This window comes from Ewingella sp. C233, from assembly GCF_055407225.1.
In genome coordinates this window covers 230,687-287,795 of sequence record NZ_JBUZRI010000004.1, presented here as the reverse complement: position 1 = coordinate 287,795, position 57,109 = coordinate 230,687, and the positions used below count along the sequence as shown (strand labels likewise).

53 protein-coding genes, 1 tRNA gene and 1 other RNA gene (1 of these 55 only partly in view) are annotated in these 57,109 nt (G+C 56.0%); 21 read left to right on the top strand and 34 right to left on the bottom strand.

What is annotated here, in order from left to right; genetic code table 11:
* Both ACZRKO_RS18845 and ACZRKO_RS18840 read left to right on the top strand, forming a co-directional pair.
* Positions 1-914, top strand: partial view of a mannitol-1-phosphate 5-dehydrogenase gene (locus tag ACZRKO_RS18845; protein ID WP_463738769.1) — the 3' portion only. Its footprint begins 238 nt before the window's first position; 914 of the gene's 1,152 nt are visible here — the last part of the coding sequence; its start codon lies off the left edge, out of view; its stop codon occupies positions 912-914.
* A gap of 140 nt (positions 915-1,054) precedes the next feature.
* Entirely contained in the window at positions 1,055-1,603 is a 549-nt protein-coding gene (locus ACZRKO_RS18840) for an MltR family transcriptional regulator (protein ID WP_463738851.1), read from the top strand.
* Between the two features lie 5 nt (positions 1,604-1,608).
* Here the strand turns inward: ACZRKO_RS18840 and ACZRKO_RS18835 are convergent, their stop codons facing one another.
* Positions 1,609-2,217 (bottom strand): LysE family translocator, encoded by a 609-nt coding sequence (locus tag ACZRKO_RS18835; RefSeq protein ID WP_463738768.1) that lies wholly within the window; start codon positions 2,215-2,217, stop codon positions 1,609-1,611.
* 142 nt (positions 2,218-2,359) lie between these two features.
* Between ACZRKO_RS18835 and ACZRKO_RS18830 the strand changes: the two genes are divergently transcribed.
* Both ACZRKO_RS18830 and ACZRKO_RS18825 read left to right on the top strand, forming a co-directional pair.
* Positions 2,360-3,874, top strand: coding sequence for an aminotransferase-like domain-containing protein (locus tag ACZRKO_RS18830; protein ID WP_463738767.1), 1,515 nt, complete (start codon positions 2,360-2,362; stop codon positions 3,872-3,874).
* Between the two features lie 65 nt (positions 3,875-3,939).
* A complete protein-coding gene (locus ACZRKO_RS18825; RefSeq protein WP_463738766.1) occupies positions 3,940-4,302 on the top strand; it encodes a YibL family ribosome-associated protein in 363 nt (120 codons plus the stop codon).
* Between the two features lie 36 nt (positions 4,303-4,338).
* Here ACZRKO_RS18825 and yiiM read toward each other — a convergent pair whose 3' ends face one another.
* The 4 genes from yiiM to fdhD form a co-directional block, all read right to left on the bottom strand.
* Positions 4,339-5,019 (bottom strand): 6-hydroxyaminopurine reductase, encoded by a 681-nt coding sequence (yiiM, locus tag ACZRKO_RS18820; protein ID WP_463738765.1) that lies wholly within the window; start codon positions 5,017-5,019, stop codon positions 4,339-4,341.
* A gap of 118 nt (positions 5,020-5,137) precedes the next feature.
* Positions 5,138-7,084 (bottom strand): methyl-accepting chemotaxis protein, encoded by a 1,947-nt coding sequence (locus ACZRKO_RS18815; RefSeq protein WP_463738764.1) that lies wholly within the window; start codon positions 7,082-7,084, stop codon positions 5,138-5,140.
* Positions 7,085-7,312: 228 nt separating this feature from the next.
* Complete coding sequence (gene sodA / locus ACZRKO_RS18810) at positions 7,313-7,933, bottom strand: superoxide dismutase [Mn] (RefSeq protein WP_463738763.1); 621 nt, start codon at positions 7,931-7,933, stop codon at positions 7,313-7,315.
* Between the two features lie 218 nt (positions 7,934-8,151).
* Positions 8,152-8,997: a formate dehydrogenase accessory sulfurtransferase FdhD gene (fdhD, locus tag ACZRKO_RS18805; protein ID WP_463738762.1), complete on the bottom strand. Its 846-nt coding sequence runs from the start codon at positions 8,995-8,997 to the stop codon at positions 8,152-8,154.
* Between the two features lie 144 nt (positions 8,998-9,141).
* Here fdhD and fdnG point away from each other — a divergent pair, with 144 nt between their 5' ends.
* The 6 genes from fdnG to exaC all read left to right on the top strand — a co-directional run bounded on the left by fdnG (position 9,142) and on the right by exaC (position 17,068).
* Positions 9,142-12,189, top strand: coding sequence for a formate dehydrogenase-N subunit alpha (gene fdnG / locus ACZRKO_RS18800; RefSeq protein ID WP_463738761.1), 3,048 nt, complete (start codon positions 9,142-9,144; stop codon positions 12,187-12,189).
* A 12-nt stretch (positions 12,190-12,201) separates the two neighbouring features.
* A complete protein-coding gene (gene fdxH, locus ACZRKO_RS18795; protein ID WP_463738760.1) occupies positions 12,202-13,104 on the top strand; it encodes a formate dehydrogenase subunit beta in 903 nt (300 codons plus the stop codon).
* Positions 13,101-13,754, top strand: coding sequence for a formate dehydrogenase cytochrome b556 subunit (gene fdoI, locus ACZRKO_RS18790; RefSeq protein WP_463738759.1), 654 nt, complete (start codon positions 13,101-13,103; stop codon positions 13,752-13,754). The genes fdxH and fdoI overlap by 4 nt, the downstream gene beginning before the upstream one ends.
* Positions 13,751-14,680 carry a formate dehydrogenase accessory protein FdhE gene (gene fdhE / locus ACZRKO_RS18785; RefSeq protein WP_463738758.1) on the top strand — a complete coding sequence of 310 codons (930 nt, stop codon included), beginning with the start codon at positions 13,751-13,753 and terminating at the stop codon, positions 14,678-14,680. Before fdoI ends, fdhE begins: the two co-directional genes overlap by 4 nt.
* A gap of 85 nt (positions 14,681-14,765) precedes the next feature.
* A complete protein-coding gene (locus ACZRKO_RS18780) occupies positions 14,766-15,371 on the top strand; it encodes a glutathione S-transferase (RefSeq protein WP_463738757.1) in 606 nt (201 codons plus the stop codon).
* 158 nt (positions 15,372-15,529) lie between these two features.
* Positions 15,530-17,068, top strand: a complete 1,539-nt coding sequence (exaC, locus tag ACZRKO_RS18775; protein ID WP_463738756.1) for an acetaldehyde dehydrogenase ExaC — start codon at positions 15,530-15,532, stop codon at positions 17,066-17,068.
* 50 nt (positions 17,069-17,118) lie between these two features.
* On the opposite strand, the gene ACZRKO_RS18770 is transcribed toward exaC, so the two are convergent.
* Entirely contained in the window at positions 17,119-18,357 is a 1,239-nt protein-coding gene (locus ACZRKO_RS18770) for an MdfA family multidrug efflux MFS transporter (protein WP_463738755.1), read from the bottom strand.
* Between the two features lie 265 nt (positions 18,358-18,622).
* Here ACZRKO_RS18770 and ACZRKO_RS18765 point away from each other — a divergent pair, with 265 nt between their 5' ends.
* Positions 18,623-19,618, top strand: coding sequence for an acyltransferase (locus ACZRKO_RS18765; protein WP_463738754.1), 996 nt, complete (start codon positions 18,623-18,625; stop codon positions 19,616-19,618).
* Here ACZRKO_RS18765 and ACZRKO_RS18760 read toward each other — a convergent pair.
* The 5 genes from ACZRKO_RS18760 to ACZRKO_RS18740 form a co-directional block, all read right to left on the bottom strand.
* The gene (locus ACZRKO_RS18760) at positions 19,615-20,535 is read right to left on the bottom strand and encodes a GlxA family transcriptional regulator (RefSeq protein ID WP_463738753.1); all 921 of its coding nucleotides are present in this window, start codon (positions 20,533-20,535) and stop codon (positions 19,615-19,617) included. The two genes, ACZRKO_RS18765 and ACZRKO_RS18760, sit on opposite strands and share 4 nt — an antisense overlap.
* A gap of 38 nt (positions 20,536-20,573) precedes the next feature.
* Entirely contained in the window at positions 20,574-21,128 is a 555-nt protein-coding gene (locus tag ACZRKO_RS18755; protein ID WP_463738752.1) for a cysteine hydrolase family protein, read from the bottom strand.
* Between the two features lie 117 nt (positions 21,129-21,245).
* Entirely contained in the window at positions 21,246-21,842 is a 597-nt protein-coding gene (locus ACZRKO_RS18750; protein WP_463738751.1) for a DJ-1/PfpI family protein, read from the bottom strand.
* Positions 21,843-21,922: 80 nt separating this feature from the next.
* A complete protein-coding gene (gene idnD, locus ACZRKO_RS18745; protein ID WP_463738750.1) occupies positions 21,923-22,954 on the bottom strand; it encodes an L-idonate 5-dehydrogenase in 1,032 nt (343 codons plus the stop codon).
* Between the two features lie 151 nt (positions 22,955-23,105).
* Positions 23,106-24,284, bottom strand: coding sequence for a benzoate/H(+) symporter BenE family transporter (locus ACZRKO_RS18740; RefSeq protein WP_463738749.1), 1,179 nt, complete (start codon positions 24,282-24,284; stop codon positions 23,106-23,108).
* Between the two features lie 135 nt (positions 24,285-24,419).
* On the opposite strand from ACZRKO_RS18740, the gene ACZRKO_RS18735 reads away from it, so the two are divergent.
* Together ACZRKO_RS18735 and ACZRKO_RS18730 are read left to right on the top strand one after the other, a co-directional pair.
* Complete coding sequence (locus tag ACZRKO_RS18735; protein ID WP_463738748.1) at positions 24,420-24,986, top strand: helix-turn-helix domain-containing protein; 567 nt, start codon at positions 24,420-24,422, stop codon at positions 24,984-24,986.
* 43 nt (positions 24,987-25,029) lie between these two features.
* Complete coding sequence (locus ACZRKO_RS18730) at positions 25,030-25,482, top strand: N-acetyltransferase family protein (RefSeq protein ID WP_463738747.1); 453 nt, start codon at positions 25,030-25,032, stop codon at positions 25,480-25,482.
* A 9-nt stretch (positions 25,483-25,491) separates the two neighbouring features.
* Here the strand turns inward: ACZRKO_RS18730 and ACZRKO_RS18725 are convergent, their stop codons facing one another.
* Both ACZRKO_RS18725 and ACZRKO_RS18720 read right to left on the bottom strand, forming a co-directional pair.
* Positions 25,492-25,971, bottom strand: a complete 480-nt coding sequence (locus ACZRKO_RS18725; protein ID WP_463738746.1) for a GNAT family N-acetyltransferase — start codon at positions 25,969-25,971, stop codon at positions 25,492-25,494.
* A gap of 5 nt (positions 25,972-25,976) precedes the next feature.
* The gene (locus ACZRKO_RS18720) at positions 25,977-26,519 is read right to left on the bottom strand and encodes a hypothetical protein (RefSeq protein WP_463738745.1); all 543 of its coding nucleotides are present in this window, start codon (positions 26,517-26,519) and stop codon (positions 25,977-25,979) included.
* A gap of 304 nt (positions 26,520-26,823) precedes the next feature.
* On the opposite strand from ACZRKO_RS18720, the gene ACZRKO_RS18715 reads away from it, so the two are divergent.
* Positions 26,824-28,752 (top strand): methyl-accepting chemotaxis protein, encoded by a 1,929-nt coding sequence (locus ACZRKO_RS18715; protein WP_463738744.1) that lies wholly within the window; start codon positions 26,824-26,826, stop codon positions 28,750-28,752.
* A 118-nt stretch (positions 28,753-28,870) separates the two neighbouring features.
* Positions 28,871-29,503: a glutathione transferase gene (gene yfcF / locus ACZRKO_RS18710; RefSeq protein WP_463738743.1), complete on the top strand. Its 633-nt coding sequence runs from the start codon at positions 28,871-28,873 to the stop codon at positions 29,501-29,503.
* Between the two features lie 63 nt (positions 29,504-29,566).
* Here the strand turns inward: yfcF and ACZRKO_RS18705 are convergent, their stop codons facing one another.
* The 3 genes from ACZRKO_RS18705 to bhsA all read right to left on the bottom strand — a co-directional run bounded on the left by ACZRKO_RS18705 (position 29,567) and on the right by bhsA (position 31,001).
* The gene (locus tag ACZRKO_RS18705; protein ID WP_463738742.1) at positions 29,567-30,013 is read right to left on the bottom strand and encodes a GNAT family N-acetyltransferase; all 447 of its coding nucleotides are present in this window, start codon (positions 30,011-30,013) and stop codon (positions 29,567-29,569) included.
* Positions 30,014-30,089: 76 nt separating this feature from the next.
* Complete coding sequence (locus ACZRKO_RS18700) at positions 30,090-30,548, bottom strand: GNAT family N-acetyltransferase (protein WP_463738741.1); 459 nt, start codon at positions 30,546-30,548, stop codon at positions 30,090-30,092.
* A gap of 195 nt (positions 30,549-30,743) precedes the next feature.
* Entirely contained in the window at positions 30,744-31,001 is a 258-nt protein-coding gene (gene bhsA, locus ACZRKO_RS18695) for a multiple stress resistance protein BhsA (protein WP_463738740.1), read from the bottom strand.
* A gap of 407 nt (positions 31,002-31,408) precedes the next feature.
* Here bhsA and ACZRKO_RS18690 point away from each other — a divergent pair, with 407 nt between their 5' ends.
* On the top strand, positions 31,409-31,657 hold the full coding sequence (locus ACZRKO_RS18690; protein ID WP_140474971.1) for a GlsB/YeaQ/YmgE family stress response membrane protein: 249 nt from the start codon (positions 31,409-31,411) through the stop codon (positions 31,655-31,657).
* A gap of 88 nt (positions 31,658-31,745) precedes the next feature.
* Here ACZRKO_RS18690 and ACZRKO_RS18685 read toward each other — a convergent pair whose 3' ends face one another.
* The 18 genes from ACZRKO_RS18685 to atzF form a co-directional block, all read right to left on the bottom strand.
* On the bottom strand, positions 31,746-32,162 hold the full coding sequence (locus tag ACZRKO_RS18685; protein WP_463738739.1) for a DUF2442 domain-containing protein: 417 nt from the start codon (positions 32,160-32,162) through the stop codon (positions 31,746-31,748).
* Positions 32,140-32,400, bottom strand: a complete 261-nt coding sequence (locus tag ACZRKO_RS18680) for a hypothetical protein (RefSeq protein ID WP_463738738.1) — start codon at positions 32,398-32,400, stop codon at positions 32,140-32,142. The genes ACZRKO_RS18685 and ACZRKO_RS18680 overlap by 23 nt, the downstream gene beginning before the upstream one ends.
* 92 nt (positions 32,401-32,492) lie before the next feature.
* A complete protein-coding gene (locus tag ACZRKO_RS18675; protein WP_463738737.1) occupies positions 32,493-33,398 on the bottom strand; it encodes a LysR substrate-binding domain-containing protein in 906 nt (301 codons plus the stop codon).
* 110 nt (positions 33,399-33,508) lie between these two features.
* Positions 33,509-34,729 (bottom strand): cytosine permease, encoded by a 1,221-nt coding sequence (locus ACZRKO_RS18670; protein WP_463738736.1) that lies wholly within the window; start codon positions 34,727-34,729, stop codon positions 33,509-33,511.
* A gap of 31 nt (positions 34,730-34,760) precedes the next feature.
* Entirely contained in the window at positions 34,761-35,153 is a 393-nt protein-coding gene (locus ACZRKO_RS18665) for an allophanate hydrolase-related protein (RefSeq protein WP_463738735.1), read from the bottom strand.
* 10 nt (positions 35,154-35,163) lie between these two features.
* On the bottom strand, positions 35,164-36,126 hold the full coding sequence (locus tag ACZRKO_RS18660) for a carbamate kinase (protein WP_463738734.1): 963 nt from the start codon (positions 36,124-36,126) through the stop codon (positions 35,164-35,166).
* A complete protein-coding gene (locus ACZRKO_RS18655) occupies positions 36,123-37,532 on the bottom strand; it encodes a YlbE family protein (protein ID WP_463738733.1) in 1,410 nt (469 codons plus the stop codon). Before ACZRKO_RS18655 ends, ACZRKO_RS18660 begins: the two co-directional genes overlap by 4 nt.
* A complete protein-coding gene (gene fdrA / locus ACZRKO_RS18650) occupies positions 37,532-39,070 on the bottom strand; it encodes an acyl-CoA synthetase FdrA (protein WP_463738732.1) in 1,539 nt (512 codons plus the stop codon). The genes ACZRKO_RS18655 and fdrA overlap by 1 nt, the downstream gene beginning before the upstream one ends.
* 93 nt (positions 39,071-39,163) lie before the next feature.
* Positions 39,164-39,961 (bottom strand): oxamate carbamoyltransferase subunit AllH family protein, encoded by a 798-nt coding sequence (locus ACZRKO_RS18645; protein ID WP_463738731.1) that lies wholly within the window; start codon positions 39,959-39,961, stop codon positions 39,164-39,166.
* Position 39,962: 1 nt separating this feature from the next.
* Positions 39,963-40,637 (bottom strand): cysteine hydrolase family protein, encoded by a 675-nt coding sequence (locus ACZRKO_RS18640; RefSeq protein WP_463738730.1) that lies wholly within the window; start codon positions 40,635-40,637, stop codon positions 39,963-39,965.
* A 231-nt stretch (positions 40,638-40,868) separates the two neighbouring features.
* Positions 40,869-41,567 carry an urea ABC transporter ATP-binding subunit UrtE gene (gene urtE / locus ACZRKO_RS18635; RefSeq protein WP_463738729.1) on the bottom strand — a complete coding sequence of 233 codons (699 nt, stop codon included), beginning with the start codon at positions 41,565-41,567 and terminating at the stop codon, positions 40,869-40,871.
* A 24-nt stretch (positions 41,568-41,591) separates the two neighbouring features.
* A complete protein-coding gene (gene urtD, locus ACZRKO_RS18630) occupies positions 41,592-42,398 on the bottom strand; it encodes an urea ABC transporter ATP-binding protein UrtD (protein ID WP_463738728.1) in 807 nt (268 codons plus the stop codon).
* Positions 42,398-43,471: an urea ABC transporter permease subunit UrtC gene (gene urtC, locus ACZRKO_RS18625; protein WP_463738727.1), complete on the bottom strand. Its 1,074-nt coding sequence runs from the start codon at positions 43,469-43,471 to the stop codon at positions 42,398-42,400. Before urtC ends, urtD begins: the two co-directional genes overlap by 1 nt.
* Entirely contained in the window at positions 43,471-45,039 is a 1,569-nt protein-coding gene (gene urtB / locus ACZRKO_RS18620; protein WP_463738726.1) for an urea ABC transporter permease subunit UrtB, read from the bottom strand. The genes urtC and urtB overlap by 1 nt, the downstream gene beginning before the upstream one ends.
* A gap of 660 nt (positions 45,040-45,699) precedes the next feature.
* Positions 45,700-46,968, bottom strand: coding sequence for an urea ABC transporter substrate-binding protein (gene urtA, locus ACZRKO_RS18615; protein ID WP_463738725.1), 1,269 nt, complete (start codon positions 46,966-46,968; stop codon positions 45,700-45,702).
* Between the two features lie 50 nt (positions 46,969-47,018).
* Entirely contained in the window at positions 47,019-47,747 is a 729-nt protein-coding gene (locus tag ACZRKO_RS18610; protein WP_463738724.1) for a GntR family transcriptional regulator, read from the bottom strand.
* A gap of 20 nt (positions 47,748-47,767) precedes the next feature.
* Positions 47,768-51,406: an urea carboxylase gene (uca, locus tag ACZRKO_RS18605; RefSeq protein WP_463738723.1), complete on the bottom strand. Its 3,639-nt coding sequence runs from the start codon at positions 51,404-51,406 to the stop codon at positions 47,768-47,770.
* 11 nt (positions 51,407-51,417) lie between these two features.
* Complete coding sequence (gene atzF / locus ACZRKO_RS18600) at positions 51,418-53,265, bottom strand: allophanate hydrolase (protein WP_463738722.1); 1,848 nt, start codon at positions 53,263-53,265, stop codon at positions 51,418-51,420.
* Positions 53,266-53,507: 242 nt separating this feature from the next.
* Between atzF and ACZRKO_RS18595 the strand changes: the two genes are divergently transcribed.
* From ACZRKO_RS18595 to ACZRKO_RS18575, 5 genes are all read left to right on the top strand, one after another.
* Complete coding sequence (locus ACZRKO_RS18595) at positions 53,508-53,972, top strand: MarR family winged helix-turn-helix transcriptional regulator (RefSeq protein WP_463738721.1); 465 nt, start codon at positions 53,508-53,510, stop codon at positions 53,970-53,972.
* Between the two features lie 163 nt (positions 53,973-54,135).
* Entirely contained in the window at positions 54,136-54,558 is a 423-nt protein-coding gene (locus ACZRKO_RS18590; protein ID WP_463738720.1) for an organic hydroperoxide resistance protein, read from the top strand.
* Positions 54,559-54,804: 246 nt separating this feature from the next.
* Positions 54,805-56,490, top strand: coding sequence for a kdo(2)-lipid A phosphoethanolamine 7''-transferase (eptB, locus tag ACZRKO_RS18585; RefSeq protein WP_463738719.1), 1,686 nt, complete (start codon positions 54,805-54,807; stop codon positions 56,488-56,490).
* 101 nt (positions 56,491-56,591) lie between these two features.
* A tRNA-Pro gene (locus ACZRKO_RS18580) sits at positions 56,592-56,668 on the top strand.
* 35 nt (positions 56,669-56,703) lie between these two features.
* A non-coding RNA gene (locus tag ACZRKO_RS18575) (RtT sRNA) lies at positions 56,704-56,832 on the top strand.
* Positions 56,833-57,109 lie beyond the last annotated feature (277 nt).

Genomic DNA, 57,109 nt, shown 5'->3' with positions numbered 1-57,109 from the left:
TGGATTTAGTGACCACCGCCGTCGGCCCGACCGTGCTGGAAAAAATCGCACCAAACGTCGCCAAAGGTCTGGTTCTGCGTCATCAGCAGGGTAATGAATCGCCGCTGAATATCATCGCCTGTGAAAACATGGTGCGTGGTACCAGCCAGTTTAAACAGCACGTCTTCAATGCGCTGCCGGAAGATGAAAAAGTCTGGGTTGAAGCCCACGTTGGTTTCGTGGATTCTGCGGTTGACCGCATCGTGCCACCGGCCGCTGCTGGCACCACCGATCCGCTGGAAGTCACCGTTGAAACCTTCAGCGAGTGGATTGTTGACCAGACTCAGTTCAAAGGCCCGCTGCCGAAAATTGCCGGTATGGAACCGACTGACAACCTGATGGCCTTCGTCGAGCGCAAACTCTTCACGCTGAACACCGGTCACGCCATTACCGCGTATCTCGGTCAGCAGGCCGGTCACGCCACGATCCGCGATGCGATTCTGGACGAAAAAATTCGCCTGATTGTACGCGGTGCGATGGAAGAGAGCGGTCAGGTGCTGATCAACCGTTACGGTTTTGACCCGGAAAAACACTTCGCTTACATCGAAAAAATTATCTCCCGTTTTGAAAACCCGTACCTGCACGATGATGTTGAGCGCGTTGGCCGTCAGCCGCTGCGCAAACTTAGCGCCGGTGACCGTCTGATCAAGCCATTGCTGGGGACGCTGGAATATCGCCTGCCGCACAACAATCTGGTGATCGGTATCGCCGCAGCCATGCATTATCGCAGCGACGAAGATCAGCAGGCGAAAGAGTGGGTTGAATTACTGGAAAAAGTCGGGCCGAAAGCGGCGCTGGCGCAGGTGTCAGGCCTGCCGGAAGACGGAGACGTTGTCGCACAGGCGGTCAGCATCTACGAGAAAAAGAGTTTCTGATTTTTGCCAACACCAGGTAAATCAGGCGCTGTCGGGCAGGATAACGTGCCCGACACCCGCCTTTCACGGATGACAGCAGAGGCGTTATGGACACACCTGAAGCCGTAATTCATGACGCGATCCTTAAAGTAAGTAACTCGATGGAAAAAGCACAGGCGTTTGAGAACCGGGTACTGGAAAAACTGAACGCAGGGAAAACTGTGCGCAGCTTTTTGATGACTGCCGTGGAATTGTTGGCGGAAGCGCTGGATATTCTGGTGGTGCAGGTTTTCCGTAAAGATGATTACGCCGTCAAATATGCCGTTGAACCTTTGCTGACCGGTAACGGCCCGCTGGGGGATTTAACTGTGCGTCTGAAACTGATTTATGCGCTTGGCGTGATCAGCCGCCACGAGTATGAAGATGCCGAACTGCTGATGGCCCTGCGTGAAGAGCTGAACTACGACGGTGAAGATTACCGCTTCACCGACGACGAAATTCTCGGCCCCTTCGGCGAACTGCACTGTGTCACCGAACTGCCTCCAGCCCCCACCTTCCTTAAACCCGGCGAGGCTGACGAATCGCTGATCGCCATGCAGCGCCAGCGTTATCAGCAAATCGTCCGCTCCACGATGGTGTTGTCAATCACCGGTCTGATTGCACATATCAGCAATCAGCAGCCTTCGCGGCTTTCCCCGGTGAAAAAATAACGTACTTACATCAGTGCATGACGCACTTCGCCAATCAGCAGCCACAGCGCGGTAAGTGCCATCATGCCGCCCATAATGGTATTGAACAGTTTCAGTTTCCATTCAACGCGTAATGCCTGACGTAACCTGTCACCCATCACCACCCAAACCAGAATGCACGGAAGGTTGACCAGCGCGAAGCCGACGCAAATCAGCAGCGTGTGATGCAGCATATTGCCTTCCGGCGGCGTGAAGAGAATTGCCACGTTGGTCGCCATCAGCCAGGCTTTAGGGTTGATGGCCTGAAACAAAGCGCCGCCGACCAGATTCATCGGTTGCTGTTTTTCGCCCTCTTTTGGCGTGCCGGAACGGTAAATTTTCCATGACAGCCAAAACAGATACGTACAACCGATCACCGCCATTGGCAGGCGCACGACGTTCATCCAGCTGAGCAAAATCGCCAGCATCGAGGTCATCAGCGCGCATTGCACCACACAGCCGAGCGTGATCCCGAGCATCATCGGCACGCTGCGGCGCAGCCCGAAATTCACCCCCGAGGCGGCCAGCAGCAAATTATTAGGCCCCGGCGTGATCGACATCACCGTGACATAACTGACGAAAGCGGTATCCAGCATGTGTATTCCCCTGCATCTAAAATCTGTCCCTACAGAGTAAGGAGTCAGAGGGTTAGGTAACAGAGCCAAAAATACGCTATTGTCATGGTTACAGTTGTATGAGAAACCAACTGTACCTATTCACTTTTGCGGAACTGACACCATGGCCGAAATACTGACTTCGTTCACTGACGTTTCTACCGATACGCGCTACAACCAGCTGGCCGATAATCTTGCCGAAGCGATCCGCCGTGGCACCTTACCTGCGGGCAGCCGCCTGCCGTCGGTGCGCAGCAGTGCGCAGACTCACGGGGTCAGTATCAATACCGTGGTGGCGGCCTACCGGCGGCTGGAAGATCGCGGGCTGATAGAGGCCCGACCGCAATCGGGTTTCTACGTGCGCACAGCGCTCCCGGCGCTGGAGGTGCAGCATCAACTCCATGCGCCAGCCGCTAAGCCCGCCGAAGATGTTCTGGACCTCATCGACACCGTGTTTGCCGCGCAGATCAATCCGGCTTATACCAACCTTTCTCTGGCCTGCCCGCAGGCGAATGATTTCTATCCCGGCGCCAAACTGGGCCGCATCATGGCGTCGCTGCTGCGCCGTCAGCCGCACCTGATTGGTCAGTACGCGCTGCCGCCTGGCAATCTGGCGCTGCGTCAGCAAATCGCCCGGCGGTCGCTGGCGCTCGGTATGATGCTGGAAACCGCGGATATCACCCTGACGCACGGCTGCATGGAAGCCTTACAGCTTGCACTGCGGGTGACGACCAAGCCGGGTGACAGTGTGGGCCTTGAGACGCCAACCTATTTCTATCTGCTGCCGCTGCTGGCCAGTCTCGGGCTGAAAGCGGTGGAAATTCCGACCGATCCGCAGACCGGTTTATCGCTGGACGCGCTAGAATTGATGCTCAATGAGAAGCGCCTGAATGCGGTGATCGCTATGCCGACGGCGCAGAATCCGATGGGGTTTACCATGCCCCTGGTGGCGAAGAAACGGCTGGCACGGTTGATGAACGATCATCAAGTGCCACTGATCGAGGACGGGCTTTATGCAGAAATTCAGTTCAGCGATGCGCTCTCTCCGGCGGTGAAATCTTTCGACCGCAACGGCTGGGTGCTGTTTTGCACCAGCTTTACCAAAACGCTGGCGCCGGATTTCCGTATCGGCTGGATCGCCGGTGGCCGCTACGCGGAGCAGTTGCGTAAGCTGAAGGCCGTCTCTTCGATGTCCGAGTCCTCTTTGCTGTCGCAGACGCTGGCGGTGTTCCTCGAATCCGGCGGCTACGACCACCATCTGCGCGCACTGCGTCGCCGCTACGCTTCGCAGGTTGATGAAGCACGCGCGCTGATCGCCCGTTACTTCCCGCAGGGTACCCGTGCCACTCAGCCGATGGGCGGTTTCGTATTTTGGGTCGATTTCCCGGCGGGTGTCGACACGGTGGTACTGTTCCAGCAACTGCTGGATGAGAAAATCTGCATGACGCCGGGCACGCTTTATTCACCGAGCGGGCGCTACCGCAATGGCCTGCGACTGTCGTGCTGTTATCCCTTTAATGCGCGCTATACCGCCGCGCTGGCGCGCCTCGGGCAGCGTGCCTGTGAAATGAGCGGTCTGCCGCCGGGACTGGCTGAAACAACCTCTGACGCGCGGGCTGATGAAACCCGCACTTCCTGATACACTAGACATTATTATCTTGAGCAACATCGTGCCCGACGTGGCACGCACGGGTCGAAAACATTATGAAAGAAGTCGAAAAAGCCGAAATCAAACGCCTCAGCGACATGCTGGACGCACTGAATCACAAAGATGCGACGGTTATTCAGCAGGGTAACTCTGAACTGATTTCCAAGCATGAAGAAGAAAAAGAGAAGCTGGCGGCGGAAATCGCCCGTCTGAAAGACGTTCGCGTTACCAAGCTGAGCAAAGAAGCGCAAAAGCTGGCTACGCTGCCATTCAGCCGCGAAATCACCAAGAAAGAGCAGGCCGATATGGGCACGCTGAAGAAAGTCGTACGCGGCATTGTGGTGGTTCACCCGATGACGGCGCTGGGCCGCGAAATGGGCCTGAAAGTCGTGACCGGTTACGCGAAAAAAGCCTTCTGATTTAAATACCCTCCCTGTAAAAGGGAGGGTATTGTCCTATTTCCCCACCGAACCAAGCAATCTCCGTCCAAAATCCTCGATCTTGCGGTTCACCAGACGCATCTGCATGGTTTTATTCCAGCTGGCGGAAAGCCCCGCAGCGGCCATCAAACGGCGGTACTGTTCTTCATCGAAAGGCATATTGAAGGCGATTGATATCGCCTCCGCGACTGAAACCTCACTGTTGCGGGTCATCAGCTCAAACGTCCGGTCACCGCTGACACTGCCGGTGGCGATCACCCGGTACAGCCAGCCGCAGCGGCCGCTGTCCTGCAAGACCTGCGACATCTGCGGACAGTGCAGAAAACTATTCAGCTTATAGCAGGGCGAGCGCGGCTGGGTCACCTGAATCAGTGCGTCACCCCAGCGAAAAATATCACCAATAAACACGTTGTCTTCAGTCAGCCCCAGCGTGGACAGATTCTCGCCAAACGCCGGCGGATGAAAGCGATCCTCCTGTTCAGGAAAATGCTGGCGCAGCCAGGCGTAGTGTTCGCGTGGAAAGTGACACAGGGCGCGGTCCGGGCCGCCGTGGTATGACTTTTCAGCCTGCTCATCGCCTTCCAGCCCCAGTGAAGTCAGGTGCAGAACACCATTGACCTGACGCTTGCCGATAGCGCTGGGTGCATTGTTGTCATAGGATTTTATCGCGCCAATATATACGTCCGGGTAGTGCATAAAGCCTCCGTCATGCCGATGTCCAGACTTTCAGCATACCCTGCATTGCCGGTGCTAAAAAGTCGCAAAAAAAAATGCGCCGCAGCGGGCGCATTCTTATCTCAGCCTACCGGCAGTCTTAAAAGGTTTCCCAGTTGCCCTGCTGTGTGCTGGCCGGGTGGACCGGGGGCAGGGCTTTGGACGCCGGGCCGCGTTTGTTTTCCGGTACCACAAAATTGTCATTCTCTGACAACCTGAACACCGATACCGCATTGGTCAGCACGCGGGACTGGTCTTCCAGCGAATCTGCCGCTGCCGCAGATTGTTCCACCAGTGCGGCGTTCTGCTGCGTGGTGCTGTCCATCTCGACAATCGCCTGCGAAATCTGGGCAATGCCCCTGCTCTGTTCATCCGATGCGGACGCAATCTCGCCCATAATATCACGCACGTTGGTCACCGATTGCACAATGTCCTGCATGGTGCGGCCGGTGTTTTCGACCAGCTTCGCGCCGGTGTTGACCCGCTCGACCGACTCGGCAATTAGCCCTTCGATCTCTTTGGCCGCCTGCGCACTGCGCTGCGCCAGTGAACGGACTTCAGACGCCACAACTGAGAATCCGCGCCCCTGCTCACCGGCCCGCGCGGCCTCAACCGCGGCGTTCAACGCCAGAATGTTGGTCTGGAAGGCGATGCCGTTGATCACAGAAGTAATTTCGGCAATACGCTTCGAACTGCCGGAGATTTGCTGCATGGTGACGACAACATCGCCAACCTGTTTGCCGCCACGCGTAGCAGTTTGCGACGCCTCAGAAGCCAGTTTGCTGGCATGGTGGGCATTCTCGGCGTTCTGTTTCACCGTTGAACTCAGTTGTTCCATGCTGGCAGCGGTCTCTTCAACGGCGGCGGCCTGCTGCTCGGTGCGCGAGGATAAATCCGTGTTACCCGCCGCAATCTCGGCGGCGGCGTGGGAAACCTGACTGACGCCCATACGGATTTCATAAATCATATTACGCAGGTTCTGGCTCATCCCGGCCACGGCGTTCATCAACATACCCAGCTCATCACGACGCGGTGTGGACTGCGCCGCCGTCAGGTCGCCTTTGGCAATCAGCTCTGCTGTTGCGAGCGTAGCGCGCAGCGGACGGGTGATTTGACGGGTGATGCGCCAGGCGATCAGCGCACCGATAAACAGTGCTGCCAGAGTGATAACCGCCATCAGAATCAGCGCCCGGCTGATATCCCGGTGCGTGTTATCCAGCTCATTTTTAAAGATTTTGCTGACCAGCGTGTTCATCTCTGAGGCTTTGACCGACAGCAGCTGCGAGTTCTGCTGTTCACGCTCGTAAGCGGGCATATAGGCCACCACGTGAGATTTATAAGTCGCCAGCGCGCTCATCAGCGGTGCGAGCGTTTCTTGCTGGTTAGGAAGCAGCAGGGCGTTGAGTTTTTTGGCGTTAGCCTGCGTGTCATCGATGGCGTTAAGCAGCGTGGTTTCGGACTCTTTATCCATGTTCAGCAGCAGTCCGCGCACGTAATAACGCACGCTGATCAGTTTCTGAATCACCTCAGCCAGAGAGAGACGAATCGAGGGATCGGCATCTTCCACCCGCAGCTGATCCTGCAGGCGTTTAACCACATCTTCTGTTTCCGACAGATTCCAGCTTTTGCGCACGGCATCTTTTTCATCGATGGCCTGTTTAAATGCAGTCTGAGCCTGAATGTACTCTTTGATTTTTACCGGCACCTGATCCAGATTGGCCTGGCTCTGCGCGTCCCACTCCAGCCTGCCTTTCGAGGTATCGACCAGCTTTTGCAGATCCGCGATGCTGCGCTGGTTTTTAACCAGATAATCGGGATTGTAATTGAGCTGATAGAGCGTGCGGCTGAGCCGGGCATCGTTGAGCAACGTATTCATCTGGTTGCTGAAATCTACTTTTTCAGCGCGGTCGTTGATGTCTTTGAACTTCACCATACCGACTGCGGCGATCACCACCGCGATGAGTAAAACCAAACCAAAACCCAGTCCGAGTTTGGTGCCGACTTTCAGGTTTTCAATGCGTTGTGACAGACCTGTACCCTTTCCCATTACTGTTCTCCGCCGACGCGTTTGCCCATGAGGTAAGTTTTTGTGAAGCCTTTGTTAAAGGCATATCGGTGGACTTAAGACAAACTTTAGGGGTAGAGAGCGGCTTATTTGAGAACTGCGGGCGGGGTCTGATATTTGAACGTACAAACTGCAAAAGAAAGACATAAAAATGGCGGGGAAGACCCCGCCATTTGAGCAAACTGTACCCCGGTTAAGGGGGGCGCGAAATTACTTCGCTTCAGCCAGACGTTTTGCTGCTTCGTCCCAGTTCACAACAGCCCAGAACGCTTTGATGTAATCAGGGCGTTTGTTCTGATATTTCAGGTAGTAAGCGTGTTCCCACACGTCCAGACCCAGCAACGGGTAACCGGAAGCGCCAGAAACGGCTTCACCCATCAACGGGCTGTCCTGGTTAGCAGTAGAAACCACCGCCAGTTTGCCGTCTTTCAGAACCAGCCACGCCCAGCCTGAGCCGAAACGAGTGGTTGCTGCTTTTTCAAAGGTTTCTTTGAAAGCGTCAACGCTGCCGAAATCGCGTTCGATAGCCGCTTTCAGGTCGCCCTGCAAGGTGGTACCGGTTTTCAGGCCTTTCCAGAACAGGCTGTGGTTAGCATGGCCACCCGCGTTGTTACGCAGAGCCACTTTCTTGTCAGCAGGAACTTTATCGAGGTTAGCGATCAGTTCTTCAACCGACAGTTTTGCCAGTTCTGGCAGGCTTTCCAGCGCAGCGTTAGCGTTGTTAACGTACGCCTGATGATGTTTAGAGTGATGGATTTCCATCGTCTCTTTGTCGAAATGCGGTTCGAGTGCGTCGTATGCGTAAGGCAGTGATGGCAGTGAATAACTCATGTTCATCGTCTCCATAGTGTAGGGCGGCACCGTCATTGTGAGCACCGCGTAATCAGTCGGATCATTATAGTTAATTAAATGATATTGAAAATGATTATCTATGCTCCGCACTTTGTGCGGGTATTCGTAAGATGCTGTTATACGGGGCTTAGAGCGAGATTAACTAAGCCGTGCTGCAAACGGTCTAAGGCCTGATTCGGACCATTCTGCCGTAATGTTTACCCTTTCAGCCGCTGCGCATGCGTATACACCGTTGCCCGGCCGGGTTTGCTGAAACCAACCAGCGTCAGGTTACAGCGTTCGGCGACATCGACGGCGAGTTGGGTGGCGGCCGAGACGGCAAACAGGATTTCCACACCGCACATGGCCGCCTTCTGTACCATTTCGTAGCTGGCGCGGCTGGAAACCAGCGCGGCGCCGGCCTGCCAGTCTGGTTTTTTCGCCCGCACGCCGAGGATTTTATCCAATGCGACGTGGCGGCCGACGTCTTCGCAGCCGCCGAGCAGTTTGCCCTGCGGGCTGAGCCAGGCACCCGCGTGGGTGCAACCGGTCAGTTGGCCGATAGTTTGTACCGATTTCAACTGATGCAACGCACTGTCCAGATTCGACAAATCAAACGTCTGTGTGAACGGTAATGGCGCAACGGGGCGAAAGAGATCGCCAAGCTGCTCAATGCCGCACACTCCGCAGCCGGTGCGGCCAGCCATTGCGCGCCGTCGCTCTTTCAGCCCGGCGAAACGGCGGGTGGATAACTCAATGTTAACTTCTATGCCATTGCAGTTCGATGACACATCGATGCCGTAGATATCAGCCACCGATTCGATAATCCCTTCAGACAGCGAAAACCCCAGCGCAAAGGCCTCGAGCTCTTTGGGCGACGCCATCATCACAACGTGCGAGATGCCGTTGTACACCAGCGCGACCGGCACTTCTTCGGCAATCCAGTCATCCTGCGGCGCATCGAGATGTCCGCGTTGCATCACCTTTTTACGGGTGGCACCGATGATCTGCGTCACTTTTTGGTCATCTTTTTCGTCAAATTCGTTTACGCGATGGACATCCATTGGCAATAACCTTATAAACATTCCGGTTACAATAGACCACAATTACAGTCCGGATTTAATACACTATTTTAGCGCCCCTCGCTGCGGCGGGGAAAGCGCCAATGTGAATGCAATGTGTTAACAAATGATAGGAAGGAGTCTTTCATGCAGGTCAGCAGAAGACAGTTATTTAAGATCTGCGCGGGCGGAATGGCAGGAACCACAGCGACGTTACTCGGTTTTGCGCCGTCGCTGGCGCTGGCGGAAACCCGTCAGTATAAGTTGCTCCGCTCGCGGGAAACCCGCAACAACTGTACCTATTGCTCGGTCGGCTGTGGCATTTTGATCTACAGCCTGGGTGACGCTGCCAAGAACGTCAGCGAAAACATCTTCCATATAGAAGGTGACCCGGACCATCCCGTCAGTCGAGGCTCGCTGTGCCCTAAAGGGGCGGGCGTGCTGGATTATATTCACAGCAAAGGCCGCCTGACGCATCCGGAATACCGCGCGCCGGGCTCTGATAAGTGGCAGCGCATCAGTTGGGACGAGGCGATTTCCCGTATCGCCCGCCTGATGAAAGATGACCGCGACGCTAACTTCGTCGAAAAGAACGACAATAACGTGACCGTCAACCGCTGGCTGACCACGGGTATGCTCTGTTCGTCGGCGGCGAGTAACGAAACCGGCCTGCTGGACCAGAAATTCACCCGCGCGATGGGGATGCTGGCGATCGACTGCCAGGCCCGCCTGTGCCACGGCCCGACCGTTTCGGCGCTGGCGCCAAGTTTTGGCCGCGGTGCGATGACTAACAACTGGGTGGACATCAAAAACGCCAACGTGATTTTAATCATGGGCGGCAATGCCGCCGAAGCCCATCCGGTCGGTTTCAAATGGGTGATTGAGGCGAAAACTCGCAATAACGCTAAAGTCATCGTGGTCGATCCCCGCTTTAACCGCAGTGCCGCCGTCGCCGATATCTACTCCCCGATCCGCGCCGGTTCCGATGCCGTTTTCCTGCTCGGCATGATCAACTACCTGATCACCCACGACAAAATCCAGCATGACTACGTGCGCGAATACACCAATGCCAGCCTGCTGGTGCGGGAAGATTTTGCCTTTAATGATGGTCTGTTCAGCGGTTTTGACGCCGCGAAGAAAACCTATAATAAAGAGAGCTGGCACTATCAGCTGGACGAAAACGGCTTCGCGAAGCAGGACAAAACCTTGCAGGACCCGCGCTGCGTGTGGAATTTGCTGAAACAGCACGTCTCCCGCTACACGCCGGAACTGGTCGAGCGCCTGTGCGGCACCTCGAAAGAGGATTTCCTGCTGATAAGTTCGGTTCTGGCCGAAACCTGCGCGCGCGACAAAACCTCCACCATTCTCTACGCGCTGGGCTGGACTCACCATACCGGCGGCGCGCAAATGATCCGCTGTGCGGCGATGATTCAGCTGCTGCTCGGCAACATCGGTATGCCGGGCGGCGGAGTGAATGCGCTGCGCGGGCACTCGAATATTCAGGGCTATACCGATCTCGGTTTACTGTCGCTGAACCTGCCGGGCTACATCGGTTTACCTTCTGAAAAGCAGACATCCCTGACGCAATACCTGAAAGAGATCACGCCGTCTGCGCTGCTGGACGGGCAGGTCAATTTCTGGAAAAACACGCCGAATTTCTTCGTCAGTATGATGAAAAGCTTCTGGGGCGATCACGCGCAGGCGAATAACGACTGGGGCTACGACTGGTTGCCGAAGTGGGATAAAAGCTACGACGTGATGCAACAGGCTGAGCTGATGGCCCAAGGGAAAATGAACGGTTACATCGTGCAGGGCTTCAATCCGCTGGCGGCATTCCCGGACAAGAACAAGTCTTCGCGTGCGCTCGCAAAACTCAAGTACATGGTGGTGATTGACCCGCTGGTCACCGAGTCTTCCAACTTCTGGCAAAACCACGGCGCAATGAACGACATTCAGACCGCCGAGGTGCAGACCGAAGTGTTCCGTCTGCCGTCGTCCTGTTTTGCCGAAGAGAACGGTTCGATTGTGAACTCAGGCCGCTGGTTGCAATGGCATTTCCAGGCCGCTGAGCCACCGGGTGAAGCATTGCACGACGCCAAAATCATTGCCCGCCTGTTTATGAAAGTGCGCGAGCTGTATCAGAAAGAGGGCGGTGCCAACCCGTTGCCGGTGCTGAACATGGCGTGGGACTATCAGGACCCGCTTGACCCGTTGCCGGAGGAGATCGCCCGCGAAGCCAACGGCAAAGCGCTGGCCGATCTCACCGATCCGCAGGGCAATATGGTGGCGAAAAAAGGCCAGCAACTCTCCACCTTCGCTCAGCTAAAAAACGATGGCAGCACCGCCAGCTTCTGCTGGGTTTACACCGGCAGCTGGACCGAGGCCGGTAACCAGATGGCGCGCCGTGACAATGCCGATCCGTCTGGTCTCGGCTGTACCTCCGGCTGGGCGTGGTCGTGGCCACTCAACCGCCGCATTCTCTATAACCGCGCGTCCGTAGACCCGCAGGGCCAGCCGTGGGATCCGAAACGCGAAATCATCCGCTGGGATGGCGCGAAATGGGCTGGTTTTGACGTCGCGGACTACAGCAATGCCGCGCCCGGCAGCGGCGTCGGGCCGTTTATCATGCAGCCCGAGGGCATGGGGCGTCTGTTTGCCGTTGATAAAATGGCCGACGGTCCGTTCCCGGAACACTACGAGCCGATTGAAACGCCGATCGGCACCAACCCGCTGCACCCGAACGTAATTTCCAACCCGGTGGCACGCATCTTCGCCAGCGATCTGCCGAATATGGGCACGGCGGCGGACTTCCCGTATGTCGCTACCACCTATTCCATCACCGAGCTGTTCCGTCACTGGACCAAGCACGCGCTGCTTAACGCCATTGCTCAGCCTGAGCAGTTTGTGGAGATCGGCGAAGCGCTGGCGAAATCCAAAAATATTGCGGCCGGCGACAGCGTCAAAGTGTCGTCCAAGCGTGGCTATATTCTGGCGAAAGCGGTGGTGACCAAGCGAATCAAGACCTTAACCATTGACGGTAAACCGGTCGATACCATCGGTATTCCCTGTCACTGGGGTTTTGAGGGGGAAACCCGCAAAGGCTTCCTGGCGAATACGCTGACGCCATCGGTAGGTGACGCCAACTCGCAAACGCCGGAGTTCAAGGCGTTTCTGGTCAACCTGGAAAAGGCGTAAGGGAGACGAATTATGGCAATGCAATCTCAGGACATACTTCGTAAGTCCGCAACCAATGATTTTACCCCTGCGCCGCGTGCGCGGGACCATCAGCAGGAAGTGGCGAAGCTGATTGACGTGACCACCTGCATCGGCTGCAAAGGCTGCCAGGTGGCCTGTTCCGAATGGAACGACCTGCGCGATGACGTCGGCCACAATACTGGCGTGTATGACAATCCGATGGATTTGAGCGCTAAATCCTGGACGGTGATGCGTTTTTCCGAAGTCGAGGAGAACGGCAAACTGGAATGGCTTATCCGCAAAGATGGCTGTATGCACTGCGCCGATCCGGGCTGCCTTAAAGCCTGCCCGGCGGAAGGGGCAATTATTCAATACGCCAACGGTATCGTCGATTTTCAGTCGGAACACTGCATCGGCTGCGGATACTGCATCGCCGGATGTCCGTTCAACGTGCCGCGCATCAACCCGCAGGACAACCGTGCCTATAAATGTACGCTGTGCGTGGATCGCGTGACCGTGGGTCAGGAACCGGCCTGCGTCAAAACCTGCCCGACCGGTGCCATTCATTTCGGCACCAAAGAAGCCATGAAAGATCTGGCGGCTGAACGCGTCAGCGAACTTCAGGGCCGCGGCTTTGAGCACGCCGGTTTGTACGATCCGCAAGGCGTTGGCGGCACGCACGTGATGTACGTGCTGCACCATGCCGACAAACCCGAGCTGTACCACGGTTTGCCGAAGGATCCGGTTATCAGCCCGGCTATCACGTTATGGAAAGGCATCTGGAAGCCGCTGGCCGCCATCGGCTTCGCCGCGACCTTTGCGGCCACCGCATTCCACTTCCTCGGCGTGGGGCCGAACTATGTAAAAGAGGAAGAGCCTGCTGAAGAAGAACATGACGAGGAGAGAAAGCCATGAAAAAACAGAAGTTAATCCAGCGTTATAGCCTGCCGGAACGCCTCAATCACTGGATCGTGGCTTTTTGCTTTGTAACTCTTGCGCTCAGCGGACTGGGCTTCTTTTTCCCGTCCTTTAACTGGCTGATGAATATTTACGGCACACCGCAGCTGGCGCGTATCCTCCATCCGTTCTTCGGCGTGGTGATGTTCCTCTCTTTCCTCGGGATGTTCTTTCGTTACTGGAAGCACAATCTGCCGGAAAAAGATGACATTGTGTGGGCGAAGAATATCGGAAAAGTACTCACGAATCATGAGGTTGGCGATACCGGCCGTTATAACTTCGGCCAAAAATGCGTGTTTTGGGCGGCGATCAGCTGCCTGGTCTTGCTGATGGCGAGTGGCGTCATTATCTGGCGTCCGTGGTTTGCGCACTTTTTCCCGATCCCGCTGATCCGTCTGGCTTTGCTGGTGCACTCTCTGGCCGGCATCGGTCTGATTCTGGTCATTATCATGCACGTCTACGCGGCAACCTGGGCGAAAGGGTCGATTACCGCCATGACGCATGGCAAGGTCCCGTCGTCATGGGCGAAGTATCACCATCCGCGCTGGTACCGTGAAGTGCTGGCAAAGCAGCAGGAAAAAGCGGACAACAAGAGGAAAGCCGGATGAGTATCCAGATTGTTCCCCAGGATGAACTGGCTGATGGCAAAAAAACGGCGGGGAATATCCCGCCAGTGCTGTTCGCCAACCTGAAAACCCTTTATCAGCGCCGTGCTGAGCGGCTGCGTCATCTGGCAGAAGAGAGCCCGCTGGACGAGTACCTGAACTTTGCGGCGTCGATGTGCGATGCACAACAACGTGTGCTGAAAGAATTCCCGCAGGAGATTGATCTCAGCGACGAGTTGCACAAAGTCGCCGGTAAACCGCCTCTCGACGGTACTTTGTTTGCGCGTACGCCGCACTGGCTGGTGTTGCTGGATGCACTCATCGCAGCGCTGAAACCGGGGGCGTCGGAACCGGTGCGTCTGGTTCTGGAGCGTCTTGAACATTCGCCGAACCTGCAGCGCGAAATGATGGCGACGCATTTGCTGAACCAGGATTTTAAATACGTACCCGCCGACAAAGCGCCGTTTATCTGGGCCGCGTTGTCGCTCTACTGGGCGCAGATGGCAGCACAGCTTCGTGGCGTTGGCCGCGCAGACTACGGTGAAAACCGCCAGTTCTGCCCGGTTTGTGGCAGCCTGCCGGTCTCTGCCGTGGTGACGCTGGGTGCCATCACCGGTCTGCGCTATCTGCATTGCAGCCTGTGTGAAACCGAGTGGCACGTGGTGCGCGCCAAGTGCAGCAACTGCGAAGAGATGGAAAAACTGCACTACTGGTCTTTAGAGGACGGCTCGACCAACAGCGACCATGCTGTAGTGAAAGCCGAAACCTGTGACGACTGCGGATCCTACCTGAAAGTCATCTATCAGGAGCAGGATCCGCAGGCCGACGCCGTGGCCGACGATCTCGCGACACTCTGGCTCGACCAGCGCATGGAAGAAAAAGGCTTCGCCAGCAGCAGTATCAACCCGTTCCTGTTCCCTGCCTCGTAAAGTCTTAAAGTGAGCAGCCCGTACTGGTAAAACAGTCCGTGGCTGCTAGTTTTAAACAAGGCTTTGAGAAGAGACGGAGGCTTTGATGCAGTTAATCGGCAGCTACACCAGTCCTTATGTACGCAAAATATCCGTGATGCTGCTGGAAAAGGGTATCGCGTTTGATTTCGTCAATGACCCGCCCGCCAATCCGGGCAGCAAGGTCACGCAATTTAACCCGCTGGGCAAAGTCCCGGCGCTGGTTACCGATGAAGGCGAGGTGTTTTTTGACTCGCCGATCATTGTCCAGTTTATCGAACTGCTGAATGTCTCCCCAACGCTGCTGCCGTGGCAACCTCTGGAAGCCCTGCGCGTGCGGCAAGTCGAAGCACTGGCTGATGGCGTCACCGACGCCGCCGTGGCGCTGGTGCTGGAGAGCAAACGCGACGCCGACAAGCGTAACGAAGAGTGGGTTATCCGTCAGCGCGCAAAATTGCTGCGCGGCCTCGACGTCCTCGAACGGCATGCCAAACACCGCACGTTGCTGAATGGTGAAAGCCTCAACGTGGCCGATATCGCCGTCGCCTGCTGCATCGGCTATCTCAATTTTCGCCGCGTGGCGCCCGGCTGGTGTGTCGAACATCCGACACTAATATCGCTGGTGGAACGCCTGTACCAGCGCGAGAGTTTCGCCCGCACCACGCCTGCCTGATCACCTGCCTGGACATCCCGTGCGCCTGCGGTTGAAAAGTTGTGAGGCGCCTCGAAGAGTTCTCTTTACATCCCGCGGGTTGTTTTCTCACCACCTACGCTTTATGCAGCGAGCAAAGTTTCGCACCCATCGCATTACGCTGCATAAGGATCATCATCATGGCTTATGACAAAAACCCTCAGGCCGTTAAACCGGAAGAGTATGGTTTCCCGCTTAAACTGCAAAAACGCTACGACAACTTTATCGGCGGCGAATGGGTCGCGCCGGTGAAAGGGGAATATTATTCCAACCTGACGCCCATTACCGGCGAACCCCTGTGTGAAGTCGCGAGTTCAAGCAAGGAGGATGTTGAACTGGCGCTGGACGCCGCGCACGACGCCAAAGCTGCCTGGGGCAAGCGTTCCGTGCAGGAGCGCGCCAATCTTCTGAACCGCGTGGCCGACCGCATGGAGCAGAATCTCGAACTGCTGGCCAATGCCGAAACCTGGGATAACGGTAAACCGATCCGTGAAACCACCGGCGCCGATGTGCCGCTGGCTATCGACCATTTCCGCTACTTCGCCGCCTGCGTTCGTGCACAGGAAGGCGGGATCAGTGAAATCGACAGCGAAACCGTGGCCTACCATTTCCATGAGCCGCTGGGCGTGGTGGCGCAGATTATTCCGTGGAACTTCCCGCTGCTGATGGCCTGCTGGAAAATGGCGCCGGCGCTGGCCGCCGGTAACTGTATCGTGCTCAAACCGGCCAAACTGACGCCGCTCTCAGTGCTGTTGCTGATGGATCTGGTGAAAGACATCCTGCCGCCGGGCGTGATCAACGTGGTTAACGGTGCGGGCGGTGAGATTGGCGAATATCTGGCGACGTCTAAACGTATTGCCAAAGTGGCCTTTACCGGTTCCACCGAAGTGGGCCAGCAGATTGCCGGTTACGCGGCGCAGAACCTGATCCCGGCCACGCTGGAGCTGGGCGGTAAATCCCCGAATATCTTCTTCGCCGACGTCATGGACAAAGAGGACTCCTTCTTCGATAAAGCGCTGGAAGGCTTCACGCTGTTTGCCTTCAATCAGGGTGAAGTCTGTACTTGCCCGAGCCGTGCGCTGGTACAGGAGTCGATTTACGACCGCTTTATGGAAAGGGCCATCAAACGCGTGGAAGCTATCAAAACCGGTAACCCGCTGGATGCCGAAACGCAGATGGGGGCGCAGGTCTCGGCCGGGCAGATGAAAACCATTCTGGATTACATCGAAATCGGTAAAAAAGAGGGCGCGCAGGTGCTGACCGGCGGCGCGAAGAAAAAACTGGAAGGGGCGCTTAACGAAGGCTACTACCTGCAACCGACCATCCTGCTGGGTAAAAACAGTATGCGGGTATTCCAGGAGGAGATTTTCGGACCGGTGCTGGCGGTGACAACGTTCAAAGACATGAAAGAAGCACTGGAAATCGCCAATGACACCGCTTACGGACTGGGCGCAGGCGTCTGGAGCCGCGACGGCAACGTGGCCTATCACATGGGACGCAATCTTCAGGCTGGCCGCGTATGGACCAACTGTTATCACGCTTACCCTGCGCACGCGGCGTTCGGGGGTTACAAACAGTCGGGTATCGGGCGAGAAACGCACAAGATGATGTTGGACCATTACCAGCAAACCAAATGTCTGCTGGTCTCGTACTCTGATAAACCGATGGGCCTTTTTTAACGTTTTTTGCTGCTCTTCCTTAGCAGGGAGAGCAGCAAGGTTTACGGATATTACGCCGCGTTATTAGGTGCCACAAACACCTGACGGCGGCGGATAAACACGGCAACCAGCGCCAGCCAGCAGAGGCCGCTGATCAGGTTGAACAGATTGAATAATCCGCTGCCGCCCCCGACGTAAGCCACTTTTGCCAGTTCGATACCCAACGTGAACACCATCATGCTGATCATCCCCATGGCGGCGGAAACGGTGCCTTTGCTCATGGTGCTGGAAAACAGCGTCAGGCGGTACAAACCGGCGTTCGCCACACCAATGCCGAAAGCGTAGAAGCTCAGCCCGGCGGTCATCCACAGGTAGGCGTGGCCGGAGAGCAGCGTCGCGGCGGCGGCGATCACTAAACCGAGCACCATCGGGCCTGCACCCAGTTTGATCAACTGCTCAACGCTGCGTTTACCGGTCAGCTTCGCCAACGTGATGTTACCCATAATCAGCGCGCCAAAAATCGGAACCTGCAATAGACCGTACTCGAACGGGGGCAGGCCTTCGCCGCTGATCAAAATCACCGGCGACTGCGCAATCCACGCCAGCAGCGGCAGGCTGGCAAAACCAATCGCCAGAGCGCCGCACAGGAACTGACGGTTTCTCAGCACCTCTTTATAATCTTTCCACAGGCTTTTCATCGAGAAGGCTTCACCGAGGCGCGACGCGGTTTCCGGCATGGATTTCCACAAACCCCAGAAGGCAATCGCGGCCAGAAGGGCGAACAGCACAAACATGGTTTCCCACGGCGCAAACTGCACCAGCGCTGCACCGGCCAGCGGCCCAAGCAGCGGGGCGATCAGGGCGACGTTCGCCATCATCGCGGTAATTTTAATACACACCGACTCTTCGAAAGATTCCTGAATCGCTGCGTAACCCACTGCGCCGATAAAGCACAGGCTGATGCCCTGTAAAAAGCGCATCACCATAAACTGTTCAATACTCTGCACGAACAAAATCGCCAGACAGGTGATGATGAAAAAGCCCACCCCGGCCAGCATGACCGGGCGACGCCCACGGCGGTCCGACAGCGGCCCCAGCAGCCATTGCAGGAACATACCGCCAGCTAAATAGGCCGTCATTGACGTCGGTACCCACTCTTCACCGGCGTTAAAACCTGCCACCACGGCCAGCATACCGGGCTGGATCATATCGTTACCGATATAGGTGGCGAATTCGAAAAGCACCAGGCAAAGAGGGAACAGAAGCGCCCGCCGGCCCAGAAGGGACGCAGTATTTGGAGAGTTATGCATTGTTGTTATTTCACAGACGTAAGGCTAATTAATTGGCTCTTTAAGAGAAAATAACCAGCAAGAAAATAGGGACTGTCCGGGCGGGTAACGCAGGCGGAGGCAGTAATGGCGGCTATTTTGCCGATTATTTGACCGTGGTGCAATCACCCTTTGTGAGGTTAAGCACTTTCTGAGAGTGTGACTTTCAGGTTGTTAGCCATGCTCAGGCCCGTTAACCTGCCAACAGAGCGGTATCAACTCAGTCAGGGGAAGGAATGCGCAGTCGATGAGTCACAAAATCAGCTGGATAGATAATCTGCGGGCAGTGGCCTGCATGATGGTAGTAATGATCCACGCCAGCACGGCACAGGTGGTGAATTTCCCGGCGATCCATTCTGCCGAATGGACGGTGGCAAACCTTCTGAACTCTGCCTCGCGGGTTGGCGTGCCGCTGTTCTTTATGATTTCCGGCTACCTGTTTTTTGGTGAGAAGAGCGCCGCGAAACGGCATTTCTTACGTATCGGACTTTGCCTGCTGTTCTACAGCGTGGTGTCGCTGATTTATATCTACAGCCTGACAAATATCGGTTTTTGGCCCTCCCTGAAGCATATTCTGCAAAAACCGGTGTTTTATCACCTTTGGTTCTTCTACGCGATCGTGGTGATTTACCTGCTTTCGCCATTTATCCGCGTAAAAGAGGTGACGGGACGCTATGTGCTGGTGGCGGGAATTTTTCTCGGTGTGCTGGCTAATCCGCAGCTACCGATACTGAACTGGCAGGGCGTGCATCTTTTACCGCTCAATCTCTATATCGGCGGTGATACATTCTATTATCTGCTTTATGCGCTGATGGGCCGCGCCATCGGCATGATGAATACACAGAAAACCGGCATTAGCGTGGCGGCGGGCGCTCTGTTTATTCTCAGTACGCTGGGCATCGCCTGGGGAACACGGCATCAGTCACTGATTAATCAGAACTTCGCCGATACCTTCTACGTCTACTGCGGCCCGCTGGTGTTTATCTCCACCCTCTCTCTGTATGTGATATGCAAAAACATGTTATCAGCGCGCATTTTGCCGGGATTAGCGCTGATCTCCCGCCATTCGCTGGCAATCTACGGTTTTCACGCCCTTATCGTTATCGGCCTGCGCGCCGCACGTATCGGTTTCCCCCAATGGCCGCTGCTCAACGTCGCTTTTCTTTTTACCTGCGGCCTGTTGGGGAGCCTGATACTGGCGATATTACTGAGGAAAGTGGACCGGCGAAAATGGGTGAGTTAACTCTCCATCCACCTCTCCTGAGCCCGTCTGAACTGCCTTGCTGAGGTGAAACCCGCCGCCAGTGCGGCTTTCTCAATCCCGAAACCTTGTTGCAGCCGCTGGCTGGCGACCGCGATGCGCAGTTGTTCATGGTAGTCGCGCACGCTGATCCCCAGATGTTGTTTAAAGAGGCGTGTCAGATGGCGGCTGCTGATGTGGGATTTCACGGCGACCTCTTCGACCTGCCATGAGGATTCCGGCGCCGCGGCCATCAGGTTTTGCGCACGGTGAACAGCCGGATGCAGATGATTGCGATAACGCAGCCACGGCGACAGCTGCGGGTCATCGCCCGCGCGGCGAAAATAAACCACCATCTCGCGGGCCACGTCCAGCGCGGCCTGCGCGCCGAGACGGCTGGAAATGATGTGCAGCGAGAGGTCGATGCCGGCGGTGATCCCCGCGCTGGTCAGAATAAAACGGTCTTCGACAAAAATGCGGTTGTCTTTCACCTGTGCGGCGGGCACCTGCTGGCGTAAACGGGCGATCACGTCATGGTGCGTGGTGCACTGATAACCGTCGAGCAGGCCAGCCTGACCGGCCAGCAGACTCCCGGAGCAGATACACACCAGCGTGATGTCGCCGCGTTCGATGGCCAGTTTTTGCCGTTTTAGCCAGTCGCGTGCTACCACGGCAACCGGTGTCGCGAAGTTTTCGGCCGAGTGTTCAACCCCCGGCACAATAATCAGGCTGCCCGGCGCAGGATTTTCCGGCAGCGGTTGCAGCCGCCCGACCACCAGACCGGTGGACATCTCGGCTTCTTCCTGCGGGCTCACGTAATGCAGCCGGAAAGCGCCCGTCAGCCGCAATGCTTCGCCGGGACCGGCCAGGTCGAGTGCCATGACGCCCGGCAGCGTGATGAAATAGATGTCCTGCGCCATAGAGGCCTCTTTATGTCACGGCGGCGAAAACGCCATCTTCACACAGCCGGGTCCAGCTGCGCCAGTGCGCCGTCAACGTCGGTGATGGTGGCGAAACGGTCGGCCAGCACCAGTTCGGTATGGCGTTTAATGGCGGCCGTGGAGAAGGTTGCGCCGCTGGCGTGGGCCATCGGAAAGGTCATGGTCGCTTCAGTCACGAACGTCACCTTGTAGCCAATATCCGACGCCACGCGAGTGGTGGTTTCACAGCACTGTTCGGTACGCAGCCCGGCGATGATCAGGTCAGAGATATCCTGCTCACGCAGCCAAGCATCCAGGCCGGACTCCAGCAGCGCATTGTGGACATGTTTATGGACGGTTTTTTGCGGCGTATGGCTGAGGAAAGTCATCGGTGTCACCAGCCCGGATTCGAGTGAAAAAGGACCGTCGGGATTGACATGGAACACATCAATCACCGGTACGCCGCGCGTCTGGCAACCGTCAATAAGACGGGTCAGCGCATCCTGGAATGCCGGTAAATCCTCTTCCTTCCAGAACGGGCGGTGTTCGAACGAACGCTGTACGTCGATATTTAATAAGGCGCTTTTGGTCATTTTCGGACTCCATCTGTTGGGTGTGAAGTCAGTCTGCGCCAGAAGAGGTGAAGAGAACATGCCAAAATCGGACATCATGATGGCAGGGGCGGACGACCTGCGCCGCCCGCCGCCAAATCAGAGTTTTTGATCTGCACGCCAGTGGTGGTAGTCGATATGGTCGGCCTGAAAATTAGTGACGTCGGCGTTGCCGGTCAGGCGGTAAGCCAGCTGGAAAGCGAAATCAAACGCCAGCCCTAATCCTTTTCCGCTCAATAAGTTACCATCCTCGACAAAGGATTGATTCACGTACACGCCGTCTTTTACGTCTTTGTACAGGTCACCGGAACAGACGTAACGGCGTCCTTTGAGCAGATTATTGCCGCCCAGAACACGTGCGGCGGCCGAGCACAGCGGGCAGATTAGCTTACCGGCATCGTCATGACGGCGGACAAATTCCACAACGTCGCGGCTGGCGGCCAGCGCCATGGAACCCTCAGGGCCGCCGGGCATCACCACGGCGTCAAACAGCCGGTCACCCTGCGCGGAAAGCAGTTCGTTGGCTTGCATCTGAATGCCGTGGTAACTGCGCAGTGTTTGGTTTTGCTGGCAGGCCAGCGTGGTGACGCTGATATCCAGACGCTCCAGAATATCCAGAACGATCACCGCTTCGCCTTCTTCAAATCCGTCTGCCAGCAACAGTGCGACCTGTTTTTTGCCGTTGGCCTTGTGCATAAAAAAATCCCCGTGACATAAAATCAGGGGGACATTTTAAAATGAAACGCTGTTTTAATATTGTGATTCAGTCAGCAGACTCAGAACACCAACTGCACTTTAGACGCTTTGGATTTATCCAGCGCAAACTCCAGCGCTTCAACCAAATCTTCCTGCGGGAATTCGGCGGAAAGCAGCGGCATCGGATCTACGGTTTTATTCGCCAGCCATTCGACGGCGGTGTTGAATTCTTTGGTAAAGCGGAAGCTGCCGACCCAGTTAATCTCTTTGGCAATCAGCATCATCAGCGGAAAATCATTGACCGCACCGCCCATGCCTACCTGTACCAGCGTGCCGCGGGCGCGGGTCACTTCCAGACAGCGGCGGATGGAGGACGGGTGACCTGACGCATCGAAAGAGACATTGAAATAGCCTTTTTCAGCCTGATATGCAGTGAAGTCGCCATTTGCGGCATCGAGCGCTTGGGTCGCGCCGACGGCCAGTGCCAGCGTGCGGCAGCGTTCACTGGGGTCAGTGACGATAACTTCTGCCGCGCCTTTGGCAATCGCTGCCAACACAATCAGGCAGCCAATCGGGCCGACGCCGGAAACGAAGACCGTTTTCCCGCTGATATCACCAGCCTGATTGACGGCATGAATGGCGACGGCCAGCGGTTCAGCGAACACCATCAGGCGGTCACTGACCTGATTGTCGTAAGGAATACACTGGTCGCTGCCGACAATTTTGTACTGCGTGAAGGCGCCGTTAATATGAGGGAAATACATGGCGCTGCCAAAGAATTTCATGGTAGTGCACTGGTTTTCATCGCCGGAAAGGCAGTATTTACAGGCTTTACACGGCTTGCTGGGGTTGAGTGCGACTTTTTGGCCAGGTTTCAGCCGGTCAGTGTCTGATTTTTCCACCACACCGACCACTTCGTGGCCGAGCACCATCGCTTCGCGTACCTTGAAGTCGCCGACCTGACCGTGCTCATAATAGTGCAGATCGGAGCCGCAGATACCGCCACGGGTCACTCTGACCAGCGTTCCCTGGCCCTGGTAGTCGATCTGCTGATCGACCACGGAGACATCTTTTTTACCGGTGACGACGCAGGATTGGGTGTCAATATTCATCTTTTTTCGCTCTTTATTGGGCGCCGCTACAGCAGCGTTGACGGCAGGATAGGGACCAGTAAAGAGCGTTTAGCCGGGCAGAAATGTGACCGGTATCACTTTAAACCGTGTTACGAAAAGCTGTTACCCAGAACATGAACGGCCTCAACATTTACACCGCTTTTTTGCGCGAATAACCGAGAATAAAATGCGTGATCACTCCCCCCGCCAGACCCCAGAAGGCGGAACCCACCCCGAGCAGCGAAAGCCCGGACGCGGTGATCAGGAACGTAACAATGGCCGCATCGCGCTGACTGTCTTCAGCCAGTGCCCGGTGCAAGCTGCCTGAGAGGGTCCCGAGCAGCGCCAGCCCCGCGATGGTGTGGATCAGCGGCGTGGGCAGCGCGGTAAACAGCATGCCTATCGAGCCGCCAAACAGACCAGCCAGCAGATAGAATCCGCCCGCCGCCACCGCCGCCATATAACGCTTTTTCGGGTCAGGATGCACCTCTTCACCCATGCAGATTGCGGCGGTAATGGCAGCGATACAGACGGTAAAACCGCCGAACGGCGCTAAGATCAGAGCAACCAGCGCGGTCCAGGAAATCAGTGGGGAAACCGGCAGGTTATAGCCGTGGGCTTTCAGGGTGGCGATGCCCGGCGCGTTCTGTGACGCCATCGTGACCACAAAAAACGGAATACCGATGCCGAGCAGGGCAGCCAGTGAGAAGTGCGGCATCACAAATTCCGGTGTGGCAAAAGTCAGTGCCCGGCCCTGCAATGCGATATTGCCCTGCCATGCGGCAACAATCAGCCCGGCGGCCAGCGTCAGGACGATCGTGTAGCGGGGCAGCAGGCGGCGGGCCAGCAGATAGACCAGACACATTGCGCCCGCCAGCGGGAAATTGCTTTGCAACGAAGTAAAGGCGTCCATCCCGAAGCGCAGCAGGATGCCGCCGAGCATCGCCGCCGACAGCGCCTGCGGAATAGAGTGCATCAGCCGGGCAAACAGGCCGGTGACGCCGCACAGCAAAATTAATCCAGTGGCGAAAATAAACACCCCGATAGCGTCGTTAATCGACGTGCCGGGCAGGCTGGTGACTAACAGCGCTGCGCCCGGCGTGGACCAAGCCGTGACGACCGGCGTGCGGTACCAGAGCGACAGCCCGATGGACGTCACGCCCATGCCGAGGCCGAGCATCGTCAGCCACCCGCCGATTTGCACCACACTCGCCCCTGCGGCTTCGGCAGCCTGAAAGATGATCGCCGCCGAACTGGTATAGCCCACCATTACCGCCACAAAACCGGCGATCACGGCGGAAAAGGTGAAATCCTTTAATCGGGAGGTCATGAGTGAAAATCCTTCTGGTCAGGCGACGACGGCGGTATTCTGTTGTGCGTTATAGCGCACAGGTGATGCGCTCAACATATCACCGTGCGTTATAACGCACAACACCCATTCAGCAGCCCGAATGAAGGAAGCCAGATGCAGGAACTCGCCCAACGGATAGGCAAACAACTCAAAGCGGTGCGCGCCGAACGCGGCTGGAGCCTCAGTCAGACAGCGGAGAAAACTGGTGTGAGTAAGGCGATGCTCGGCCAGATTGAGCGCGGGGAGTCCAGCCCGACGGTGGCGATGCTGTGGAAAATCGCCAGTGGGCTGAATGTCTCGTTTTCGGAATTTATCGAAACGCCCCCCAAACTGTCGTCAACGCTGCATCGTCATGGCCTGTTATCTACCTTTGACAGCGAGACCTCCGGCATGCGCGTGGTGCCGCTGTTTCCTTTTGACGTTGCCCTGCGCATGGATATGTTTCTGATTGAGATGGACTCGGGCGGGGTCAGCGAATCGTCGCCGCATGAGACGGGAGTGATTGAGCATGTGATCGTGCTTGAGGGGCAGTTAACGCTTGAGGTCGATGGCGTGATCCGGGCGCTTCATGCCGGTGAAGCATTGCGATTTGCAGCGGATTGCCCGCATGCTTACCGCAATGAAAGCACAGATATCGTCCGTTTTCATGACCTGATACATTATCCCCACACTTGGCCGTGAAGGCCTGTTACTGCGGTACTGGTTTATTTGAGGAGAGCGTCGTATGAGTTCATCGCAAGAGGTCACCGTCCGTCCGTTAACGCCCGCTGACCGTGAAGGTTGGGAGAGTCTGTGGCGCGCTTATCTGGACTTTTACCAGTCAGATCTCGACCCTGCGCAGTTTGAGTACACTTTCCAGCGCCTGTCACAGCCTGACTATGCCAGCATGTTTGGCTATGTGGCGCAGCATCAGGGAAAGCTGGTCGGGCTGGTCAATTGCATCAACCACGATCACGGCTGGCACATGAAGCAGGTGGTCTATTTGCAGGATTTGTACGTTGACGACAGCGCGCGCAAATTGGGTATCGGACAGAAATTGGTTGAAGCGGTGTACGCCTACGCGGACCAGAACGATAAAGCCAATGTCTACTGGACGACCAAAACGTCTAATCACACCGCCCGCAAACTGTATGACCGCATTGGCGTACTGACAGAATTCATCAAATATCAGCGCTGATCGGTGCTGTTAACTGGCGTTTAAGCTTTTCAACATCGTCATGTTGGTCGGCGCATAACCCAAACTGGCATATAACGCCTGCGCGGAACTGTTGTGATAAAACACATTCAGCCCGATGGATTTCAGCCCCAGTCCGCGCACTCTCTCCTCAAGCTGCAAAAAGGCGGCGCGGGCATGGCCCTGACGGCGAAATGCTTCAAAGACTGTCACTTCATAAATAAACGCGCTACGGTCGCCCCGACGTTCATTGATGCCAAACCAGATATAACCGGCGGTTTGTCCGTCTTCCCCTGTTTTGATTTCAAACAGAAAGTTATCCGGTGTCGCAATGCCCTGTGGCAATAACTCTGTCAGTTCATCTCGTGACCGCTCCAGCGAATTCTGCTGTGGCCAGCGGCCTGATTTGACATTTTCTTTGGCATAATCCTCAGCCATCACCTCATAAAATGTCAGGTAAAAAGCTTCGCTCATCGGTGATAAAACGGTCATTCGCATCAATCCTTGGTGGGGGTTTTAAAGGGTGTCACAAAGCATTCACTGACGCTGGTGCCATTGGTTTCCACCGTAGTGATCACATAACCCTGATCGTTAAGCACTATCGAGCTGTAGGGCAGAACGTCCTGCTTCGCGCTGGTCATCTGCTGGAAATCGTTGATGATTTTGGCTTTCGCGTCGGCCTGTTCTGGTTTGTCCATGCCGGACACGTCGATAAAGGCCTGCTTGAACGTGGTGCTCAGCCCGTCTTTCCCCGCCCGGCTCTCCACAATGGCTTTCACATTGGCTGTCACGTCGTTGCCCAGTAAAAACATACTGACTATCTGATAAGTCAGCACATTATTTTTCTTACCGACGATAAATCCGTTCTCGAACGATTTCATCTTCTGGTTATTGGGATAAGTAAATTCATCCAGACAGATGGTTTTATCGCCAACCTTAAACTGATTGAATCGCGCTTTGATCTCCCTGGGAGAGGAAGCGTGCGCTGCGGATATCAGCAGCGGCAGGAGCATCGCGAAGGCAAGGTTCCGTTTTTTCATGGTCTGTTCCTGGAATAAAAGCCCGACATCAGGGGATTTCAGCAGTATAGGGAGATGGCCGTGCTATGCGAAACGTTTAATTCGCCCGTGAAATAAGTGTGAGATAGATCACCTATCGATTAAAGATACGCCGCGATATGCCGATGATATAGACGATAACGGAAGACCCGCCATGCGTCAGCGCAGGGTGCCAGACACGCCAGGGACAGCGCAAAACAGCCACTTTATTGCACGATGTGTTCCGGGGAATTCCATAAATAAATTGCACCATGAGGCGCCGCGCGCCGTAAAAAAGCGCGGCCCGATGCGGACCCGCACGCTGATGCTGATTGTCGGGCTGATCACCATCAGCCTCGGCTACATTACTATCGTCGGTCTGCTGAGCTGGCAGTCGGGCACGCAGCAGCGGGCTATTGCACATCGCTATCTTGAGCAGACGGCGCAAACTGACGCTTATATCACCCAGCAAAAACTCGATACCGCGCTGTATGCCGCTCGTGATCTGGTGCAGAGCGTGATCAGCCTGCGCGAGGCGGGCCACGCGGACCGGCAACTGGCGGACACACTGCTCGCCAACGCCCTGAAGAGTCACCCGGATTTTCTGTCGATGTCACTGGCCTGGGAGCCGGACGCGTTTGACGGAAAAGACGATGATTTTGCCGGTAAAGAGGGGGAAGATCCCGAAGGCCGTTTTGTACGCTACGTTGACCGCGACACCAGCGGCAAAGTCACGCTGCACAACCTGACGGACTACGAAAAACCGGGCAGCGGCGACTATTACCTGTTGCCGCGCAAGCTGAAAAAAGAGGTGATTCTGGAGCCTTACAGCTACCCGTATAACGGCGTGGAGACCTTACTCACCTCGATTGCGGTACCTATCATAGTCGATGGCCGGTTTATCGGCTCAGTTACGGCAGACTTTTCGCTGCAAACTCTCCAGACCCTGACTGACAATATTAAGCCCTATGAAGGCACCGGCTACGCGCTGCTGCTCTCTCAGTCCGGCCATTACATCTCTTATCCCCATAAATCCCTGATCACCCGTCCGCTGCAAAATGACCCGGCACTGCAAAAAAGCGTGCAGCAGGGTAAAGCTTTTTCCCGCGAACAGCAGGATCCGGTGATGGGAAAAAGCGCCCTGGCGGTCTATATGCCGGTGAAAATCGGCAATACCGCCACGCCGTGGATGATGGGAATTATCGCGCCGGTAGATGCAGTAATGAAAGAAAGTTACCGCCAGCTGCGTAACGCCATGATCCTGATGGTGATCAGCATTATTTTGGTGTTTGCGGTGCTGAGTGTTATTTTCACCCGCAAAGTAATGAGGCCGGTGGGCGGTGAGCCTTTTGAGGCCGCACGGATCGCCCTGACCGTCGCGGATGGCGACCTGACGCAGCCGATCGTCACGCAGAAAGGCGACCGCAGCAGCATCTTCTTTGCGCTGCAAACCATGCAGGCCCAGTTGCGGGAGGTGGTGACAGAAATTATTGCCACCAGTCACTCCGTCGGCAGCGGCGCATCACAAATAGCCGCAGGAAATATCGATTTAGCCGCGCGCACCGAGCAGCAGGCTGCCGCGCTGGAGCAGACCGCCGCCAGCATGGAGCAACTGACCGCGACGGTGAAACAGAACGCCGACAATGCCCACACCGCGACCGATTTAACCGCCAATGCGACGAAAATCGCCCAGAAAGGCGATCGTATGGTCAGCGACGTTGTCGGCATTATGGGGGAAATTGACGACAGTTCGCGCCGTATTGCCGACATCACGACGGTGATCAACGGCATTGCATTCCAGACCAATATTCTGGCGCTGAATGCTGCGGTAGAGGCCGCCCGTGCCGGTGAACAGGGGCGTGGCTTTGCCGTGGTGGCGTCAGAAGTCCGCAGCCTGGCCCAGCGCAGCGCCGAGGCGGTGAAAGAGATTTCGGCGCTGATCGCGGAGTCCACATCGCGTGTGGATGCCGGCGTCGGTCTGGTGAAAAACGCCGGTGAAACCATGAAAGAGATGATGAAAGCGGTCACTGATGTGCGCGATATTATGGCGGAAATTGTCTCCGCGTCAGATGAGCAATCGCGTGGCATCAGTCAGGTGACGCAGGCTGTACATGAGATGGATGGCGTCACCCAGCAGAATGCCGCGCTGGTGCAGGAAGCCTCGGCCGCCTCAGCCTTACTGGAAAATCAGGCGCGCCGGTTGAATAAAATCGTGCAGGTTTTCCGCCTTAAATAAGCCTTCGCGGGCAGAAATTGTCCGCGACTCTCTTTGCCTTCGAAACGTGTTGTCGGCGACACAACGTCATTTCTGCGCTATGTTTTTCATCCTTTTGCCAAATTTTTCAGGAGTTCCGATGAGCGAACCTTCACTGACACTCTATTCCGACGCCCAATATTTCAGCCCGTACGTCATGTCTGCATTTGTGGCTCTGACGGAAAAGGGCATCCCTTTTGAGCTGGAGACAGTGGATCTGGCGGATGCCGAAAACCTGAAAGATCACTACACCGCGATTTCTGTGACGCGCCGCGTGCCAACGCTGACCAACGGTAGCTTTGTGCTTTCCGAATCTTCCGCCATCGATGAGTACGTTGAAGAGCTCTTCCCCGCGCCGACCTTCCCGGCAATTTACCCTGCTGACCCGGAAAAGCGTGCCAAAGCCCGTGAAGTGCAGGCGTGGCTGCGCAGCGACTTAATGCCGATCCGCGAAGAGCGCTCAACAGAAGTGGTATTTGGTGGCAAAAAATGTCCGCCGTTGACGCCGAAAGGTCAGGTTGCCGCTGAAAAGCTGATCAGCGCCGCACAGCGCTTGCTGGAAGATCGGGAGAATTTGTTCGGTGAATGGTGTATCGCGGATACGGATTTGGCGCTGATGCTTAACCGTTTACATTTAAACGGTGACACAATGCCTGACAACCTGGTGGCTTATGCCGATGCTCAGTGGCAGCGCCCGTCCGTTCAGGAGTGGCTGGCGTTGCCAGCGAAGTAATGTTTGCAATAAGCGCAGCGGGAAGCTGTCCTGCTGCGCTTTTTATGACTTGCCAGAACAGCGTCAGACAAATCTTTTAGTCAGATAAAAACGGGTATGGGTGGAAGGGGCTGTTGCCGGTGCACGGATATCGGCGATGTAATCTTCCAGCGCCATCTGCATATGGTAGCCGTGACGTTCATAAAACGGACGTGCCTGAAAACTGAAGGTATCCACCATCGCATACTGGCAGCCGCGCGCGATGGCTTCCTGCTCGGCATCCCCCAACAGTTGCGTGCCGATATCCTGACCACGCAACGACTCATCGACCCATAAATAAATTATTTTCAACCAGTTACCGACGGTTTCAGCGATGATCCCCGCCTGCTTCTTACCCTGTTCATCTTCTATAAAAATGGCCAGATCGCGAAAGGACTGCTCAGGGATAAAGCCTGTATTGTAGCCACGCAGGCCGTCGATAATGTCAGTGATATCCGCCGCGGTGGGGGCGTCGGTCATGCGCGTTCTCATTACTCTTTCCTTTGGTTAACGTTTCGTCGTCGTGAGACGAACGGCAAAAGCGATAAATACGGTACCGGTCATGGTATCAGCTCTCAGGGGACGAGAGTTTTTTGGTCAGGTAGAAGCGGGTATGGGCGGACGGCGCATCTGCCGGGGCGCGGGTGTCCGCCACGTAATCTTCCAGCGCCAGCTGCATACTGTAACCCATGCGTTCATAGAATGGCCGGGCCTGAAAACTCAACGTATCGACCAGCGCATAACGGCAGCCACGCGCTTTGGCTTCTTCTTCCGCTTCATTCATCAACTGTGTGCCGACATCTTGACCGCGCAGGGATTCATCGACCCACAGAATCTGGATGTACATCCAATTCCCGACGGTTTCAGCCACAATACCCGCCTGTTTATCCCCATTTTCATCTTCGACAAAAATACCTAACGCACGGAGTTTTTGCTGCGGAATAAAATTGCTGTTGAATTTACGCATCCCAATTTTGATCTGTTCGATATCATTTTCGGTGGGTGCGGCTGTTATACGAGTTTTCATGGCATTCCCTTCTGATGAACGTAGGTTTCAGAATAGTAATACCTTGTAACATAAGCAATCGGCAGGTAAGAAAATTCTCAACGATCGAATTGAAGAGGGACATTAAAAATGAAAAAAGCCTGTGGAGAGACATCGCTGGGCGACGCTTTCCGCAGGCTTTTTGCTCACTGGAGGGTTTTTACGGGCTAAACGGGCTTATTTGTAGATTTCAGCGTCTGCGTGCATACGGTTGTTACCGGTCACGGAGATGATGCGGTAAGAAGAAGCCCCCGCGTCACTTGCCTGAGCGGCCAGTTTATTTTCCAACCCACCCAGAGTGGTTGGACCTGCTACCGAGATCACGCCGATTTTCTGTGCGCCGTCAGCGGGTTGGGAGACCTGTTCAGCAGCAAAACTTCCGAAAGAGATCAGGGAAAGGGTCGCAGCTACAGCAAAAATTTTGACGTTTTTCATGATGATTATTCCATTCAGGTTATGAGTTAGAAAGGTGGTTGCCTTTCGATGTGTGAATAATAGGCCTGTCTGGGGCAGATGAAAAACGGATTGATTTGAGGAAGTTATTCAAAAAATTTGGTATACTTTTTACGCAATTTTACAGGCCGCTGCGGCCGGTTGACGAAAGGCCGGGAAGCCTTACACCGGTTTAAAAAGAGAGCATAAATTGACGATTAATTCTCCTTCCTCCTGATTTTGAGCGAGTTTGTGGATTTCTGCTAGACTTCACTGTGTAGGGTAAGAAAAACGTTTTACGGTTGATTATTCACAGCGCCGAAAACAGAACGACATTCGTTCCGTACTGTTTTATGCCATAAAGGCTCAACAACATTCACGGAAATGAAATTTATTTGGAGGAGTCAAAAATGGGAATTTTATCCTGGATTATCTTTGGTCTGATTGCGGGTATTTTGGCGAAATGGATCATGCCGGGTAAAGATGGCGGTGGATTTATCCTGACCGTGGTTCTGGGTGTCGTCGGTGCCGTGGTCGGTGGTTATATCAGTACGTTCTTCGGCTTTGGTCGCGTAGATGGCTTCAACTTCGGCAGCTTTATCGTCGCCGTGATCGGCGCGCTGGTGGTGCTGTTTATCTACCGTAAAATTCGCAGCTGATAACCCGCTCGAACACATCGTAAAAAGCCGCGCGAGTCGCGGCTTTTTTGTGGGCGAACCTATTCTTCATCAAACGTTGTGATCTTAATTATTCGGATTCTGTACTTTTACGCGGCCGCCCGCCCTTTTTCCCGTTCTCACGGCTGGCATTGGCTTTTAATGCACTGCGCATTGCGCCATTAATTGACGCGACAATTTTTTGCAAATCACTGGCTTCGAAAAGGATTTTTGCCAGTAATCCCGGCAGGTAAATATCAACGTCACACGCGGGAATGCGCAATGCTTTGCTGAATCCATCGACTTCTGCGGTATTCAGTTGCTCCTGAGTGGCGTGCTTGAGTTCGGCAATGAGATCAATATTGATCAGATACCCGACGCCATTGCCGTGCATGATCATAAATGCATGCTGTTCCTGACGATATTCGACGGAAACAGGACGTGAAGGGTCTTTTGCCGTTTGCTCTCCACGCTTCAGCGCAGCTTTAAATCGTGTCATTGGTGCCATGGATTTTCTCCCATTCAGCATTGAGCGTGACGATATTTGCTTCTAAATAACGAAACAAACTTTTGATCTCCGCGAACGTAGTGACTCCGTAAATTTCCATTGTGTCGTAGTTAAGTGAGTCACGATTAAAAGCCATTTTGATTCTTTGATCGCCGCGTCTCAGATGAATATGGCGCGGCAGATGGTCATGGCTGTAAACCATAATCAGCCATCCTGAAAAGCGGAGAATTGTGGGCATGAGTTTATCCATAAACCTAGCAGTTAGGTTTATAGTGCTCTGATTGGTTTCAAATAGCTATTTTTTTGCACAACCGGTTTTTGTCCGGCCTTTCACTTCCCGCACAGCTCCCCCTTAACCCCCGATTCCAGCAGATAATCCAGGCACCATTGACACACTTTTCCCCGGCTGTCAGAACGAGCAGCGAGGAAAAGTTGTGTCGCATGTTTATGTTCCTGCATGGGTTTTTTAGTCAACATGCCATTGTTTAACAGCGGCAACGCCAAATGATGGGGAATGTAGCCGATACCGATATTGCGTTGAATAAGCGCGACGGCCATCGCGAAATCGGGGACGAACAACGGCTTTTGCCCTTCGAGCAACCACGCCTGTTGATGGGCGAAATTCACGGCGGTATCCCGGATACACACTGCCGGATAGTGCCGCAGCTCAGTGTTAGTCAGCGGTTGCATCAGGGTGGCCAGCGGATGCTGCGGGCCGACCACAAAGTCCCACTCTAGCTGGCCCAGCGCCTCGCTGATGATGCCTTCGCTGCTCGGCACATTGTGCGGTGCGCCGATCACCAGATCGGCCCGTTTGCTGTAAAGCGCATCCCAGCAGCCGTTGTACACCTCGACGTTGAGCGTCAGCCGCGTTGAGGGAAATGCCCGTTCAAACTCGTTGATAAACTCCACCAGTACCGGCATCGGCACGATGTTATTTACGGCGATAATAAATTCCTGCTCCACACCTTCGTGGATCAAGGTGGTGTTGCGTTTCAGGGCATCGAGATCGCTGAGGAGGGTTTTGCTGTGCTGGATAAAATAGTGGCCGGCGGGGGTCAGCCCGATATGGCTGCCTTTACGGACAAACAACGCCACGCCCAGACTCTCTTCCAGTTTTTTGACCGTATAGCTGATGGCCGAAGGCACTTTATTGAGCTGTTCGGCGGCCGTGGTGATGCTTTGGTATTTCGCCACTAAATGGACGATACGAATACTTTCGTCAGAGATAACCACAGGCACTCCTGCCAGCGAAAAAGGGAAATCTGCCGCTATGACAGATTTCCCTTCATTATGACGCAATTCCTTTCTACAGAAAGCCCACCCGCAGAAAGCGTTCTTAAAAATTACCGTTTTTGCATCCGGCTAAACAGGGCGTAACAGACGCAGGCCACCAGAATTGAATCCACCGACGGGATAGTCGTCAGTGTGATCATTCCTTTGACCGTCATAAACCCAACGGCTGAACCGAGCAGCCAGGCGATAAAGGTCAGCAGCTTGATTTGTGGTTCGCGTGTTAACACTTCAGCCTGATAGCCGTTGCGGCGATAGAGGAAAAAGTCGGAAATATAGATCCCAGCTACCGGCGGCGTGGCGATGCCCAAAAACAGCAGGAAAGGGATGAACCACGCCATGATGTCCATGCTGCCCACCACGGCCGAAAGTACGCCCAGCGCCAGCGTGATCTGCCATTTTGGGAAACGGGTCAGCAGCGTAGAAACCACCAGCGTACCCTGGAACATATTCCCTGCGTTGCCGGTGATACAGGCAAAAATCAGCAACAGGGCTGCCGGTAAGACCGCGCCAAAGGTAGCCATTGCCCCTAATAAAGAGCCCTGACCGCTCAGCGCACTTGGCATCGCACCGGCCCAGTACAGCAACGGGTAGGCCACCAGAAATGCTGACGCTGCCGCAATCAGTGCATGTTTGCGGTTATGCACGAAACTGCCGAAATCGGGCAGGGTGGCGACTAACACGATGATCGTGCCGACCACGGTAGACACCGCAACGCCGGTGTTCATCTGGCTGACGCTCTCCAGCACCGGCACCGTGCCGTGGGTTGCGACATACAGGATGTAGCACAGCACCAGCGCAATGACCGGCACCGCGACCTGCGCGATTTTGCCGAGCACGGCGAAACCAAAGGCAGTCGAGGCGACAAACAGACAGCAACCCAGCGCCACGAGGATGGAGGTCGGTAATTCCAGCCCGTGCTGCGCCAGTAAATCATGTACCGAATGGCCGAACATATTGGCAGTGACCGCAATCCAGCCGAACAGACTGACCGCCATCAGGATGTTGATCGCCACCGCGCCTTTCTCGCCGAAGGCGTATTTCACAATGCCGTAGGTCGGCAGACGCGCTTTTTCACCCACACAGATAGTGATGGCGGAAAGCAGCGTCAGGATAATTCCACCCAACGCCACCACGGTGATGAGCTGCGAACCGGACAGCTGATTGCCGAGGCTTGAGGAAGAGAGCAAAACCGGCGTGACCGCAATGCCGAGTAAAATCATCGCAATACGCAAGCCTGACGCCGTGGTTGGAGCACTTTCTGTTTTACGCATAACCTAATCCTTTTACGTCGATGCTGATCCATCAGGCTGTGTGGTGATGTCCGGTGTACTGGCGCCAGCCGCCGGTTTTGGTAATTTCAGTCTGCCCTTCGACCAGCCAGGGTTCGGCCAGTACGCCAAGAACTTCGCTGCCGTCCTGTAATTTCACTTTGCCGATGCAAAGCCCGGCCGGTTCGCTGCTTAACAACGCGGCGAATGATGCGGGCGGCAGTGACCAAATTTCCAGACTGACGGAATTTCCACCCTGCGGAACGCGGATCATGCCCGGATGGCGATCGTTAATCGTCCACACACGGTAATGTGCATCGGTGCTGTCTTCGCGTACGAAAACGCCGCCGACTTTAGTCATATTAGGGTTGAGTTCCAGGCCGCGCATCAGTGTGCCGTTTACGGCGAGCAGTACATTGTTTTTCATCGTTTTATCCTTAAATGTTAGAGATCCAAGTGCCGGTCTGGTGATTGAGTGCCGCTTTTATCGCGTCTGGGGTGGTTATCAACCCCTTGGCACTTTTTCCCTGTTGCTGGCTGTTATTGATAAATTTCACGATGGCCTCGACTTTCGGCTGCATGCTGCCCGCACCAAATTGCCCTTCATGAATAAAAGCTTCGGCCTGAGTCACCGTCAGCTGGCTAAGCCACTGTTGCTGCGGCGTACCGAAGTTCACCGCGACCTGTTCGACACCGGTCGGGATCAGCAGCAGATCGGCGCTGAGCTGTTCGGCTAACAATGCCGATGCCAGATCTTTGTCGATCACGGCTTCCACGCCTTCGAGCTGTTGCCGGGAATTACGGACTACCGGAATACCGCCGCCGCCGCAGGCAATCACAATGCAGCCCTGTGCGAGCAAGGTACTGATGGTTTCACGCTCGAGAATGTCGAGCGGCAGTGGCGAAGGCACGGTTCTGCGCCAGCCGCGCCCGGCGTCTTCGGCGATGCTCCAGCCCAGTTCCTGCTGACGCTGGCGCGCGATATGTTCATCCATAAAAGCGCCAACCGGTTTGATCGGGTGTTGAAACGCGGGATCTTCTGCGCTGACCAGCGTCTGCGTCACGAGCGCCACAACCGGGCGTGAAATGCCACGTTTTTGCAGCTCGTTCAGCAGGGCTTTCTGGAACATATAGCCAATCGCACCCTGCGTATCGCCGACCGCGTAATCAAGCGGCACCGGCGCCACTTCGCTGGCAGCCAGCTCTGAGCGGCGCAGAATAAATCCGACCTGCGGGCCATTACCGTGAGTCAGGACTACGTCCCAACCCGCTTCAATCATATCGACGACAGGACGGACGCTTTCGACCACTGCCTGATACTGGTCAGGAATACTGTTTTTCTGTTCATTGACGATCAGCGCATTGCCGCCGACGGCCACTACGGCTAACGGTGTGTTCATGCCGGGATCTCCTGAGCCAGCGCCTGAAGGGCATCGACAAAACAGGACATCGGCGCGGTGGTAATGCCCGCGCCAATCTGACCGACGCCCGCCTGTTTGTGGGCGATGCCGGTATTGATGATCGGAAGGATGCCGCGGTCGGCGACTTTACGGGCGTCGATACCCGCAGCGGTCGGCGCGAAATTCAGCGCAGGCAGGGTAAATGCCGGATTACCGCCAAGGGTGATTAACTGCATTTTGCGGCTGTTATTAGAAGCATCGGCTGGCGTTCCGCCGACGAATTTCACAATGGCCGGAGACGATGCCATTGCAAAGCCACCGACACCGGCTGTTTCGGTGATGGCGCTGTCACCCAGATCGGCGGCGGCGTCTTCCACGCCGTAGCCTGGGAAGAACAAGCCTTCCACCGGATTGGCCGGTGCCTGATACCAGCGGTCGCCGGTGCCGGAAAGACGTATGCCGAAATTAACGCCGTTACGCGCCATAACGGTGACCATCGAGCTGTAAGGCACGCCAGCGGCGGCATCCATCATCGCTTTGCAGGCAGCCATCGACAGATTGAGGAAGAAGTGATCGTTGCCGGTGATAAATTCCACGCAGCGTTGCAACTGAGCCAGCGGCAGGCCGCAGTCGAGCAGCGCAGGCACCAGACGTTTGATCAGCAATCCTGTCGCCGCCGCGTTGCGGTTATGCACTTCGTCGCCCATGTGCAGCGCCTGTGCCATCAGCGGTTTCAGTTCCAGCTCGCCGATGTGATGAACAGCGGCTTTCATGGCCGGTGCCAGTTCTTCGCTCATCCATTTCAGGCGTTGCAATACATCGTCGCTGTTGGCGCCGAAGCGTAAAACCTTGCCCAGTCCTTCGTTGAAATTGCTGTACGCCCGCTGGCCGTTGGTTTTATTTTCAATCACCCACAGCGGCATTGACGGGCTGATAATCCCGGCCATCGGGCCGACGGCGTGATAATGATGGCAAGGCTCGAGGTCAATTTTTCCTGATTCGATTATGCGTTCGGCATGTTGATGATCGGTTGCCCAGCCTTCTAACAGAACGGCACCGATAATCGCGCCTTTCACCGGGCCGCACATATCCGGCCAGGCAATCGGCGGGCCGGAGTGCAGGATCAGTTTACGTCCGGCCATTGCCGGGATCGCTTCGCGGGCGGACAGCACATCAACCAGCGCCGGTTGAGCGCTGAGATACCGTGCGAACGCCATCTCATTGGCTTTTTCTACCCGCGGATGGCGCAGCAGTTGCGCCAGTTCCAGACCGGCTTCAATATTGCCCAGCGCAGGCGGCTGCCAGCTGAGTGGCACGACGTCGCCACCGGCGTTTTTCAGGTTGTCAGCAAAGCTGTTCAGACCGGCATTGACCACGCAAAGTGGCTGATTCAGTAACGTATTCATTATTGTGCTTCCTTCTTTTCAGCCTGAATGCGGGCAATCTGGCTGGCCCACAGCGCGGCCTGCGCATTACATTCGGCAACCAAAACGCCAGCTTTGCGCAATGCGGCTATCTGACGTGAACGTTGTTGCGGATCGGCTTCGGTACCGCAGACGTGGGCGACCAGCATCGGGCGTTGGTCACGCGGATGCTGCGCGAGAATTTCCAGCAACTCGGTTGCCGGTTCCGCGGCGGCGCCGTAACCGAGTACCAGATCAAACAGCAGAACGGCGGTGTGCGGATCGTTTAATTCGGCGGCAATGCGCTGATTGCGCAGGGTTGGGTCGATCATCGGGTGCGGTTTACCACGGGTGTAATCGTCATCGCCCATGTCGATCACGGTGTGACCGCTGCTGCGCCACAAATCATCGGGCTTTTTGTTGCCAAAAACCGGCGTGTTGGAGGTCGCGCTGAAACCCTGCCGCTGACAAATCAGCTGGCTTTCATAACAGAAGGTGCCACCGGCAAAGACGCCGCGAATATCGGTGCGCGTTGCCGGTAATTCATGGCATTGCTCAGGGCTGATGATGTCGCCGAATTCTGTCACTGAGGGTTTGCCATCAAGCAGTGCCACAGCCATATCAGCGGCTTGCGCTAAAGTGGTGGCAGCGAAAACGCGATCGCGGGTGATATCTGCGGGGTTGGCACCGAGGAAATTCACCACCACCGTTTTGCCACAGGCGCTTGCCTGCTCAAGAATACGTTCTGCCACGTCGCGGGCTGGCGGTTTGGAAATCAGTACGATGACCTGCGTTTGCGGGTCTTCGGCCAGCATCTGCAAGCCGTAGAGCATAGAAATGCCGCCGATCTCTTCGTGCAGGTCATGTCCGCCGGTGCCGAGGGCCTGAGAAATCCCTGCGCCGAGGTGATCCACGCGGCAGGTGACTTCTTGTACGCCGGTCCCCGACGCGCCGATGACACCAATCGCGCCACGGTTGATGACGTTAGCGAAGCCCAGCGGCATGCCGTTGATGATCGCGGTACCGCAGTCCGGGCCCATCACCAGCCGGTTCTTTTGGCGTGCCAGCGTTTTGATCTGTTTTTCCTGCGCCAGACTGACGTTATCGCTGAACAGCATCACGTTCATATCCAGCTGCAATGCTTTCATTGCTTCGGCGGCGGCGTAATCGCCGGGCACGGAAATCAGTGCCAGATTGATTTCGGGATGGCGTTCCAGCGCCATATCCAGACTCACCAGATTAGGCGCGAATACGCCGTCTATGGCGGCTTCCTGCGGTTTGCTGCTGAGCAGTTCGCGCGCCAGCGTTATGGCATTGTTGCAGGCTGCTTCGTCGCCCATGACGGCGATAATCAGATCATTGGGACCGGCCTTGACGTCATTACCCAGCCCGACGTCGGCCAGCTGCGCCAGATTAGTTTGTGTCCCCATCACTACCGATGCCTGTTCAATGCCCGGTTGTTTATTAATTTTGGCAGAGATTTGCATCAGCGAAACAGAGTCCTGATACATGTTATTGAAAACCTGATACATGACACTCATAACAATTACCTGTGTTCTTAATGCCTGATTTTCAGGCAAAGGGATCCCGTGCCGGAGAGGTGAAAGGCATCCGGCATGAAGAAAAAAGAGTGATTACAACGCGGTCTGGAGCGTGCGCATTCCGTGCAGGAGACCGGCCAGACAATCCGTTCCTGAGCTGGCACCGCACTGCATAACGTTCTGAGCCGCTGCCGTAATTTGTGCGTGGCTGGCGGGAAGTGTCAGCAGCGCAAGCAGTCCACACAATGGCTCAGAGAAATGCCCGTGTAGCGCGCGCCGGAGATAATGCGCGCTGATGTCGTTGGTCCAAACGAGCTGCCCGGCGATAATCTGCTGGATCTGACGGGCATGTCCGGCGATGGCTGCGACCTCCTGCCACCGCCATAGTGCGGCCAGATAACCGAGCAGATAGTCGTCGCCGTCCGGCGTCAATCCGCGTCCGAAGCCGATCAACCTCGCCACCTGAAACGTCAGTTGATCGAGGGGATCGTGCAGCGAAATCAGCGGCTGGCGCTTCGAACTGTCACCACCGGGCAGCAGCATTAATTCGCTTTCCACCGGCTGTTTACCCAGTTCGTCCGCCAGCGTGGCGTAGTGCAGTGGTTTTTCTGCGGTCTGTGCTAACCGAAGTTTCGGTTGCCAGATATCAGCGCTATCCAGCCCCGCCAGTTTGCCGCTCATTTCCCGCCAGTCCCAGGAAGGCGGCAGTTGAAGGCGTACTGCATCGGGAAGGTTCGGATACCGGCTGGCATCGAGCAGCGTCAGCAGGTGTCCGTCATCTGCCATGAAATTCATCGCGTACTGAAAGCGGCTATGAATTTTCAGTTGCAGCCCGGTCTGAGTCAGCCGCTGCTCAGCCAGATAACCGACGGACACGATGGGCAGATCCACGTTACGCCTTCGCGTTTAAGGCGCTGACGATAGCATTGGCATCGCTGACCCAGCCGAAAATGGCGCCCTGCGCTTTGATCATCTCCAGTGCGTATTTCTGGAATTCAGGAAAATAGGAGCCGACGCAGTCCTGAGGAATGATGCACTCAAAGCCGCGATCGTTGGCTTCGCGCACGGTGGTGGTGACGCACACTTCGGTGGTCACGCCGCAGACGATGAGGGTTTTGACGCCGTGGTTTTGCAGCACCAAATGCAGGTCGGTTTGATAAAACGCACCTTTGCCCGGTTTATCGATAACCGGTTCACCGGCCACCGGATAGAGCTCAGGAATGATGTCGTGACCGGCTTCACCGCGCACCAGAATGCGGCCCATCGGTCCTTTGGTACCGATAAATGTCTGGCCACCACGGGTCAGTTTAGCTGGCGGGCAGTCGCTCAGGTCAGCGCGGTGTCCTTCTCGTGTGTGAATAACCAACATGTCGTGAGCACGTGCGGCATCCAGCACTTTTTTGCACGGCGCAATGGCGGTGCGCACTAACGAAACATCGTTGCCCAGTGCTTCGCCAAACCCGCCGGGTTCAACGAAATCACGCTGCATGTCGATCATGACCAGTGCGGTGGTTTGCGGATCAAAAGGTAACGCGAAAGGTTCGGCCTGAAATTTATGCGTTGTCATCGTCAATCTCCTGAACATCCAATGTGGGGAAATAAGTCTCTGGGGGAAGTATAAGGAGGTCAGCGGGCGGCAACAGCGAAATGATTTACCGGCCAGCGCCGAATATTTTGCAGTGGGATTTTTCGGCAGAAATAAGTGTGAGGCAGCGCAAATGCCCACGGCGCGCAGCAAATAATTTGATGCTGGCACGCCGTTGATGGGGGAAAATTTGTTGAAGGAGTGTGATACGGGTTAAATCGCCACCAACCCCCGCACACCTTCCGCCTCCATTTCTTCCCCGCGACCGCGTTTCACGATGCTGCCACGAGACATTACAAGGTAACTGTCGGCCAGATCGGCGGCGAAATCGTAGAATTGCTCGACCAGTAAAATCGCCATATCGCCTTTGGCGGCCAGCTGTTTGATCACTGCGCTAATTTCTTTGATGACCGACGGCTGAATGCCTTCGGTGGGTTCGTCGAGGATCAACAGTCCCGGTTTGCAGGCCAGCGCCCGGCCAATCGCCAACTGCTGCTGCTGGCCGCCGGATAAATCACCGCCACGGCGGTGCTTCATTTCCAGCAGAACGGGGAACAGACGGTAGATTTCGTCCGGTACCTGCTTCGCGTTGCTGCCAGAAAAGCGCGACAGCCCCATCAACAGATTTTCCTCCACCGTCAGGCGCGGAAATATCTCGCGGCCTTGGGGGACATAGGCAATTCCCGCTTGTACCCGCTGATGCGGTTTGCGGGTGTTGATCACCTGATCCTGCCAGCTGATGGTGCCGGATTTGGCCGGGATCAGCCCCATCAGGCATTTCAGCAACGTGGTTTTACCGACGCCATTGCGCCCGAGCAGGCAGGTGACTTCGCCGATTTTCGCCTCAAACGACAGGCCGCGCAGAATGTGGCTGCCACCGTAAAACTGATTCAGTTCATTGACTTGCAACATGTATGTTTTTCCTCGGGAAAAGCCTCAGCGTCCTAAATAGACATCAATAACCCGCTCGTTAGCCTGGACCTGTTTCAGCGAACCTTCTGCCAGCACCTGCCCCTGATGCAGTACGGTGACATGGTCCGCGATGCTCTCCACAAACCCCATATCGTGCTCGACCACCATCAGCGAATGTTTGCCCGAAAGCTGTTTGAACAGCTCGGCGGTGTATTCGGTTTCGGCGTCGGTCATGCCTGCGGCCGGTTCGTCCAGCAGCAGCAAATGAGGCTCCTGGACCAGCAACATGCCGATTTCCAGAAACTGCTTTTGCCCATGCGACAGCAAACCGGCCGGACGGTAGCGTTCCGCCGCCAGCCGCAACGTGCCGAGCATTTCATCGATACGGTCACGCTGCTCACTGTTCATTTTGGCGCGCAGACAGGCCCACACCGATTTATTGGTTTTCTGCGCGATCTCCAGATTTTCGAATACGGTCAGCGCTTCAAACACCGTGGGTTTCTGGAATTTACGGCCAATACCAGACTGGGCAATCTGTACCGGGTCCAGCCGGGTGAGATCCGTGCGTTGATCGTAAAACACGCTGCCGCTTTGCGGACGGGTTTTGCCGGTGATCACATCCATCAGCGTGGTTTTTCCTGCGCCATTCGGGCCGATCACACAACGCAGTTCGCCTACGCCAATGTTGAGCGATAAGTTGGTCAGTGCCTTAAAACCGTCAAAGCTGACGTTGATGTTTTGCAGCTGCAAAATCGGGTCGGTCTGTTCGCGGTGCCTGTCCGCCAGATGCGGCTGAGTGAAAAGCTCTTCGGTCATGGTCATGGAATTCATCAGAATTTCCTCTTACGCAGCAGGCCAATTACGCCGTGCGGCAGGAAAAGCGTCACGACAATGAACATGCCGCCGAGTACAAACTGCCAGTATTCGGGGATGGCGACCGTGAACCAGCTTTTGGCACCATTGACGATGCCCGCGCCAAGAATCGGGCCTATCAGCGTGCCGCGCCCGCCGAGCGCTACCCAAATGGCGGCTTCGATGGAGTTGGTCGGTGACATTTCGCTGGGGTTAATAATGCCGACCTGCGGCACGTACAGCGCGCCCGCCAGACCGCACAGCATCGCGGAGACCGTCCAGACGAACAGCTTGAACCCTTTCGGATCATAGCCGCAGAAGATCAGCCGGTTTTCGGCGTCACGCACGGCAGTCAGCACGCGGCCATACTTGCTGCGCGCCAGCGCAAAGCCGAGCGCCAGACTGAAAACCAGCACCAGCACGGTCATCAAAAATAACCCGATACGGGTGCCGGTGGCGGTGACCTGAAAACCGAGCAAGGTAGTGAAACCGGTGAAGCCGTTGTTACCACCGAAGCCCGTTTCATTGCGGAAAAATAGCAGCATACCGGCGTAGGTCAGTGCCTGCGTCATGATGGAAAAATAGACGCCTTTGATTTTGGAACGGAAAGCGAAGTAGCCGAACACAAACGCCAGCGCACCGGGTACCAGCACGATCAGGCACAGCGCCCAGGCAAAATGCTGAGTGCCGGCCCAGAACCACGGCAGTTCGGTCCACGACAGAAACGACATAAAGTCCGGCAGCCCGCTGCCTGCGGCCTGGCGCATCAAATACATGCCCATCGCGTAGCCGCCGAGCGCAAAAAACAGCCCGTGACCGAGCGACAGCAAACCGGCGTAACCCCAGACCAGATCGAGGGCGATCGCGACGATCGCATAACAGAGGATCTTGCCGACCAGCGTCAGCGTGTAAGTGGAGATCGACAGCGGATTCTCTGGGGGCAGAAGCGCCAGAAACGGCATGATAATGAGTGCGGCCAGCGCCAGAACGCCCACGGCAATCGCAATCTTCGGCGCTTTTTGTACGCCGGTAATCGTCAGCGGCTGGCTCATCAGTCAATCACCCTGCCTTTGAAGGCGAAGAGTCCCTGCGGACGTTTCTGGATAAACAGGATTATCAGCGCGAGGATCAGGATTTTGCCCAGTACCGCGCCGATTTCCGGCTCAAGAATTTTGTTCACTATGCCCAGACCAAAGGCCGCCACCACGGTGCCAGCCAGTTGCCCGACGCCGCCGAGCACCACCACCAGGAAGGAATCGATGATGTAGCCCTGACCGAGTTCCGGCCCGACGTTACTCAGCTGCGACAGCGCGACGCCGCCCAGACCGGCGATGCCGGAGCCGAGGCCGAACGCCAGCATATCGACGCGGCCGGTCGGCACGCCGCAGCAGGCTGCCATCGCACGGTTTTGCGTCACGGCGCGCACGTTCATGCCGAGCCGGGTTTTATTGAGCAGCAGCCAGGTCAGGCCGAGCACTAACAATACGAAGATAATCACCGCGATGCGGTTGTACGGCAGCACCAGATTAGGCAGTAGCTGAATGCCGCCGGAGAGCCAGCCGGGGTTCGCCACTTCAAGATTCTGCGCCCCAAACAGTACGCGCACGCCCTGAATCAGGATCAGACTGATGCCCCAGGTCGCCAGCAGTGTTTCCAGCGGACGACCATATAAATGGCGGATCACCGTGCGCTCCAGCGCCATACCCATTCCGGCGGTAATGAAAAACGCCACCGGCAGCGCGACCAGCGGATACATCGCCAGCAGCCCCGGCGCATAGTGCTGAAACAGCGACTGCACCATATAAGTGGAATAGGAACCGAGCATCAGCATCTCGCCATGCGCCATGTTGATCACGCCGAGCAGGCCATAGGTGATCGCCAGCCCTAGCGCAGCGAGCAGCAGAATCGAGCCGAGCGACAAACCGGTAAAGGCCTGCCCGAGCAGATCGCCTATCAGCAACCGGTGCTGCACCGCTTTCAGGCTGACAACGGCGGCGGCACGCACCGTAGCGTCGGCTTCAGTTTTCGGATCGGTCAGGCTTTGCAGGCGCCCCTGTGTATCCGGATCGCCGGAGGTGCCGAGCAGCTCGACGGCTTTCAGACGTACCTGCGGATTCGCATCCGCCAGTTGTAAATTCGCCAGCGCGATGGTCAGCGCATCGTGAACAGCGCCGTCTTTCTCCAGCGCCAGACGCTGCGTCAGCAGCGGTAACTGGTCAGCCTGCGCTTCACGTTGTAGTGATTTTGCCGCCTGTAAACGCACGGCACTGTCGGCGCTGACTAAACGGTGTGCGGAGAGCGCATTAGCAATCAAAATACGCAGGCGGTTGTTCAGCCACACTTTTTTGGTGTCGCCCTGCGGTTTGGCATCACCCTCCAGCGGTGTCAGCACCATGCCGTTTTGCGCAAAGGCGTGTTTGGCGTCGTCGGTCACCACGTTTTCCTGCTTCAGTGCCTCAAGCAGCGGCAAACGTTCCGGCTGCGGATCCGCCGCCCATTGCTGCAATAACGTGGCCTGCTGGCTGCGGGTCGCGGCAGCAAACTCGTTGGCGGGGCCAGCGTGAACAAGCCATGGCAGGCAGCCAAGCAGGAAAAGCAGAGATCGAAGTAAAGTTTTCATTATGTCTTCGCCATAAAAGTTATGTTCCTAACACCGCGGGCTTGCAGCCCACACCCACCAAGACCTTGGGCTCGCCGCCCAAACTGGCCCAAAGGAGGCATAAACGTGCCTCCTTTGGAATCCTGCGTTTTTCTCTGAGGCACCGACAGCTCCGCGCCATGCAGGCACCGTGTGCCAGGGGCTTCCGTTCTCGCCGCAAAATGCCGCCGCTACGCGGTGCCTTCGCTGCGGGATTCCAACCCGCGCAAAAAGACGCGCGGTTTTCCACCTCTTGCTCAGCGGAATTTTTGACTGCGGCCTGGAGGCTATGTAAGTCAAAAGAAAACAGCAGCCCAAGCTGCTTTTGACCTTAAAAATGCCTCAAAGGCGCAGTCAAAACGACGTCGAATGAACGGTGAGAAACCGCTCGGGTCTTTTTTCGAGCGGGTCCGAACCTGAAATGAGAGCACCGCGCAGCGGCGACGTTTGCGCCGTGAGCGAAAGCTCCTGAAACACGTTCCCTGCCAGCAGCGATAGCTGTCGGTGTCACAACCAAAAAGGCGCGGGATGTCCAGAAGGGGCGCGCCTTGGCGCTCCTTCTGGGCCAGTTTGGGCGGCGAGCCCAAGGTTTTAGGGTGTGGGCCGCAAGCCCACAGTCTTAGCGGGCGAGGGCAGCCAGCCCTAGTTAGTCGTTTTCACTGGCGTCTCCGCCTTTTTATCGTTCCCAGCGATGTACGGACTCCACGGCTGGGCGCGGATAGCTTTGTCGGTCTGCCAGACCACGTTGAACTGCCCGTTGGCTTCGATTTCGCCGATCATCACCGGTTTGTGCAGGTGATGATTGGTTGCATCCATGGTCAGCGTGAAACCAGACGGTGCGGCGAAGGTCTGCCCGGCCATGGCGGCGCGGACTTTATCGACGTCGGTCGTTCCGGCTTTCTCAACGGCCTGTGCCCACATATGAATACCGACGTAAGTCGCTTCCATCGGGTCATTGGTCACCGCGCTGTCGGCGTTCGGCAGTTTGTGGGCTTTGGCGTAAGCCTTCCATTCGGCGACAAATTTCTTGTTGGTTGGGTTATCGACAGACTCAAAGTAGTTCCACGCCGCGAGGTCACCCACCAGCGGTTTGGTATCGATGCCGCGCAGTTCTTCTTCGCCGACGGAGAACGCCACCACTGGCACGTCGGTCGCTTTCACGCCCTGGTTCGCCAGCTCTTTGTAGAACGGCACGTTGGAATCGCCGTTGATGGTGGAGATGACTGCGGTTTTACCGCCTGCCGAGAATTTCTTAATGTTGGACACAATGGTCTGGTAATCGCTGTAACCGAACGGCGTATAAACTTCTTCGATGTCGCTGTCTTTCACACCTTTGGAATGCAGGAAGGCACGCAGAATTTTGTTGGTGGTGCGCGGATAAACGTAGTCCGTGCCGAGCAGGAAGAAGCGTTTGGCTGCGCCGCCGTCTTCGCTCATCAGATATTCCGTTGCCGGGATCGCCTGCTGGTTGGGCGCAGCACCGGTATAAAACACGTTCGGCGACATCTCTTCGCCTTCGTACTGCACCGGATAGAACAGCAGGCCGTTCAGCTCTTCGAACACCGGCAGCACCGATTTACGCGACACCGACGTCCAGCAGCCGAACACCACGGCGACTTTATCCTGCGTCAGCAACTGGCGGGCTTTTTCGGCGAACAGCGGCCAGTTAGAGGCCGGATCAACCACCACCGGTTCCAGCTTTTTACCCAGCACGCCGCCGTGGGCGTTGATGTCGTCAATGGTCATCAGCGCGATGTCTTTAAGCGGCGTTTCAGAAATCGCCATGGTGCCGGAAAGCGAATGCATGATACCGACTTTGATGGTATCGGCCGCCTGCGCGCTCCAGGCTAACCCCATGCTGACTACGGTGGCGGAGAGGGCGAAGGCTTTAATAAAATGTCGACGATGCATAGAGAAACCCCTGTTAGGTTATGGAACAAATCGAAAGTTTTTTATAAAAGTCATGATGGGTTGCCCTCATCATTTCTGGCCTGATGCAGCATATGCAGCGTGATTTTTCGCACCTCGGCTTTACTGACGGCAATGTGGTCGTGTAGCTGGCGTTGAGCCTCCTGGGTTTGCTGTTGCATGATGGCAAGCAGAATGCTTGCGTGTTCGTGATACGTGGCATCGACCCGCGACGTTTTGGTGAAATCCAGGCGGCGGATGATGCGGATTTTTTCTGTCAGGTCGCGGTGGATGCGGGCTATTTCGGCATTGCCTGCGGCTTCAACCAGCGTCATATGAAAGGCTTCGTCGAAGCGCGATACTGTCTGGCCGTCATCAAGGCGCGGTTCGTCAATCCAGAAGCTTTTAAGCGCCGCGAGCTGCACCGGCTGAGCCTCCGGTTTCAGCGCACACAAGCGCTTCACCGCCTCCAGTTCCAGCACAATGCGCAGGTCGTAAAGCTGTTCGAAATAGTCGAAATCGAACGGTCTGACCTGCCAGCCGCTGCGGAAAAACACTTCGACATAGCCCTCGCGTTCCAGCCAGAACAGCGCCTGACGCACCGGCGTACGGCTGGTTTCCATACGTCCGGCAATGTCATTTTCACTGAACCGGTCGCCCGGCATCAGATGGAAGTTAAAAATGTCGTCCTTCAGTTGCAGGTAAATTCGCTCAGCCAGCCCTTCCGGACGTGCCTTGCTGCGTTTTTTGTCTGTGGTGCTGCGTGAGCCGGTCAGTTGCATAGCGATTCCTGATGAAAGACTTACGCGGATTGCGCGACGTCCAGCCACAGCAGTGCGTCACCGGGCCCGACCGGGCGGCCCTGCTGACAGCTGATTTTGCTGACGGTACCGGCGCAGGGCGCATAGACCGATAGCTCCATTTTCATTGCTTCCACCACAACCAGCGCCTGCCCGGCTTCGACCTGCTGGCCGGGTTCGACCAGAATCTTCCACACGCTACCATTCAGATCTGCGCTGACCAGATGACCCTGCTGGTCGCCGTCATCTTCGATAATTTCCACCGCGTTGGATGCGGCATCGACGGCGGCACTCTCCTGCGCGGCCCAGTGCGCCACCTCGGTGGTGAAAGCGTCAGACTGGCGGGTGCGGAAGTCGGCGATATCGGCGGCATTGTCGGCAAGGAATTGGGTATATTGCGCAAAATCGAACTCAGTCTCTTCGATGTGTACCTGCGCGCGGCCTTCGCGGAACGCATCGCGCCGGGCGTCGAGTTCGGCTTCGGTGACTTCATAGAAACGCACCTGATCGAAGAAGTGCAGCAGCCACGGCTCGCCGTTCTGGAACTGCTGATTCTTCAGGAAAGTATTCCAGATAGGCAGCGTGCGGCCGACCAACTGATAGCCGCCCGGCGAGTCCATGCCGTAGATGCACATGTACATCCCGCCGATGCCGACCGTGCCTTCGGCAGTGTATGAGCGCGCCGGGTTGTATTTGGAGCTCAGCAGGCGATGGCGCGGATCTACCGGCACCGCGCACGGCGCGCCGAGATAGACATCACCCAGACCGAGGATCAGATAGCTGGCGTCGAAGATGATTTTTTTCACCTCTTCGCGGCTCGCCAGCCCGTTGGTGCGCTGGATGAAATCGACGTTATTCGGCAGCCACGGCGCTTCGCTGCGCACGGTTTGCTGATAGCGTTCGACCGCGCCGAGCGTGGCGGAGTCCTCAAATGCCATCGGCATATGCACGATGCGGGTCGGAATTTTGAGCTGGCTGACGTCCGCCAGATCCTGCTCAAGCTCCAGCAAGTGAGAGAGCAGGGCCGATTGGTGGAGCACGCGGCTGTTATAGCGCACCTGTAGCGAACGCACGCCCGGCGACAGTTCTTCAATGCCCGGCTCTGCGGCGGCGCGGATGGCTTTCATCAGCAGATAGAGGCGCAGACGCAGGGCCAGATCCAGTACGTTGTCGCCGTACTCAATCAGCACGTAGCCATCGCCTGCCTGACGGTATTGCACCGACGGACGGCCTTCGCCAGCAGGCAGATCAGCCAGCACCGTCGCTGACGCCGTGGTCTGTGGCAGCAGCGACGGCGTTGCCAGTTTCATGGCATCAATAGGCATCAGCGAATCCACCATGCCCTGCTGCGCCAGTTCCAGCGCCTGCGCCTGTTCGAAACTGATTGGGTGGAAGCGGATTTTATCCCCCGGTTTCACCTGACCGACTTTCCACAATTCGGCCTTGGCGATGGTTACCGGGCAGACGAAACCGCCGAGGCTTGGCCCGTCGCGGGTCAGGATCACCGGGAAGTCGCCGGTAAAGTTAATCGCACCGATGGCATATTCGCAGTCATGCACGTTCGAAGGGTGCAATCCGGCTTCGCCGCCGTCCTGCCGCGCCCATTGCGGTTTTGGGCCACTCAGGCGTACACCGAGGCGGTTGGAGTTGTAGTGCACCTGCCATTCGGCCTCAAAAAAGGCGTCGATAGATTCTTTGGTGAAGAAATCCGGTGCGCCGTGCGGACCGTACAGCACGCCGATATTCCACACGTTGTCGTAAGACGGCACGATGTGCGGCGCGGCGGCCTGTGGCAAATCCACCGGTGCTGGCGTGGTACATGCGGCTAATTCTGGTTGCGAAACGGTCAGCATGTCGGCGACGCGCAGGGTGCGCCCCGCATGGCCGCCAAACTGGCCGAGGGCAAAGGTCGAGCGGCTGCCGAGATACACTGGCACGTCGAAGCCGTTACGCACGGCAAGATAGGTACGGCAGCCCTGTGTAGCGCGGCCCAGCGTTAAAGTCTGCCCGGCTTTTATGTTCACCGGCTGCCAGTACGCGACGCTTTCGCCGTCGATGTCGGCCGGACAGGTGGCACCGGTCAGCGCGAGGGTGGCGTCGCAATGAAAGCGCAGCGTCGGGCCCTGTAATGTGAATTCCAGACCGGCTGCGTCACGGTGATTACCGACGATGCGGTTGGCGAGGCGAAAGGCAAAATCATCCATTGGCCCGGACGGTGGTACACCGATATTCCAGTAACCGAGGCGGCCTGGGTAGTCCTGAATGCTGCTGTAGGTGCCGGGAGCGAGCACCTCGATGGCCTGCGGCGCGTAGTCGAAGGTATCGAGCATGCGCGTCCACATTTCGCCCGCGTGGAACACCGGCGTGGCAATCACCTGACGCAGATAATCAATATTGGTGGCAATGCCGTGCAGGCGGGTGGCGGCCAGCGCGGAGGACATTTTTGCCAGCGCGTCCTCACGGTCGGCACCGTGAACAATCAGCTTGGCGATCATCGGGTCATAAAAAGCGGAGACTTCGCTGCCGGTGGAGACCCAGCCGTCAACGCGTACATCGTCAGGAAACACCACTTCGGTCAGCACGCCGGGGCTTGGCTGGAAGTTTTTCAGTGGGTCTTCGGCGTAAATACGGACTTCCATTGATGCGCCCTGCGGGGCTTTTTTCATCGCGGCCCAGTCCAGCGGCTGATCGGCGGCGACCCGCAGCATACATTCGATCAAATCAAGCCCGGTGACCATTTCGGTGACCGGATGCTCAACCTGTAAGCGGGTATTCACTTCGAGGAAATAAAAGGCATCGCGCGCCGGGTCATAAATAAATTCCACGGTACCCGCGCTGCGGTAGCTGACTGACTCACCCAACTGTACGGCGGCGCGGTGTAAGGCTTCGCGGGTGGCCTGCGGCAGATTCGGTGCCGGGGTTTCTTCTACTACCTTTTGATTGCGGCGTTGCAGCGAACAGTCGCGTTCCCCGAGTGCCACGACGCGGCCTTTGCCGTCGCCAAAAATCTGTACTTCGACGTGACGGGCGCGATCCACAAAGCGCTCAAGGAAAACACCGGCGTCGCGGAAAAAGTGTTCACCAAGGCGTTTCACGCTGTCCCACGCGGCGCGCAGGGCGGCTTCGTCCTCGCAGCGTGTCAGGCCGATACCGCCGCCGCCAGCGGTGCTTTTAAGCATGATCGGATAGCCGATCTGCGCGGCGGATTTTACGGCGTCTTCCATGCTGCCGAGCAAACCGGTGCCGGGCGTCATCGGTACATTGGCGGCACCGGCCAGTTCACGGGCGCGGTGTTTCAGACCGAATTCACGGATCTGCGCGGCGCTCGGGCCAATAAAGGCGATATCGGCAGCTTCACAAGCATCGGCAAATTCTGCGCTCTCGGACAAAAAACCGTATCCCGGATAAATCGCCTGCGCGCCGGTTTCTGTCGCGGCGGCCAGAATTTTGTCGATCATCAGGTAGCTGTCGCTGGCCTTGTCGCCGCCGAGTGCAATCGCGATGTCGGCGTCGGCTACGTGTGGCGCATTACGGTCGGCGTCGGAATAGACGGCGACGCTGGTCACCCCCAGACGCTTCAGGGTGCGGATGGCGCGGCAGGCGATTTCGCCACGGTTGGCAATCAATACAGTCGTGAACATCGTGTGGCTCCTCAGGCGTTTTTCAGAGCGGCGAGGTGAGAGACATAATTTCTCCAGCCGCCAAAATGGGTGACATCGGTGGCGTCATTTATCGCCCAGGGTTCGCAAATAAAGCCTTTCACCGTGCGGCCGTCCGCCAGTTGCAGCGAGCCAATACCGAGTGGCGCCGGGATCTCCGCGACGAATTCGCCAAAGCGCGCCAGCGGGATATCCCAAAGTTCAACGGTGATCGCGCTGCCGCCCTCGGTTCTGACCAGTCCCGGTTTTGGCGGCGTGGTATTGGCGAGGGCGTAGAGTTTGTAGCTGGGGGCGGTGGTGGTTTGCTCGACGCGCACGGCTTTGCGTTGGGTGAGCTGGAAATTGAGCGGCATTCCTGTCAGGTGCGCGCCGACAACGGCGACCCGGACGTGATCGGGGCTGGCCGCTACGTTGCTCATCAATGCACTGGTGCTCAGTTCACGACCGGTGGCACCGAGCGGCAAGCCGAGGCTGCGCTGCCACTGACGGCCAAAGGCGGCAAGAGCGTCGTCGTGCCAGGCCGGAGCAATCAGCGTGATGCCGGACGGCAGGCCATCGGCGCGGATGCTGGACGGCAGCGCCAGCGCTGCAAGATCAGCCAGATTAGTGAAGTTGGTGTAAGTGCCAAATTGCGAGTTGAAGAGCACCGGCTCCTGCGTCATCTCCTCCAGCGTGCGGATAGTCGGCGAGGTGGGCACGATCAGCGCATCGAAACCTTCCAGTGCCAGATTGATTTTGCGGGCCAGCTCGGCGCGCAAGTATTCGGCGCGCCACGCATCGCACGCGCTGTAATTCAGACCGTTGGCGACAATGCCACGTACTGTCGGGTCCATCGCCTGTGGCATCTCATCGAAAATCTTACCGACGGCCACGGTGCGCTCAGCCACCCATGCGCCGTAATAGAGCTGTTCCGCCAGTTCGCGGAACGGCGTGAAATCAATCGGCACCAGCGTGACGCCGTTGCCGGTCAGGCGCTCCAGCGCTTGTTCGAATTCATATTCAGCCAGTGCATCGCCAAAAAACTCCAGACTGTCGGGCACGGCAAAACGCGGATGAACGGACATCGCCGCAGGCGCAGTGTGCGGGTTTGAACGCGAGTAGGCATCAGCGGCATCGTAACCGCCTGCGGCGTGCGCGACGGTCTGGGCGTCGCTTACCGTCAGGGCGAAAACCGACACCGTGTCATTGAGGCGACAGGCTGGCACCACGCCGTTATTCGACAGCCAGCCTTTAGTCGGTTTCAGGCCAACGATGTTGTTGAATCCGGCGGGTACGCGGCCTGACCCTGCGGTGTCCGTGCCGAGCGAGAAAGCCACCAGCCCGCGCGCCAGCACCGAGGCCGAACCTGAACTGGAACCGCCGCTGACGTACTCCGGGTTAAACGTGTTGCGCACGGCCCCGTGCGGAGAGCGGGTGCCGACCAGACCGGTGGCGAATTGATCCAGATTGGTCTTGCCAATCACAATCGCCCCTTTGGCGCGCAGATTGGCGACGACAGTGGCATCGGCCGCCGCCGTGTAGGTGAATTCCGGGCAGGCCGCGCTGGTGGGCCAGCCACCGACATCAATATTGTCTTTTACCGCGAAAGGCACACCAAACAGCGGGAGTGAGACCAGCGAGCCATCGGCATCACGGCGCAACTGCTCAAGGTGAGCAAGTTGTTTCTCCAGCTGGGCCTGTGTGGGCAGGTATAACCAGGCGTTGTCGCGGGAACTCAGGCTGCCAAGCACCATAGACAGCGAGCTACGCAAACTGTCAGGCGCCGTTTGGTAATGCTGCCGCCAGTCGAGCAGGGTGAAGGCATGAAACGGGGTGGTCGCAGAGCGTAAGCTGTCGTTCATCGGTTGAATTCCATCTGGTACACAAGATTGAATTCATCAAAGCAAAGGCTGTGCCATATTTCTTCTTGTTGAATAACAAGGTTTTTTAGTGAGGCTGTGACTGTATTGCACAAATAGTGCACCAGCGTTGCTGTGCAACTGAGCGAAAATGGCGCGGATTTTTATGGGACGGAGGACTAAATTTGAATTATTTCCAGTGATAATGCTTGCGATAATATAGCGCGCTATCTATATTGGAATTCATGAACACAAAAACTGACCCTGCAACCTCAGCGAATGCCCTTTTGCATCTGGACCAACAGATGTGTTTCGCACTTTATTCGGCGAATCTGGCACTCCACAAAGTGTACCGCAAGCTGCTGGGTCAGCTCGATCTGACCTATCCGCAATATCTGGTGATGCTGGTGTTATGGCAGCGCGATGATGTCACCGTTTCTGATATTGGCGAGAAGCTTTTTCTCGACTCTGCCACATTGACGCCGCTATTAAAGCGTCTGGAGGTGGCGGGTTTGTTACTGCGCCAGCGCGCCAAAACCGATGAGCGCCAGGTGATCATTACCCTGAGCGAAGCCGGCAGGGCGTTACAGGAAAAGGCCAAAAGTATTCCTGAAGCCATTCTTTGCGCCACCGAGTGTGACGTCGATGAAATGGTTGCGCTCAAGCGGCAGCTGGAGTTGCTGCGGGCTAATCTGAAAGATAAGTCCTGATTTACCCGAACCTGTTTTACCCGAAATAGTGCAAAATGCAGCAAACAGACAAATCCGAGGTATCACTTTATGTTTGTCTGCTAGTATTAAATATATAGCACGCGATTAAATCGCATAAAATGTACTTCAATCAGAAACTAAGCTGACCTTAAAGGAACGAATTATGTCTATTGAAAAAGTTATCTATCGCGCTCATGCCTCTGCAACCGGTGGCCGTGACGGCCGTGCTGCTTCTGATGACGGCGTTCTTGACGTCAAACTCGGCGTACCTAAAGAGATGGGCGGCATGGGCGGCGGCACCAACCCGGAGCAGCTCTTTGCAGCGGGCTACTCCGCTTGTTTCCTTGGCGCACTGAAGGCGGTAGCGGCCAAAGAAAAGATCAAAATCCCTGCTGACGCAAAAATTGAAGGCGCGGTGGGCATTGGTGAGATCCCTGGCGGTTACGGTATCGAAGTACAACTCGACATCACTTTGCCAGGTATGGAGCGCAGCGAAGCTGAAGCGCTGGTCGCCAAAGCGCATAAAGTTTGCCCGTATTCCAACGCAACGCGCGGCAACATTGACGTGACACTCAACGTCAAATAATGACCTCAGACTAAATATGGGGTTTATGTCCTGTTTTATTCTGTCCAGGGAGGCTGCGGCCTCCTTTTTCTTTGCGTGAAATTGTCATCTTCTTTTGAGTGCGCTTGCCGTCGCGCCTGCGCCAGACGGATTACTCCTGAAAACCCTGCCAAATCCAGTTTCTCACCAATATCTGTGAACCAGTCGCTTATAAACATGTCACAATGATTCAGAATCTTTCTAAAACCGTCTGGAAAATCACATTACATGAATAGAGTGAAGACTCTATCGCAGCAAAATCTCTCATTCTTGTTAGCGATCTATATCGGCATTTTTCTCAATGTCTCCGTTTTTTTCCGCCGCTTCGCACCCCTCACTCAGAGCGTCAATTTCATTGAATTGTCCCAGGCAGTGACCGAAGTGGTCGCCATCGTGTTGTTTACTTTCTTCCTGCTGCGCCTGCTTTCTCTGGGCGGTAAGCTCTTTTTCCGCATCATCGCCAGCCTACTGCTGCTGATCTCCGTGGCAGCCAGTTACTACATGGTGATGTTCAATGTGGTGATTGGTTACGGCATTATCGTGTCAGTCATGACCACGGATATTGATCTCAGCAAAGAGGTGGTTGGCTGGAATTTCTTCATGTGGATGATCGCGGTCAGTGCCATACCGCTGATACTGATCTGGAAAAATGACCTGCGGCTAACCCTGATTGAACAGATCAAAACGCCGGGCCAGAGGTTGTTGCCCTTAGGTATTTTAGTCGTCGTTGTTGCACTGGTTTGGTTGCCGCTGCGTATGCTGGATAAGCAGCAGAGCCGTAATGAAAAACTGACGAACATTGATTTACCCAGCTACGGCGGGGTGGTTGCACACTCCTATTTACCGTCTAACTGGCTGGCAGCACTCGGCCTGTTTGCTTACACCAAGGTGGATGAAAGCCAGGATGCGGGCAATTTTTTTGACCCGGCCAAAGCGTTTACTTACGTAGCGCCAGCGGGTGTCGATGATACCTACGTGGTCTTTATCATCGGGGAAACCACTCGCTGGGACCACATGGGCCTGCTGGGCTATGAGCGCGATACCACGCCACGCTTGTCGAAAGAGAAGAATCTGGTCGCCTTTCGCGGTAAGTCCTGTGACACCTCGACCAAGCTCTCTCTACGCTGCATGTTCGTGCGGGAAGGCGGCACAGAGAATAATCAGCAGCGCACCCTGAAAGAGCAGAACATTTTTGCCGTACTGAAATCGCTGGGTTTCAGTTCAGAACTGTTCGCGATGCAAAGTGAAGTGTGGTTCTACAATAATACCAATCCGGATGATTACTCATTTCGGGAAATCATCGCCTCTGAAAAGCGCAACGACGGTAAGCCAGTGGATGACATGCTGCTGGTTAACGAGTTACAGGAGTCGTTGAGAACCCATCCGCAGGGTAAACATCTGGTCGTGCTGCACACCAAAGGTTCGCATTATCTTTATTCCCAACGTTATCCTCGCAGTTTTGCCCGTTACACCCCGGAGTGTATGGGCGTTGACCGTGCTTGTACCAAGGCTCAGTTGATTAACGCGTTCGATAACAGCGTGCTGTATACCGACAGCTTTATCGCCAATGTGCTGGATCAGTTGCGTGATAAAAAAGCGGTGGTGTTTTATGCCGCCGATCATGGCGAGTCTATCGACGAGAATTCGCATTTGCACGGCACACCACGCGAAATGGCGCCGCCGGAGCAATTCCGCGTGCCGATGCTGGTGTGGGCCTCAGACAGCTTCCTGGCGCAACCCGATCATGCGCAGGCGTTTGAACGTTTGAAAGCCCAGCAGCGGGTCGGCGGTGAAAAGCGCCACGAGGAGCTGTTTGACTCGATTCTTGGCTGCCTCGGCTATACCTCACCGGATGGTGGCATCAACCCGGCCAATAACTGGTGCGCAAAAACGCCGGCTGACAAGGCTATTTGAGTCGGCAAAGGGTGATTTTGCTGGAAATCTAGGCAGTCAGCGCTTGCGTGACAAAAAGGCGTTGACGCTCTGAATCAGCAGCAGTAACATGCGCTCCGATTCGGCGAGTAGCGCAGCTTGGTAGCGCAACTGGTTTGGGACCAGTGGGTCGGAGGTTCGAATCCTCTCTCGCCGACCACATTCGAAAAGCCTGCTTTTTAAAGCAGGTTTTTTTTCGCCCAAAGTTTATGAGGATGAGAACCTCCGAAGGAGGTTTGAGCCGAGCGCAGCGAGACCACGTTGCTTTAGCAACGGCCCGCAGGGCAAGCATCGAAGATGCGCGTAATCCTCTCTCGCCGACCACATTCGAAAAGCCTGCTTTTTAAAGCAGGTTTTTTTTTGCCCAAAAATGCTGCCTCTTATACTTCAAACTTTCGTTTTATGATCCCACGCACCTCTCTGCACCACGCCGGAGCAATGGCCCTGTTTTGGCGCCCTGGCGCACTGTTTTAAGGCTGTGCTTCTTTGCATTGACTTGCCCGAATCTGGCGGCTGACCAGCATTTTCCGCTGCTTTCTACCCTGATCTTACAAATAACCGTTCATATAATCATCATTTGGCAATTAATTTTTGTGGATTT

Excerpts from the sequence above, each read along its gene's own strand:
- ACZRKO_RS18750 (WP_463738751.1), bottom strand. The coding sequence starts at position 21,842 with ATGCACAAGGCCAACGGCAAAAAACAGGTCGCACTGTTGCTGGCAGAC.
- ACZRKO_RS18780 (WP_463738757.1), top strand. The coding sequence starts at position 14,766 with ATGCAGTTAATCGGCAGCTACACCAGTCCTTATGTACGCAAAATATCC.
- ACZRKO_RS18640 (WP_463738730.1), bottom strand. The coding sequence starts at position 40,637 with ATGACAACGCATAAATTTCAGGCCGAACCTTTCGCGTTACCTTTTGAT.
- ACZRKO_RS18720 (WP_463738745.1), bottom strand. The coding sequence starts at position 26,519 with ATGAAAAAACGGAACCTTGCCTTCGCGATGCTCCTGCCGCTGCTGATA.
- ACZRKO_RS18715 (WP_463738744.1), top strand. The coding sequence starts at position 26,824 with ATGCGGACCCGCACGCTGATGCTGATTGTCGGGCTGATCACCATCAGC.
- ACZRKO_RS18755 (WP_463738752.1), bottom strand. The coding sequence starts at position 21,128 with ATGACCAAAAGCGCCTTATTAAATATCGACGTACAGCGTTCGTTCGAA.
- ACZRKO_RS18760 (WP_463738753.1), bottom strand. The coding sequence starts at position 20,535 with ATGGCGCAGGACATCTATTTCATCACGCTGCCGGGCGTCATGGCACTC.
- sodA (WP_463738763.1), bottom strand. The coding sequence starts at position 7,933 with ATGAGTTATTCACTGCCATCACTGCCTTACGCATACGACGCACTCGAA.
- urtB (WP_463738726.1), bottom strand. The coding sequence starts at position 45,039 with ATGAAAACTTTACTTCGATCTCTGCTTTTCCTGCTTGGCTGCCTGCCA.
- bhsA (WP_463738740.1), bottom strand. The coding sequence starts at position 31,001 with ATGAAAAACGTCAAAATTTTTGCTGTAGCTGCGACCCTTTCCCTGATC.
- eptB (WP_463738719.1), top strand. The coding sequence starts at position 54,805 with ATGAATAGAGTGAAGACTCTATCGCAGCAAAATCTCTCATTCTTGTTA.
- fdrA (WP_463738732.1), bottom strand. The coding sequence starts at position 39,070 with ATGAGTGTCATGTATCAGGTTTTCAATAACATGTATCAGGACTCTGTT.
- urtE (WP_463738729.1), bottom strand. The coding sequence starts at position 41,567 with ATGTTGCAAGTCAATGAACTGAATCAGTTTTACGGTGGCAGCCACATT.
- uca (WP_463738723.1), bottom strand. The coding sequence starts at position 51,406 with ATGTTCACGACTGTATTGATTGCCAACCGTGGCGAAATCGCCTGCCGC.
- ACZRKO_RS18590 (WP_463738720.1), top strand. The coding sequence starts at position 54,136 with ATGTCTATTGAAAAAGTTATCTATCGCGCTCATGCCTCTGCAACCGGT.
- urtA (WP_463738725.1), bottom strand. The coding sequence starts at position 46,968 with ATGCATCGTCGACATTTTATTAAAGCCTTCGCCCTCTCCGCCACCGTA.
- urtD (WP_463738728.1), bottom strand. The coding sequence starts at position 42,398 with ATGAATTCCATGACCATGACCGAAGAGCTTTTCACTCAGCCGCATCTG.
- ACZRKO_RS18595 (WP_463738721.1), top strand. The coding sequence starts at position 53,508 with ATGAACACAAAAACTGACCCTGCAACCTCAGCGAATGCCCTTTTGCAT.
- ACZRKO_RS18680 (WP_463738738.1), bottom strand. The coding sequence starts at position 32,400 with ATGCCCACAATTCTCCGCTTTTCAGGATGGCTGATTATGGTTTACAGC.
- ACZRKO_RS18815 (WP_463738764.1), bottom strand. The coding sequence starts at position 7,084 with ATGGGAAAGGGTACAGGTCTGTCACAACGCATTGAAAACCTGAAAGTC.
- ACZRKO_RS18840 (WP_463738851.1), top strand. The coding sequence starts at position 1,055 with ATGGAAAAAGCACAGGCGTTTGAGAACCGGGTACTGGAAAAACTGAAC.
- ACZRKO_RS18765 (WP_463738754.1), top strand. The coding sequence starts at position 18,623 with ATGAGTCACAAAATCAGCTGGATAGATAATCTGCGGGCAGTGGCCTGC.
- ACZRKO_RS18665 (WP_463738735.1), bottom strand. The coding sequence starts at position 35,153 with ATGAAAAACAATGTACTGCTCGCCGTAAACGGCACACTGATGCGCGGC.
- fdnG (WP_463738761.1), top strand. The coding sequence starts at position 9,142 with ATGCAGGTCAGCAGAAGACAGTTATTTAAGATCTGCGCGGGCGGAATG.
- fdhE (WP_463738758.1), top strand. The coding sequence starts at position 13,751 with ATGAGTATCCAGATTGTTCCCCAGGATGAACTGGCTGATGGCAAAAAA.
- yiiM (WP_463738765.1), bottom strand. The coding sequence starts at position 5,019 with ATGCACTACCCGGACGTATATATTGGCGCGATAAAATCCTATGACAAC.
- ACZRKO_RS18685 (WP_463738739.1), bottom strand. The coding sequence starts at position 32,162 with ATGGCACCAATGACACGATTTAAAGCTGCGCTGAAGCGTGGAGAGCAA.
- ACZRKO_RS18660 (WP_463738734.1), bottom strand. The coding sequence starts at position 36,126 with ATGAACACACCGTTAGCCGTAGTGGCCGTCGGCGGCAATGCGCTGATC.
- ACZRKO_RS18770 (WP_463738755.1), bottom strand. The coding sequence starts at position 18,357 with ATGCATAACTCTCCAAATACTGCGTCCCTTCTGGGCCGGCGGGCGCTT.
- fdoI (WP_463738759.1), top strand. The coding sequence starts at position 13,101 with ATGAAAAAACAGAAGTTAATCCAGCGTTATAGCCTGCCGGAACGCCTC.
- urtC (WP_463738727.1), bottom strand. The coding sequence starts at position 43,471 with ATGAGCCAGCCGCTGACGATTACCGGCGTACAAAAAGCGCCGAAGATT.
- fdhD (WP_463738762.1), bottom strand. The coding sequence starts at position 8,997 with ATGGATGTCCATCGCGTAAACGAATTTGACGAAAAAGATGACCAAAAA.
- ACZRKO_RS18835 (WP_463738768.1), bottom strand. The coding sequence starts at position 2,217 with ATGCTGGATACCGCTTTCGTCAGTTATGTCACGGTGATGTCGATCACG.
- ACZRKO_RS18690 (WP_140474971.1), top strand. The coding sequence starts at position 31,409 with ATGGGAATTTTATCCTGGATTATCTTTGGTCTGATTGCGGGTATTTTG.
- ACZRKO_RS18670 (WP_463738736.1), bottom strand. The coding sequence starts at position 34,729 with ATGCGTAAAACAGAAAGTGCTCCAACCACGGCGTCAGGCTTGCGTATT.
- idnD (WP_463738750.1), bottom strand. The coding sequence starts at position 22,954 with ATGAATATTGACACCCAATCCTGCGTCGTCACCGGTAAAAAAGATGTC.
- ACZRKO_RS18655 (WP_463738733.1), bottom strand. The coding sequence starts at position 37,532 with ATGAATACGTTACTGAATCAGCCACTTTGCGTGGTCAATGCCGGTCTG.
- atzF (WP_463738722.1), bottom strand. The coding sequence starts at position 53,265 with ATGAACGACAGCTTACGCTCTGCGACCACCCCGTTTCATGCCTTCACC.
- ACZRKO_RS18725 (WP_463738746.1), bottom strand. The coding sequence starts at position 25,971 with ATGACCGTTTTATCACCGATGAGCGAAGCTTTTTACCTGACATTTTAT.
- ACZRKO_RS18740 (WP_463738749.1), bottom strand. The coding sequence starts at position 24,284 with ATGACCTCCCGATTAAAGGATTTCACCTTTTCCGCCGTGATCGCCGGT.
- ACZRKO_RS18830 (WP_463738767.1), top strand. The coding sequence starts at position 2,360 with ATGGCCGAAATACTGACTTCGTTCACTGACGTTTCTACCGATACGCGC.
- yfcF (WP_463738743.1), top strand. The coding sequence starts at position 28,871 with ATGAGCGAACCTTCACTGACACTCTATTCCGACGCCCAATATTTCAGC.
- fdxH (WP_463738760.1), top strand. The coding sequence starts at position 12,202 with ATGGCAATGCAATCTCAGGACATACTTCGTAAGTCCGCAACCAATGAT.
- ACZRKO_RS18705 (WP_463738742.1), bottom strand. The coding sequence starts at position 30,013 with ATGAGAACGCGCATGACCGACGCCCCCACCGCGGCGGATATCACTGAC.
- ACZRKO_RS18825 (WP_463738766.1), top strand. The coding sequence starts at position 3,940 with ATGAAAGAAGTCGAAAAAGCCGAAATCAAACGCCTCAGCGACATGCTG.
- ACZRKO_RS18730 (WP_463738747.1), top strand. The coding sequence starts at position 25,030 with ATGAGTTCATCGCAAGAGGTCACCGTCCGTCCGTTAACGCCCGCTGAC.
- ACZRKO_RS18610 (WP_463738724.1), bottom strand. The coding sequence starts at position 47,747 with ATGCAACTGACCGGCTCACGCAGCACCACAGACAAAAAACGCAGCAAG.
- ACZRKO_RS18735 (WP_463738748.1), top strand. The coding sequence starts at position 24,420 with ATGCAGGAACTCGCCCAACGGATAGGCAAACAACTCAAAGCGGTGCGC.
- exaC (WP_463738756.1), top strand. The coding sequence starts at position 15,530 with ATGGCTTATGACAAAAACCCTCAGGCCGTTAAACCGGAAGAGTATGGT.
- ACZRKO_RS18700 (WP_463738741.1), bottom strand. The coding sequence starts at position 30,548 with ATGAAAACTCGTATAACAGCCGCACCCACCGAAAATGATATCGAACAG.